45 protein-coding genes and 5 pseudogenes (1 of these 50 running past the window's edge) are annotated in these 57,671 nt (G+C 41.8%); 17 read left to right on the plus strand and 33 right to left on the minus strand.

Annotated elements, in window-relative coordinates; genetic code table 11:
* From ACYRY3_RS22370 to ACYRY3_RS22380, 3 genes are all read right to left on the minus strand, one after another.
* A partial coding sequence (locus ACYRY3_RS22370; RefSeq protein ID WP_460203838.1) for a peptidase domain-containing ABC transporter occupies positions 1–3,031 on the minus strand: 3,031 nt, incomplete at its 3' end.
* A gap of 21 nt (positions 3,032–3,052) precedes the next feature.
* Positions 3,053–3,658 carry a helix-turn-helix domain-containing protein gene (locus ACYRY3_RS22375; protein WP_460203839.1) on the minus strand — a complete coding sequence of 202 codons (606 nt, stop codon included), beginning with the start codon at positions 3,656–3,658 and terminating at the stop codon, positions 3,053–3,055.
* 668 nt (positions 3,659–4,326) lie between these two features.
* Positions 4,327–4,608 (minus strand): hypothetical protein, encoded by a 282-nt coding sequence (locus ACYRY3_RS22380; RefSeq protein WP_460203840.1) that lies wholly within the window; start codon positions 4,606–4,608, stop codon positions 4,327–4,329.
* Between the two features lie 335 nt (positions 4,609–4,943).
* On the opposite strand from ACYRY3_RS22380, the gene ACYRY3_RS22385 reads away from it, so the two are divergent.
* From ACYRY3_RS22385 to ACYRY3_RS22395, 3 genes are read left to right on the plus strand one after another with little or no spacing between them, the layout of a single operon-like run.
* Positions 4,944–5,303 (plus strand): hypothetical protein, encoded by a 360-nt coding sequence (locus ACYRY3_RS22385; protein ID WP_460203841.1) that lies wholly within the window; start codon positions 4,944–4,946, stop codon positions 5,301–5,303.
* Positions 5,300–5,707 (plus strand): AI-2E family transporter, encoded by a 408-nt coding sequence (locus ACYRY3_RS22390; protein ID WP_460203842.1) that lies wholly within the window; start codon positions 5,300–5,302, stop codon positions 5,705–5,707. Before ACYRY3_RS22385 ends, ACYRY3_RS22390 begins: the two co-directional genes overlap by 4 nt.
* Positions 5,708–5,713: 6 nt before the next feature.
* A complete protein-coding gene (locus tag ACYRY3_RS22395; protein WP_460203843.1) occupies positions 5,714–6,589 on the plus strand; it encodes a potassium channel family protein in 876 nt (291 codons plus the stop codon).
* A gap of 275 nt (positions 6,590–6,864) precedes the next feature.
* Here ACYRY3_RS22395 and ACYRY3_RS22400 read toward each other — a convergent pair whose 3' ends face one another.
* From ACYRY3_RS22400 to ACYRY3_RS22410, 3 genes are all read right to left on the minus strand, one after another.
* Positions 6,865–7,263, minus strand: coding sequence for a response regulator (locus ACYRY3_RS22400; protein WP_460203844.1), 399 nt, complete (start codon positions 7,261–7,263; stop codon positions 6,865–6,867).
* Positions 7,264–7,542: 279 nt separating this feature from the next.
* Positions 7,543–7,824: a hypothetical protein gene (locus ACYRY3_RS22405; RefSeq protein WP_460203845.1), complete on the minus strand. Its 282-nt coding sequence runs from the start codon at positions 7,822–7,824 to the stop codon at positions 7,543–7,545.
* 95 nt (positions 7,825–7,919) lie between these two features.
* Entirely contained in the window at positions 7,920–9,095 is a 1,176-nt protein-coding gene (locus ACYRY3_RS22410) for a ParB N-terminal domain-containing protein (protein ID WP_460203846.1), read from the minus strand.
* Positions 9,096–9,623: 528 nt separating this feature from the next.
* Here ACYRY3_RS22410 and ACYRY3_RS22415 point away from each other — a divergent pair.
* On the plus strand, positions 9,624–10,103 hold the full coding sequence (locus ACYRY3_RS22415) for a COG3415 family protein (RefSeq protein WP_460203847.1): 480 nt from the start codon (positions 9,624–9,626) through the stop codon (positions 10,101–10,103).
* 72 nt (positions 10,104–10,175) lie between these two features.
* Here the strand turns inward: ACYRY3_RS22415 and ACYRY3_RS22420 are convergent.
* A pseudogene (locus tag ACYRY3_RS22420) lies at positions 10,176–10,481 on the minus strand (transposase); the annotation flags it as partial.
* Positions 10,482–10,890: 409 nt separating this feature from the next.
* Between ACYRY3_RS22420 and ACYRY3_RS22425 the strand changes: the two are divergent.
* Positions 10,891–11,013 (plus strand): annotated as a pseudogene (locus tag ACYRY3_RS22425) (IS1 family transposase); the annotation flags it as partial.
* Between the two features lie 29 nt (positions 11,014–11,042).
* Here the strand turns inward: ACYRY3_RS22425 and ACYRY3_RS22430 are convergent.
* The 4 genes from ACYRY3_RS22430 to ACYRY3_RS22445 form a co-directional block, all read right to left on the minus strand.
* Positions 11,043–11,768, minus strand: coding sequence for a VOC family protein (locus ACYRY3_RS22430; RefSeq protein WP_460203848.1), 726 nt, complete (start codon positions 11,766–11,768; stop codon positions 11,043–11,045).
* 264 nt (positions 11,769–12,032) lie between these two features.
* Positions 12,033–13,187: an RRXRR domain-containing protein gene (locus ACYRY3_RS22435; protein ID WP_460203849.1), complete on the minus strand. Its 1,155-nt coding sequence runs from the start codon at positions 13,185–13,187 to the stop codon at positions 12,033–12,035.
* Between the two features lie 510 nt (positions 13,188–13,697).
* Complete coding sequence (locus ACYRY3_RS22440; protein WP_460203851.1) at positions 13,698–13,826, minus strand: hypothetical protein; 129 nt, start codon at positions 13,824–13,826, stop codon at positions 13,698–13,700.
* 40 nt (positions 13,827–13,866) lie between these two features.
* Positions 13,867–14,100, minus strand: coding sequence for a hypothetical protein (locus ACYRY3_RS22445; protein ID WP_460203852.1), 234 nt, complete (start codon positions 14,098–14,100; stop codon positions 13,867–13,869).
* A 73-nt stretch (positions 14,101–14,173) separates the two neighbouring features.
* Here ACYRY3_RS22445 and ACYRY3_RS22450 point away from each other — a divergent pair, with 73 nt between their 5' ends.
* Complete coding sequence (locus ACYRY3_RS22450) at positions 14,174–15,166, plus strand: DUF3102 domain-containing protein (RefSeq protein ID WP_460203853.1); 993 nt, start codon at positions 14,174–14,176, stop codon at positions 15,164–15,166.
* A 47-nt stretch (positions 15,167–15,213) separates the two neighbouring features.
* Here the strand turns inward: ACYRY3_RS22450 and ACYRY3_RS22455 are convergent, their stop codons facing one another.
* From ACYRY3_RS22455 to ACYRY3_RS22490, 8 genes are all read right to left on the minus strand, one after another.
* Positions 15,214–15,525, minus strand: coding sequence for a hypothetical protein (locus tag ACYRY3_RS22455; RefSeq protein WP_460203854.1), 312 nt, complete (start codon positions 15,523–15,525; stop codon positions 15,214–15,216).
* A 29-nt stretch (positions 15,526–15,554) separates the two neighbouring features.
* Positions 15,555–18,836, minus strand: a complete 3,282-nt coding sequence (locus tag ACYRY3_RS22460; RefSeq protein ID WP_460203855.1) for a non-ribosomal peptide synthetase — start codon at positions 18,834–18,836, stop codon at positions 15,555–15,557.
* 145 nt (positions 18,837–18,981) lie between these two features.
* Positions 18,982–24,978 (minus strand): non-ribosomal peptide synthetase, encoded by a 5,997-nt coding sequence (locus tag ACYRY3_RS22465; protein ID WP_460203856.1) that lies wholly within the window; start codon positions 24,976–24,978, stop codon positions 18,982–18,984.
* Positions 24,979–25,015: 37 nt separating this feature from the next.
* The gene (locus ACYRY3_RS22470) at positions 25,016–26,086 is read right to left on the minus strand and encodes an HAD-IIIC family phosphatase (protein WP_460203858.1); all 1,071 of its coding nucleotides are present in this window, start codon (positions 26,084–26,086) and stop codon (positions 25,016–25,018) included.
* A 4-nt stretch (positions 26,087–26,090) separates the two neighbouring features.
* Entirely contained in the window at positions 26,091–27,272 is a 1,182-nt protein-coding gene (locus ACYRY3_RS22475) for an acyl-CoA dehydrogenase family protein (RefSeq protein WP_460203860.1), read from the minus strand.
* A 42-nt stretch (positions 27,273–27,314) separates the two neighbouring features.
* Positions 27,315–27,566, minus strand: coding sequence for an acyl carrier protein (locus ACYRY3_RS22480; protein WP_460203862.1), 252 nt, complete (start codon positions 27,564–27,566; stop codon positions 27,315–27,317).
* Positions 27,567–27,786: 220 nt separating this feature from the next.
* Positions 27,787–28,650 (minus strand): 3-hydroxyacyl-CoA dehydrogenase family protein, encoded by an 864-nt coding sequence (locus tag ACYRY3_RS22485; RefSeq protein WP_460203863.1) that lies wholly within the window; start codon positions 28,648–28,650, stop codon positions 27,787–27,789.
* Between the two features lie 33 nt (positions 28,651–28,683).
* Positions 28,684–30,630, minus strand: coding sequence for an SDR family NAD(P)-dependent oxidoreductase (locus tag ACYRY3_RS22490; RefSeq protein ID WP_460203864.1), 1,947 nt, complete (start codon positions 30,628–30,630; stop codon positions 28,684–28,686).
* Here ACYRY3_RS22490 and ACYRY3_RS22495 point away from each other — a divergent pair.
* A pseudogene (locus tag ACYRY3_RS22495) lies at positions 30,597–30,779 on the plus strand (sugar ABC transporter permease); the annotation flags it as partial. The gene ACYRY3_RS22490 and the pseudogene ACYRY3_RS22495 sit on opposite strands and share 34 nt — an antisense overlap.
* Here the strand turns inward: ACYRY3_RS22495 and ACYRY3_RS22500 are convergent.
* From ACYRY3_RS22500 to ACYRY3_RS22535, 8 genes are all read right to left on the minus strand, one after another.
* Entirely contained in the window at positions 30,769–31,335 is a 567-nt protein-coding gene (locus ACYRY3_RS22500; protein ID WP_460203866.1) for a PIN domain-containing protein, read from the minus strand. The pseudogene ACYRY3_RS22495 and the gene ACYRY3_RS22500 sit on opposite strands and share 11 nt — an antisense overlap.
* Positions 31,336–31,337: 2 nt before the next feature.
* Positions 31,338–31,640, minus strand: coding sequence for a hypothetical protein (locus tag ACYRY3_RS22505; protein ID WP_460203867.1), 303 nt, complete (start codon positions 31,638–31,640; stop codon positions 31,338–31,340).
* A 35-nt stretch (positions 31,641–31,675) separates the two neighbouring features.
* Positions 31,676–33,289, minus strand: coding sequence for a patatin-like phospholipase family protein (locus ACYRY3_RS22510; protein WP_460203868.1), 1,614 nt, complete (start codon positions 33,287–33,289; stop codon positions 31,676–31,678).
* A gap of 86 nt (positions 33,290–33,375) precedes the next feature.
* Positions 33,376–34,551: an ATP-binding response regulator gene (locus tag ACYRY3_RS22515; RefSeq protein WP_460203869.1), complete on the minus strand. Its 1,176-nt coding sequence runs from the start codon at positions 34,549–34,551 to the stop codon at positions 33,376–33,378.
* A gap of 532 nt (positions 34,552–35,083) precedes the next feature.
* A complete protein-coding gene (locus ACYRY3_RS22520; protein WP_460203870.1) occupies positions 35,084–36,526 on the minus strand; it encodes an ATPase domain-containing protein in 1,443 nt (480 codons plus the stop codon).
* 304 nt (positions 36,527–36,830) lie between these two features.
* Positions 36,831–37,466 carry a Uma2 family endonuclease gene (locus ACYRY3_RS22525; RefSeq protein ID WP_460203871.1) on the minus strand — a complete coding sequence of 212 codons (636 nt, stop codon included), beginning with the start codon at positions 37,464–37,466 and terminating at the stop codon, positions 36,831–36,833.
* Between the two features lie 104 nt (positions 37,467–37,570).
* Positions 37,571–39,157, minus strand: coding sequence for an NAD(P)H-hydrate dehydratase (locus ACYRY3_RS22530; RefSeq protein WP_460203873.1), 1,587 nt, complete (start codon positions 39,155–39,157; stop codon positions 37,571–37,573).
* A gap of 73 nt (positions 39,158–39,230) precedes the next feature.
* A complete protein-coding gene (locus ACYRY3_RS22535) occupies positions 39,231–39,983 on the minus strand; it encodes a hypothetical protein (RefSeq protein WP_460203874.1) in 753 nt (250 codons plus the stop codon).
* Between the two features lie 220 nt (positions 39,984–40,203).
* On the opposite strand from ACYRY3_RS22535, the gene mnmA reads away from it, so the two are divergent.
* The 3 genes from mnmA (at position 40,204) to ACYRY3_RS22550 (ending at position 44,987) form a co-directional block, all read left to right on the plus strand.
* A complete protein-coding gene (gene mnmA, locus ACYRY3_RS22540) occupies positions 40,204–41,259 on the plus strand; it encodes a tRNA 2-thiouridine(34) synthase MnmA (RefSeq protein ID WP_460203969.1) in 1,056 nt (351 codons plus the stop codon).
* 167 nt (positions 41,260–41,426) lie between these two features.
* Positions 41,427–42,605, plus strand: coding sequence for a sulfate adenylyltransferase (gene sat / locus ACYRY3_RS22545; RefSeq protein WP_460203875.1), 1,179 nt, complete (start codon positions 41,427–41,429; stop codon positions 42,603–42,605).
* 156 nt (positions 42,606–42,761) lie between these two features.
* The gene (locus tag ACYRY3_RS22550; protein WP_460203876.1) at positions 42,762–44,987 is read left to right on the plus strand and encodes a caspase family protein; all 2,226 of its coding nucleotides are present in this window, start codon (positions 42,762–42,764) and stop codon (positions 44,985–44,987) included.
* A gap of 69 nt (positions 44,988–45,056) precedes the next feature.
* Here ACYRY3_RS22550 and ACYRY3_RS22555 read toward each other — a convergent pair.
* Positions 45,057–45,944 (minus strand): annotated as a pseudogene (locus ACYRY3_RS22555) (tyrosinase family protein); the annotation flags it as partial.
* 23 nt (positions 45,945–45,967) lie between these two features.
* On the opposite strand from ACYRY3_RS22555, the pseudogene ACYRY3_RS22560 reads away from it, so the two are divergent.
* The 3 genes and pseudogenes from ACYRY3_RS22560 to ACYRY3_RS22570 all read left to right on the plus strand — a co-directional run.
* Positions 45,968–46,420: pseudogene (locus ACYRY3_RS22560) on the plus strand (DHHA1 domain-containing protein); the annotation flags it as partial.
* Positions 46,421–46,550: 130 nt separating this feature from the next.
* Positions 46,551–46,811: a hypothetical protein gene (locus tag ACYRY3_RS22565; RefSeq protein WP_460203878.1), complete on the plus strand. Its 261-nt coding sequence runs from the start codon at positions 46,551–46,553 to the stop codon at positions 46,809–46,811.
* A gap of 113 nt (positions 46,812–46,924) precedes the next feature.
* The gene (locus ACYRY3_RS22570; RefSeq protein WP_460203879.1) at positions 46,925–47,326 is read left to right on the plus strand and encodes a VanZ family protein; all 402 of its coding nucleotides are present in this window, start codon (positions 46,925–46,927) and stop codon (positions 47,324–47,326) included.
* 207 nt (positions 47,327–47,533) lie between these two features.
* Here the strand turns inward: ACYRY3_RS22570 and ACYRY3_RS22575 are convergent, their stop codons facing one another.
* Positions 47,534–47,962 (minus strand): hypothetical protein, encoded by a 429-nt coding sequence (locus tag ACYRY3_RS22575; protein ID WP_460203880.1) that lies wholly within the window; start codon positions 47,960–47,962, stop codon positions 47,534–47,536.
* Positions 47,963–48,088: 126 nt separating this feature from the next.
* Here ACYRY3_RS22575 and ACYRY3_RS22580 point away from each other — a divergent pair, with 126 nt between their 5' ends.
* The 3 genes from ACYRY3_RS22580 (at position 48,089) to ACYRY3_RS22590 (ending at position 54,148) form a co-directional block, all read left to right on the plus strand.
* Entirely contained in the window at positions 48,089–48,271 is a 183-nt protein-coding gene (locus ACYRY3_RS22580) for a hypothetical protein (RefSeq protein ID WP_460203881.1), read from the plus strand.
* Positions 48,272–48,489: 218 nt separating this feature from the next.
* A complete protein-coding gene (locus ACYRY3_RS22585; protein ID WP_460203882.1) occupies positions 48,490–49,902 on the plus strand; it encodes an AAA-like domain-containing protein in 1,413 nt (470 codons plus the stop codon).
* A gap of 616 nt (positions 49,903–50,518) precedes the next feature.
* Positions 50,519–54,148: a WD40 domain-containing protein gene (locus ACYRY3_RS22590; RefSeq protein WP_460203883.1), complete on the plus strand. Its 3,630-nt coding sequence runs from the start codon at positions 50,519–50,521 to the stop codon at positions 54,146–54,148.
* Between the two features lie 92 nt (positions 54,149–54,240).
* Here ACYRY3_RS22590 and ACYRY3_RS22595 read toward each other — a convergent pair whose 3' ends face one another.
* Together ACYRY3_RS22595 and ACYRY3_RS22600 are read right to left on the minus strand one after the other, a co-directional pair.
* On the minus strand, positions 54,241–54,390 hold the full coding sequence (locus ACYRY3_RS22595) for a hypothetical protein (RefSeq protein WP_460203885.1): 150 nt from the start codon (positions 54,388–54,390) through the stop codon (positions 54,241–54,243).
* Between the two features lie 513 nt (positions 54,391–54,903).
* A complete protein-coding gene (locus tag ACYRY3_RS22600) occupies positions 54,904–55,560 on the minus strand; it encodes a DUF3386 domain-containing protein (protein ID WP_460203886.1) in 657 nt (218 codons plus the stop codon).
* Positions 55,561–55,674: 114 nt separating this feature from the next.
* Here ACYRY3_RS22600 and ACYRY3_RS22605 point away from each other — a divergent pair, with 114 nt between their 5' ends.
* Positions 55,675–56,355 carry a LuxR C-terminal-related transcriptional regulator gene (locus tag ACYRY3_RS22605; RefSeq protein ID WP_460203887.1) on the plus strand — a complete coding sequence of 227 codons (681 nt, stop codon included), beginning with the start codon at positions 55,675–55,677 and terminating at the stop codon, positions 56,353–56,355.
* A gap of 79 nt (positions 56,356–56,434) precedes the next feature.
* On the opposite strand, the gene ACYRY3_RS22610 is transcribed toward ACYRY3_RS22605, so the two are convergent.
* Entirely contained in the window at positions 56,435–56,875 is a 441-nt protein-coding gene (locus tag ACYRY3_RS22610) for a hypothetical protein (RefSeq protein ID WP_460203888.1), read from the minus strand.
* Between the two features lie 84 nt (positions 56,876–56,959).
* On the minus strand, positions 56,960–57,671 hold the 3' portion of the coding sequence (gene hemH / locus ACYRY3_RS22615) for a ferrochelatase (protein ID WP_460203889.1). Its footprint extends 452 nt past the window's final position; 712 of the gene's 1,164 nt are visible here — the last part of the coding sequence; the start codon falls outside the window, past its right edge; it ends in the stop codon at positions 56,960–56,962.

Below are 57,671 nucleotides of genomic sequence, written 5' to 3' on the forward strand. Positions count from 1 at the left end.
GATCTAAAACCAAAATTAGGTCAGCATTACGTATGGTAGAAAGGCGATGAGCAATTATCAGGGTTGTGCGCCCTTTGATAATTGTGTTCAGATTGCTTTGAATAATACGCTCGGATTCTGAGTCGAGGTGACTGGTGGCTTCATCTAATAGTAGTAAGCGGGGATTTCCTAACAAAGCGCGAGCAATTGCTAGTCGTTGGCGTTGTCCACCAGATAGCAATCCGCCTCCTTCACCAATTTGGGTTTCGTAACCCATTGGCAGTTGCTGAATAAATTCCTCTGCTCCAGCCAGTCGCGCCGCTTCCATAATTTCTTCTAGGGTGGCTTCTGGGTGAGCAATGCTACTGTTTTCCCGAATCGTAGTGCCAAACAAAAAAGTATCTTGATCCACAACACCAATTTGGGAACGGAGCGACCTTAAAGCAATATTTGTCACATCATAACCGTCGATTAACACTTTGCCCTCTGTCGGCTGATAAAGACCCAAAATCAACTTGAAGAGTGTCGTTTTACCAGAACCGCTACGCCCTACAACCGCCACAGTTTGCTCCGATTGCACTTCAAAACTGAGATTTTCTAGCACGTTACTATCATTTTCAGGATGATAACGAAAGGTGACATTTTCAAAGCGAATATGACCGCGTAATGTTGGTAAAAACTGACGGGGCGACAAGTGTAAATCTTCTTCTGGCTCGGCTTCTAACACATCATTAATTCGTTCAGCGGAAATGAACACTTCCTGCAATTGATTCCATAGTACGGATAGCCGTTGGAATGGGTTAATGACATTGCCTAACAACATATTGAAAGCAATTAATTGCCCAATCGTGAGTTGGTTCTGAATCACCTGCCATGCCCCAAACCACAGTAATACAGTGTTTGCTACCGTTCTAATTGTGGCACTTATGACTTGCAATTGATTACCAACGACCTGTCCGGAAAAGCCTTTTTTAATCGATTGATGCAAGCGTTCTTCCCATTGCCAGCGTACCGTTTGCTCAACTGCCATTGACCTAATTGTGCGAATGCCTGTAAGAGCTTCAATGAGATAACGGCTCTCAGCGTTCATGGTATTAAATATTTCTCTGGAAATACGTTGCAAAAAAGGCGTTGCAATTAGGGTTAATAACACCATTGGCGGCACAATGACCAGTACTAGCAATGCTAATTTCCAGCTGTACCAGAACATCATTCCCACATAGATAAACACTGTTAGCAAATCCAGAAAGATTGATAGTGCCTCACCCGTTAAAAAGCGCTGAATTTTGTGATTTTCTTGCAGGCGAGAAACGATGTCGCCGACATAACGAGACTCGAAAAACGATAGCGGCAGTCGGAAAGTATGTTTAATAAAACCTACAATCATCGACAGACTGACTTTGTTTGCTGTGTGATCCAGCAAATATTGCCGCAGTCCGTTCATAGCCACTCCAAACAGCCCAAAAATGAGCAAGCCTAACCCTACGGCGTTTAAAGTTAAGGTACTGCCCTGGACAATGACTTTATCTAATAGCAACTGGGTGAATAAGGGCGTTATCAGTCCAAACACCTGAATTAGCACAGAAGCGATGAACACTTCTAGCAGGACTACCCAGTGCGGTTTGACTAACTCAAAAAACTGCCAAAATCCTGTATTTGCTTCCTCGGTTTCTTTTAGCAGAGCTGTGGGTTGCAATAACAATGCATAACCAGTCCAATTGGCTTTGAATTCAGCTATTGTGAAAGTGCGTTGACCGATCGCCGGGTCACCAACAATCACCCGCCGTTTTGTGATTTCATAAACGACGATGTAGTGTTTGCCTTCCCAGTGAGCGATCGCAGGCAAGGGTTGTTGTGCCAATTTATCCAAACTAGCTTTTACAGGTCGGGTAGAAAAGCCAATGCTTTCTGCTGCTGCTGCTAAACTCCGCAGTGATGCTCCACTGCGGCTTGTGTTCGCTAAATCCCGCACTCGATTTATACTAAAGCGCTTGCCCCAATAGCGAGCAATCATAACTAAGCAAGCCGCAGCACAGTCAGAAGCGCTTTGTTGTTGAAATAATGGATACCGCTTGGTTAAACGACCCCACACCTGACCAATGGTTACAGTTGGGCTAGGAAAATAAACGCGTCGAGAGTGACGGGAGGAAGAATGTGGATGCTGGGAAGAGGATACATAGACGCGTGGACGCTCTAATGTAGGGAATGTAAATGAATAACTCCCCAGATCAAAACGTCTTCCCCTCCCCGCGTCTTTCCCTTCTGTGTCTTCTTCATCTCCTAAGTCAGAATCATTACCAGAGTCTTTTGTAATTAAGTCTGGTAATTGTGGTAAATAATCTAGTGCTATTTGCCAATCAGAATTTTTGAGACTGTAAACTATTGTTGGTTGAATAGCTTGCCAACCACCCTCTCTTGCATTGCGATGTGCCGGAGCATAAATTGTGCCAGGAGTGAGGGTGCTACCATTAGAATGCAGCAGTTCTCCGCGACGCAGCAGCCACAGTTTGTTGTCTTGTGTAAGTTTTGCTGGTAAAAAGCCAATCTCTAGATTGTGCCGTTGCAACAGGGATAATACTTTCAGCATCCCCTCCGTAGAAGCCATGCGGGAAGGTTGCGAGTTGTGGCTGTATAACAGCAGCAAATCCCATACTTCTGCACGGGCGAACAGGCGATCGCAAATATCCGGATATTTGCCCATTAAGTTTTGCAACTTTTCGTTGCTGAGATAGCAAAGCTTTAAATCTGTAGAAGCTCTGGCATTGTAAGGCTGAAATTCCTCTTCGGGAAACAGAGTCATTTCACCAAATGAACCTCCAGTTGAAAAAGTAGCAATTAAGTTATTGGAGGTATCCAGCAGTCTGACTTTACCCGTTAAAACTATATAAATTCCGGGGTTTGCGTCTAATGCTCGCCAGAACAGCTTTGCTATTTGTGGTTTCTGGATTTCTACTGCTCTAGTGCAGTCTGCTAGCTCCGTGTCTGGAAGGCTTTCACCCAAAGTTTGGGTGAGTTGTGCAACTAGCTGTTGATACGAAAATTCTCTTGGCATACACTCACCTGTACAACACAATTAGCGATCGGTCTTCATAAAATTGAGTGACCATTGCAAACTAGACTCACTAGGCAATAATTGCAGGTCACCAATCGTAATCCCAGAATCTTTGGTATCGTCAGTTTCTTGTTTGGAGCGATCGTGTCTTTGTTTTGTAGATAGCCCCATTTGTTTGAGCAGGCGATTTATGTGGCGTTCGGTAATTTCAATCCCAAATTCACTTGCTAAATGTTTGCTTAACCATTGGGCTGTCCAGCATTGAAATGGATAGCCGTACTCACGAGGGCTATGGCTCACCAATTCTTTCAAGCGATCGAGATATTGCTCGTTAACACTCTTCGGTCTGCCTATGGGTTGGTCCTGCCATTTGTGAGCTAAACCAGCTTTTGCTACACCAATCCAGTACCGCGCCATATGGTAGGAACAATCTAATATTTTACAGATTTGGGTTTGAGATTTACCCCGATCTGCCAGCAACATAACTTCGATACGACGACGGTATTCTGGTTGTAAATGCGTTTGCAAAGCCTTCAGCAGAACTTTCCGCTGAAAAGGCGTTAAAAACTTGCCGTTATTAACGTTGTAGCTTTCAAAATCTTGAAATTGATTAGCGTCGTGTGTCATAACTATTACCGATTGCACCCAATTGCAAAATGTAGGGGTTCATACCAATGCAATTCGGATAAGACCATAGGTTTCATCCGTGTAGCTAAGCCATCCGTGGAAAAATCCTAGAAAATTCCTCAGAGGCTTTCTTGGCACGCAGTAGTTTGTGAAATCCCCAATGAGAAAATTTCACAAACACATATTTAATATGCCCTAAAAGGCTAATTAAATAGTTAGGTGATATTCAACTAATTTTCTAATGTTTCCGACTTTATTAATGTTCTACTTTTGAACATACAAACCAGGGTGTAATACAGCTTAATTAAAGTCCAATTACTGTGCTGAGGCTCTCTCAATTCCTCAATTGTATGATGAAAATTGTGTGAGAATTTTCACCATTATAGTAAAAGCTTCTAAGCTGGCACAGATTTAATTTTTAAGTGTAATTCCTTACAATTTCTAAATTACTCTTCCTTAAGTTAGATTTATAATAATCTTTGATTTAATTAACGCTAATCGTCGTTTTAACCTATTAAAACCTTATTTTGACGAGCAATTAAGTATAATGTTACTTAAAGGAAACAGTGGCAAGCTTTTACTTTAATTAATTGCGGCTTCTTGATACTTTCAACAGTATCTAGTAGTTTATGTGAAGAAAACTGCTGTAACTTTGACAGAATTCTCAATTAGTAAGTATAATTATTTACAATGCCCTCAATAGACAAACGGCTTACTTTTAGTAACCAGGCGATAACTCGACTCACCGCATTGCTTAAACTTTTATCGGGGTCAAGCACTTGCGATATCCATGCCCGCAACGTCACAATTGGCGTGTAGACTGTTTGGCGATAGGCGACCCCTTCCTGTTCCAAAATTTGTTGGAGCACCTCTTTTGGTAACACCTGCTCCAACGCCAGTCCTAGACTGTCCTGGAACTTTTGCTTGAGTATTTCGGCACGATTCGGCATAGTAGGGAGATAGTTAAATGCGGTCTCCAAAGCTCTGATTCTCTCATATCAGCTCTTGGAGCCTTTTTTTATCCCCTTATGAGAGTGCCATTCGTTCTATGAATAATTTCATTGGCAAATGACTATGATTTCCTCAGAAAGCCCTTAGGTTCTTTTCCTAAGGTGTAGAAGTATCTATATTCAAGCAGTGTGGAATTGTTTCAGCAACTCATCCAGCTACTTGGTGGATGCTCAGTAACAAGATCCTTCTTTTTTAGATGTAACAAAAAACTGTTGCATTTAACACATGAGGGATTAGCGTACAAATAAAATTCTAGGTTAAAGGGAGTAGATGAATGATTCATGCCAGCAGTTTGATTGGATACAAGCAAGTAATTGGTTTCTTTTCTCGTCGTGATTATCTAGAGAACGCAATCAAGGAACTGAGGCAAGCAAGCTTTTCTATAGGACAACTTTCTCTGGTTACTCAGAGCATTGCACGAGATGGAACATTTGCCAGCCTGGAGATTTTTGATTATTTAGATAATAAACTGCTCCACTTCCCAACTCACCGAATTAACTTTTTGCAAAACCGAGTTGAACAGGGAGATTATCTGCTTATTGTCCGAGGTACACCAGCTGAAATTCGACGAGCAACACATCTCTTGAGTTGCTGCGGTATTCAAGAGATGAGCATTGACTTTATATCAAAATGAACTCAGCAAAACTAATTTGCAAACCTGTGTTTAACACCCTACAAAAACACATCAGCCCAAGATGGTTGATGGTTATGATATTTCCAATCCTCATTCTAAATGCTTGGCTAGCGATCAAAACGCTCCAGTACTTTCAACCTCTGGTGGCGATCGCTCCCCGGCTACTCGGTCGCTTTACAGGACTAAGACCAACTTGGATTTTAATTGCGCTATTTATTGGCACAAAACTATTTGGATGGTTAGGACTCGTTGTTTCAGTTCCCTTGGCTGGTTTTAGACACCCTGCACGAACTTCGGAACGCTTCTGTGGATACCGTTATTGGCTTAAAAGCACCTGCAACATCAGATCATTCACCTCTGGAAAAACAACAAGTGCAGCAACTCTGAAGGAAAAACAAGTTTGATGAGTAATGCTTCAAATACCTAAAACTGCTCGAAAGAAGAAAATCATAGCGAGCTTGATGAGTCGCAACCGTCAAAAGATTAGTACGCAAGAGCGCATCAAACAATTAGACCAGCTGCTCGACTGGTATGATGACCTGACTCTTGCGGACACAAAAACTGCACAAACTATCCGTAAAACCTTTTTGCTGACACTGGAATACGCACCAGAAATCATTCGGAAAGAGCGGTTTTCCCAATTTTTGGCCGATCGCATTGAATCAGAAGATTTTGCGGAGTTAGAGTGGGAAACGCCGGAAGCAGTGATCGATTATTGTGAATTGCTTTACAGCGTTCGCTTTCACAGCGATTCAATGGCAAAGCATGTCCATTGTCTAGAACAAATCCTGTTGCGTTACGCATTGCAGCAGTATGAGCGGCGAGGGGCACACGAGAAGATGTTTCGGCTGTTAAAGTTAGCACCCACGTCTCCATCGATGACCGATGCAGAACTCTGTCGGCTTAAAAACCGCACTTACCTTTATGAAATGCGACGAGTCAATCAAAATCGCCGCTGTCTCTACATTTATCTCGTCTTCCAAATTGTACTGATTGGGGTTGTCTTTCCCCTTCTATTTATTCATGCTGAAAATGAAGCACTTCAACAACACATTGGGCGATCGGCTCAGTCTATATTTCAGAGCCAGCCACAACAATTCCTCTCGTACCTCGATGGGTTATATTGGGCGGTCATTACAGCCGTGGCAATCGGGTATGGTGACATCACACCTGTAACCGGGCTAGGAAAGCTTCTTGCAGGAATATTGGGTGTTTTAGGTGTACTCACCATCGGCGTTATTGCAGGACTGATTCTAAATTGGTTATCTGAACGCCGCCTCGATTGAGGCGGCGGCTAACTTACTTATAAGTCAGTAATTGTTGTTTATTTGGTCAAAACACTGTAGTAATCACGTCTTTTGGAGAACAAGTACTAAATATGCCGTCACTACATCGGTATCCTGATGCAACGTGAGCGCACGATAAAGGGGTGCCGCACGACGCACAGCGTCCTTAGTAGCCCAGTTTTCCCTGTCCTTCGCCCACAGAAAGATGGGCGATCAAACTGGTGTTAAGAATAAACAATGGGGGTTGTGTCGTACTTGTGACACAACCCTATTTACTAAGTGCCTAGCTCCCAATTCAAAGCAGATGCGATCGCCCGGTGCAATGTCAAAGGGTCAAAGGGTTTGGCTATGATTCCTTTAACTCCTAGTGTTTCATAATGATGGGGTTTGAGTAATCCAGCCTGTGCAGTCAAAAACACCACAGGTATAAACTGCATTTCCGGCTTAGCCCACAGTGCATCCAGAAACATATAGCCATCCATTTTTGGCATCATAATGTCCAGCAGGATCGCATCTGGTTGTTCAGCGATCGCCTTGAGTAACCCTTCTTCTGCCGATGTTGCAGTAATGACAGTCCATTGGGCTAATTTTTCCAAGCAGGTTTGCACTACCCGTTGCACATCGGGTTCGTCGTCAATTAACAAAATGCGCTTTGATGCAGAGGTCACCATCATCTTCTGTAACAACACTGTACCGCCTCTCATAAAAGAAAAGACTATAAACCATTGAAGTAACTACCTATGAAAGATCAATAATTTAAGGAAATTGTGAGGCGATTCTGAGCGATTAGCCAATAAATTTAGGCATGGTAGTAAAATCAGTTTTTCATTATCTGCTTTGATTACTGAATTTACCTAAAATTGCCCGTACAAGCCGTCCTTTGTGCTTGCGAACGGTTGGAAGGTCTAAAGACGCGGCAACAGTACGCAAGAAAATTTCTCTTTGCGGTGCGTCTAGTGCTTGTAGCAAGCGATCGCAAAACCTTCCCTCTTTTTTCTCCCTGTCTCATCATTATCTGTTAAGAACACTTGTACGGATTGCCCCAAATCTTCCTTGAGCCGATCCAAGATTACCTTTAAATCCAATTCTCGCCAGCTACTACCTTTGGCTGAGATTGCTGCTAGCCCTACACTTCGGGCAATTTCCACGTTTTTTTCACCTTCCAGCCACAGAATAGCTGGAGTACCCTCAACTGCTTTAGCAGATGACGGCAGCGCCTGCGAGTATCCCCACATAGAGGACAGGGATTAACAAGGTTGGTGCGGATCAACTTGCTCACCGCGCACCCCCACGTCACCAGTTGTATTCGTCTTTGGTTAACAAAGCATTCCTATGCAGCACGAAAATCCCCAGCCAATTCATTTTTAGATAAAATGTTAAATTCAATTTTGCGCTGGTCAATCATCTCTTCAAGCTGACCAGTTTCTAGAAATGCTAGATACCGCTCCTCCTCCAGTGTCAAATGAGGAAAATTTAGCATTTCAGTGAGTGCAACTCGCACCGGGTAAATCGATTTGAACTTTTGCAACAACTGAAATATTCTTTCTCTCTCTTGCGTCGAGGGTTCCTCCTGTAATATGGCATCAACGTTTTGAGGTCTGAGACTGATAGTCTCCAAATCGTTAGTTTTAAAATTCCGAAAACCGAACTCAATAAACTCGTTAGTAATTTTGAGCACTCTACCAAACCTTCCCAAACCCGATCGCTGTTCCTTCTGAAATTGGTATATTTGCCCAACTTCAACCCCCCTAAAAGGATTGCGAAATCCTTGACGAACTAAACCCAAACCGTCTCGAATCGTCGAAACCTCACCACTTTCAATGACCTTCAACACTTCACCCCGACGCTCGTCGCAAATAAACTTATACGCTGCATCAATGCTACGGTTGAATTCTTTTTGTAATGCTGAAGCTGAACGTAATTTGCTTATAGCTGTTAGTTGAGAGATAAACTCAAATACTTTTTTGCCCTTAGAATAGCTTCCAGTACTGATTTGCAAATTCTCAGCAACAATAGCCCGTACATTTATCCGCTCTGCTTCTTGGTAATTATTTTCATCATCTGCTTTTGTCAAATTTGACAAAAGCAGAGCCTGACGGGCATAACTTGCACCTTCAATTTGACGAGCCTTTGCTTGGGGACGCAGTACGGACTCAAAATATTGACCCTCAACAAACTTTTGAAAATGAGTTTTTTCCTCACGGTGAAGATTCAACGCGAACAATATATCAATCTCCTCTTCTGAGGAAGCATAATCCCCAATCGTGACTGGAACTGTGGGTAAACCAAGCAACAGGGCTATCTGCAACCGACACTTACCAGAAAGTACAACTTTTACAAGATTTCGTGTTGAAACCTCAAGAGGTGTAATAATTCCCTCTTTCTTAATACTCTCTTCCAATTTAGGCCGATTTTCATTTTCGCCATAAATTTCTATAAGCTTCTGATGAACAACCAACTCACTTGGAGGGATATGTAAAATTTGTCGATTATCTAGACAACGCATAATTTTTGCACAAGCATACTTAAAGACAAATCTTGAGTACAAATGAACTTCTGCTTTAGAGCGCAACTTAATGTATCAAATGCTCAAAGTGGCTACTGCCAAGCATTTGATAATTGAAGTCAAACGAAAAGCTTAAGAATCGCAAGAAAGTATTAAGTTTGTTCAAAAAATAATCTGCTTGTTACGCAAATACCGTAAAAATCAACAAACTTTTGTAAAGGTGTATGTAGATCGATTCCGAACTGGCTGAGTATACTTGGACGATTTGCTAAGTACCAACAGGGGGGTAGAAAGCAGCTATTAAAGAGAGAGCGTACACAAGTAGGTAAATTCATGATATTATTGGAGCAGTTTGATTTGTATGCCAAAAAATTGTCCAGCCTGCTCGGAACAGGTTGGGTTGTTTGGTAGCTTGAGGGCTTGCTAGTGCAAGCTCTTGAGTATACAAAGTGGTAAACATTTTCACAAAGTATATCATGATTCTAATTTTTTGGCAAAAGTTTGAAAAAAAATGGAGTAGGTAAGATAATGCCTCTTCCCAAAGTAGCAGTAGTAATAACAGATATAGAGAGAGAGGCGCTTATACACATAGCAGCCACAGGAAACGGACATATTAGCACTAAAGCCAAAGTCTTGTTAAAAGTGGAAGCAGGAGAAACGACTACAGCAATAAGCAAGGAATTAGAAGTCAGTCTTGGCTCAATAGTAGGATGGAAAAAGAAGTGGAGTTCAAGTACCATAAAAGCAGAAACTTGGGAAGAGGCACTTGACAAAGTTGAAAAAATTCTGGGGACGGGTACGGGGAGACCCAGAAAGTGCAAAGAGGCTGAAGTTGCTAAAATTATTGAAATTAGTAAGTGGAACGAGAGAAGTTGTCGCTCGCGACATGCCAAAAACGAGCTAATTGCTTCCGAAGCAGTACGTAAAGGAATCGTTTCAGGTATATCGCCAAGAAGCATAGGGCGCTTGCTGGAACAGTATGAAAGGGGAACGGCATCTTTAAGGTAGCAAATAACACTTGCCTTTAATGAGACTTGAGGCGTAGAGCAATGCCATCTGTCCAACATTAAAACCTCTAAAATCAAAACCAGGGTCTGTTAATTCCAGCGAGAGTGCATATTTCCAATCAATTCGACCACGAGCTGCATCGGCGGCTTGTCTGTCACTCATGTCATTAAGGTATTGCAGTACGCATACCAGGGCTAATCGCCAAGGACTTTTAGCTGGCTGTCCTTGCGTAGAAAATAACGCTTCAAAGTCTTGGTCACAAAAAATGGTGCCGACTTCATCTCGCATTTTTATACACAGGCTGCCTTTAGGAAAGGCTGAATGAGCTATGCGTGCTGTTGCTTCTGGAATTGGGTCGATATCAGTCGGTTGAATCATGTGGCTCCTCTACCAGTCGCTACCCTAAATTATGATTTGATAGACGAACATTTCAACATCCTCCCACACCCACAATTCCACCTCCTCGCAACGCTGCAAGCAACGTTCTTTTCAGATGTCAAACACTTAAATTTCCTGGACGTAAGAAGTATTGAGAAATATTTCGCCAACAGCATCCATTGCTACTCGTGCGCCTTTTCTATCAATATACTCTGCTTTTGTCAAATTTGACAAAAGCAGATAATGCAAATAATTCTTAAGAAATGGGGCGGATAAATGTACGAGCTATTGTTTCTGAACAATCAAAACTCAGCGCTGAAAGCTATTTTAAAGGCAAAAAAGTATTTGAGTTTATTTCTCAATTAAGAGAAGACGGCAGATTGCAAGTTTTAGCTGACTAATACCTTTAAATTACTTAGCACGACAGCTGCGAAAAACATTGTGCTACTCCAAATCAATGAATATGCTGAAATATTCACTTAGATTATTACTTCATTATTTAAGGTATTGGGAAATACCAGTATTAAATTGATTCATCGCGCATTTATGCAACGCCGGATTTTAGTACCTTAATAGAATTGGCAATATAGGTCGTGCATCAAGAATTTTCCCTCTCATCTGACTATCAAACGTTAGCTCTAGCAGTGGGGATGTCCCTCTTTCGATATCAATAATCCCATGCAAACACAGTAGGGAAATCGCATGACTTAGAGATCCGTTGTCAGTAACTGTCACTTTAACTCCTGTGAGCTTGTTTACACCCAAAGAATGTGAGAGCAACTGCTGATGTGCTGACAACGAACAATCAAGCCAAGCTGTTAGAGCAATGGAGTTAGGAACAACAAAGCAAATAGGCTCTTCTAAGCTGGCAAGATTAGGGACTGCAAAGCGAACAAGCAAATCTGCTGGCATACTTTCAACCCTTCTTTGCCTTAAAGATAAGGGTGATTTGGCTGTTTCAAACTTGGAACGTAAACCGATACCGAAGGGTGATGCTCCGGTATGTTGCCAGTCAAGACGTGCTGAGGTATGGATACCAGTATACGCAGAGTGCTGTTCAAAAGCATATTCGTCTTCTACCCAGATCAGTTCAAGATAAGCATTCTCAAAAAAAATTGTCCTTGAGGCTGTTCCTTGTTCCACACGTTGAACCAGTCGCTCAGAGCAGTGAAGACCAAGTTCTTGAAAAACTGAGTCATTTACAGCACATTTTGTAGTGTAAACAAAAATGTGATCGATTTCTAGTAAGAAATTATCCACGCTTACCTGTAGTGAGGGAGTCAGCATAGCAACTATTTAGGACTTACTTATTGATATAATTTATCTTTTATTGAGGAAGGCAGAGGGCAGCTTTGCTGGAGGCATTCGGGAATACTGGCTCCGCCCTTAGAGAGTGAGCGAATGTTCAACATAATCCGCAAGGAGTCCCACACTCACCTGAAAGGGAGTGTCGGGAGGAATTGCGGGGAGATTTATTCGCATCCCTTGATTAATCTGAACCGCAGGTGAGGGAGGGAGAGGGATAGCGAATAAATCTCCAATCTTTTTGCACTAGAACACAACGCATAGTTTCGTACTCCGCTTTAGTAACTCGACATTTTTAGGATTGAACTGTCCAATTCTTGACCAGTTGTGGTCATAAATTGATACATTTTTTGTTGTTTTCGTATTAGTAAATCCTCCTATCCAGCCAACAATTGTTTGTCCTTTTTGAGTTGTACGAACACAATCACCAGACCTAAACCTAAAGGGTGTAATTGTTCCTCCTTGGCGCTTAAGAATCCCTCCTTTTTGATATTCTTCTTGATGTAGTTTCCTTCTGAACAGTTTTGGACAGGTAATCACAATGAATAGTGCTGGACTGATTTTGCATTCTCCAACCCAATGATGTCCATGTGTCTTAGCAGTATGAAACGGGACGAATCGAACAAAATGATTAGCAGCTAATGCAATAGCATCATTTCCGTGAGTTTCTATTGTCTGTTTAGATTTGTCAGATTTATCTTTGACCAACCCAAACTGCGAGCGCAACTGTTCAGTGCCGCCACTGTCCACATTGACTACTGGAGTAAGTAATGAAGCTTCTTTTCTAAACCATTCTTGCCCAACTGTTACAGGAGAGATACCCCGACCATTTCTCTTAGTATTACCGCCACAATCTTCATCCCTCAAGGTGCAGTAGGGAATAATTTTGGCAGCTTCTCTCAAAATGCGTAATTCCATTTCTCGATTAGCCTTAACCGATGGTGGAATTTTATTGCCTCGTCGATTATTGAATCTTTTCTCTCTATGGTTACGGAGTTTAAACGGCTTGGATCGGTTTATTCTTCTCCCCCTCCGGCTTCTCCTTAGCTCTTGTCTTTTCGCCATTTTCCCAATTACTGACTGACGGTCTTTAGTCTTTTTCTTGGACTTATAAAATCCTGGTAGGACAGCATGAATGACTGCAATTGTTGCCAATTTAGACTGAAAAGCGATTCCCGTGAAACACTTCCCCCTATCTGTTGCCGCCGCAATATCTTGTAATTCGTAACCTGATGGCACTTGAGTTAATTGAACATAGAAAATACCGATTGGTGAACGTTTAGGGACTGCTTTACCAGACTGTATCCACTTTCGCGCTCTAGCAAGTGTTGTAGGCATAAGCGGTTTATTTTCTGGTGAAACAACGGGGACTCTATGTACCTCGCGGTTTTGATTCTCCATCTTGTTTTTTATTAGGGATAACCCAATAAATTGTGTTTGTTAGTACTTGCTAACGTCCCTTAGGGGTTTAAAACCCCACCTTATGGGTTCAGCAGTCGTCTACGGCAGGAAACCCGCCTACAACGAAGCTTTACCGTCACTTGCGGTGCTTACAATTGGTTGGGGTTTAAATCCCCAACAAAAGTGTACATAGCTGCTCTCTGCCCGATAGCATTGCTGCCTTCTTCAATTACCTGCCGTAAGACGAGCAGGGCTATGAGTTGGAGGTTGATAAATAGCTCAGCTTATAGTTGCTATATAAGCATCCCAAAACATTACTATGCGCGATTCTCCCCAAAAATTTTGGCTCTAAAACCTTGCTTGTTTCGTTTGTCATTAGTTCAGTACAGTTACTAATTGTAATTATTCTCATTAAGAATAACACAAAAATGTAGCAAAATATCATCATACTAACACTATTCTTTACCCACATATTTTGAAATGCTTTGGGTGCAGAAAGCGCAAAACTCATTAACCAGCCGGAGTGGGGTCAGGATAGCCTTTATCCCTGCCGCAGCCCACAAGATTATTGGCGCTCGTTTCAGGCTCCCAATCTAGAATCGTCGTGCTGTTAATTATTCTGAATAGTATGGCTGACATCTTGCACCTTCTTTGTGGGAGGAGGTGGTGGGCTTTAGCCCTAACTACGATCGGGATCGGCTTTTTGGGCTTTGATTTTTGCAATAAGGTGATGGTGCAAGATATGAGATGGTTTACTATCCTTTGGTAAACTTATACTCGTAGCCACTTGGGTTGGCATAATTGCTTGATACAAACTTGTTTGATTTGTGAAGCATATCAATCTTTCATTTAACCCGTTTCTTTCACTCGTGAATAATTTTTGCGCTTTCTGCACTAGGGTAGGAAATGCCATACAATAATATTATACGCTCAGAGCATATAATAAAATGTTAAATAAAGATGTTACGTAGCAGCGCTAACGAATTGTGAGCAAGTTGAAAAAACAGAACTTAGTAGTCAGCGGTTTTAACTATGATGCTTTGGGTGACAAACAGCGTAGTGTTGTTCAGCAGCGAACCGGAGAAATTAAAGAGCGTTTGCGGCGCTCGGCACAGGATATATGGGAAATTGGTCAAAAGCTAGCTGATGTGCGATCGCAGCTCAAGCACGGTCAGTTTGAGACGTGGTTGAAAGCTGAATTCGGTTGGAGCCGGCGTACAGCTTACAACTTTATTAATGTTTATGAAGCATTTAGTGAATGTGCAAATCTTGCACAAGTGGATATTGCCACAACTGCTCTCTATTTACTGGCTGCACCATCAACACCACAAGAAGTTCGTCAGCAATTTCTGGAACGAGCCAAAGAAGGTGAAAACATAACTTGCAAAAATCTTCGTCAGGTGATAGAAGAGGAAAAATTACAATCAACTTCTGCTGTTGTTTCGTCTGAGCCACAAAAGCGACTCACTCAAGGACAGGAAAACGCTACTACGATACCAAAGGTAGTGGCTCTTGTCGAAACATCAGTAATAGAGGTGACTGCAGCGAAGACATCCACGACTTCTTCTGTTATTGCCATTGATAATGAACTTCAGCTAGGTTGGTACTTATTGGGAAAGCAGCATCTTTTGTTTTGTGGTGATACAGCCTCACAAGAGTTTATTGAACGTATACCCTTTTGTGCCCTTGCCATTGGCGTTACCTCTGATGACTGGGATCATGATTGGCTAATTGAACGGGCGAATACTGTCATCGTTTTTCCAGAATCGGATCTTAAAGAACAACTAATTGAACAGCTCATCAAGATGTTTTCCAAAGCAGGGGAGGCAATCATTTTTCCCTGGCTGCCAAGTAAGGATATGATACAAATTGCTCATAAGCTGCATAGAAAGATTTTTGCGGGCGATCTTCTTCAGGAGCGTTGTCTTGAGGCGATCGCCCATTCCGAATTAATAGTTGAGCGGTTGAGGATGCCATAGCTGTTGAGCTATCTATCAGGTAACTGATTTCTAGTCAAAACGCTCCATCAAATTCCCCGTGCTGGCTTCATATCATGTCCGGGTAAAGACTTATCATTAAGGCAGAGGGGGAGAGGGGGAGAGGGGGAAACAATCTGTGCAAAAACCGGAAAACCCTCTCCCCCTCTCCCCATCTCCCCATCTCCCCATCTCCCCCTCTCCCCATCTCCCCATCTCCCCATCTCCCCATCTCCCCATCTCCCCTTAGGATTTGGCGATACAGTTCCCAGGGCTGGAAGACCATAGGGTTGGTCAGCAGATTGGGATCGAGCAAGATGTTTGGCGGCTAGGGTGAATTTTGTGCGATCGCTAGTTACCAACGAAACTGGAGTATTAATTATTTGACCTCCTATCCTTTAATGTTTTCAATAGATTTAAGTTTTTGTAAACGCTTTCTTTGTTGAGCTTTACCATCTAAAATTTTTTCAGTGACAATTTCTGTCAAATAAGATGGTTGTTGATTCTTGACTTGATTAAAATAATCTGCTAAAGAGCTTATGGTCGGATATCTGAACAGGTCGAGAATAGAAAAATCCTTTTTAAATACTTCACGTAATTTACTATGAACCTGAACCAGCAGCAATGAATGACCACCGAGTTCAAAAAAGTTATCATGAATTCCTAGGTTCTCGATATAAAGGACTTCTTGCCAAATATCAGCAATAGTCTGCTCTACCTCGGTTTGGGGTGCCTGATAAACCGTTTCTAATTGAGGATATGCTGTATCAGGTGTTGGTAATGCCTTACGGTCAATTTTACCATTAGGTGTGAGTGGTAGTGCCTCTAAGGTAACAAAAGCCGATGGCACCATGTATTTTGGTAGCTTTGATTCCAAAAAGCTACGTAGTTCCGGAATTACTAGTGTTTGCTCTTTTTGCGGAACTACATAGCCAACTATTCGTTGAGAATCTGCTAAATCATCGCATACTACGACTACAGTTTCCCGCACTGCTGGGTGTTGACTGATGATTGCCGCAATTTCTCCTAGTTCGATACGGAAACCGCGTATTTTGACTTGGTAGTCAATACGTCCAATATACTCTATCTCTCCATTGGGCAGATAACGGGCTAAATCCCCAGTTTTGTACAGACGGGAAGCTGACTTATCGCTAAAAGGGTTGGGGATGAATTTTTCTGCTGTCAGTTCGGGGCTGTTTAAATAGCCCCTACCTACTCCCACACCACCAATATACACTTCGCCCGTTACACCAATAGGAACAGGGTTTAAATGCCGATCGAGCAAATAAATCTGGATATTAGCAATCGGATGACCGATAGGAACTGTATTTTGATGGATAGGGCTATTTTCTTGAGTACTGCTTTGTTGCACGCACGCCCAATAGGTGACATCTACGGCGGCTTCAGTCGGACCATAAAGATTGTGTAATTCAGCATCCAAACGATTAAAGAAGCGTTTTTGCAGTTGAACTGGTAGTGCCTCACCACTTGCCATCACCCGTTTAAGACACTTGCAACTTTCTAGATTTTCTGCTTCCAAAAACACTTGTAGCATGGAAGGTACAAAATGTATGGTAGAAATTTGCTGCTGTGTTATCAAATTCACTAAGTAGTTAGTGTCTCGATGTCCTTCTGGTTGAGCTATCACTAAACCTGCACCTATCATCACCGGCCAGAAAAATTCCCAGACTGACACATCGAAACTGAAGGGTGTCTTCTGCAAAACCTTATCTGCTGCTGTTAATTGATAAGTGTCCTGCATCCATACTAAGCGATTGCAAATTCCTTTATGAGTATTCATTGCACCTTTTGGTCTACCCGTAGAGCCAGAGGTGTAGATGACGTAAGCAAGGTTATCAGAGGTGATGTTACTTTCAGGGTTTTTTATGCTCTTTTGGGCGATCGCAAACCAGTTGCTGTCTATACAAACTACTTTAGCCTTGTGAGTTGGTAGAGTCTCAATTAAGTACTGTTGTGTTAACAATACGCTTGGTTGAGAGTTTTCTAACATAAAAGCCAAGCGCTCCAGGGGATAAGTAGGGTCGAGGGGTACATAAGCGCCACCTGCTTTGAGGATGCCCAACAGTCCGATTACCATGTCGAGCGATCGCTCTACACAAATTCCCACCAGTACCTCTGGTTTCACACCTAGCGATCGCAGATAGTGTGCTAGCTGATTGGCTCTGTTATTCAGTTCACAGTACGTCAATTGCACCCGATCGAACACCACTGCCACCGCGTCCGGTGTGCATTCGCATTGTGATTCAAACCAGTGGTGTATGCATTGGTATTGTGGGGCAGCAGTTTTTGTGTTGTTGAATTCAATTAAAAGTTGCTCTCGTTCCCTTGAGCTTAGGATATCGAAAGAAGCGATCGCGAAAGAAGGATTCTTCACAACGCTGGCTAACAAAGTCTCAAATTGACCCGCTAGACGTTGGATATCTTCTACTGCAAAGACGTTAGCATCGTAGTGAAATTCGTAGTTCAGAGATTCATCCCAACGAACACAGCAGAGTTTTACTTTGAATCTGTCAATACAAGTATACTGCTTGGAGATAGAAAAGGAGACATCGTCTACAGAATATTTAGCATCCCGCTCCTCAAACTCGAAACTAATAGGAAAAAATGATAACTCTATTCCACTGCTAACCGATTCAACATTTTGTTCCCAAGTAAAATACTCCTGCCATTCAGAGAGCTTACCGAGCGATTCGTCAACCTGTTTCAACATCTCGTTGAATCGAATATTTTCTGCCAGATGACAATGAAGCGGTAAATATTTCGCAAATAGCCCTAACGCTTCTTCTAATCCCTCATATGTGCGTCCATCACAAGCGATACCAACAATCACGTCTAACTGTCCAGTGATTCGTTGAATCAAAATCTGCCAGCAAGCCAGAAATAGTGTAGAAGTTGAAGTATTATACGTCCGTGCTGTCGCTTCAATATTCAGTGCCAGTTCTGGATTAATTGTCCGGGTTATAAATTTAGGTGTAAACTTCTGCTTTTCGGCAGGTTGACGTTCAAAAGGAAATTTGAAATTAGAAATAGCAGAGATATCTTGTTGACGCCAATACTCTTTTCCTAATTCTGTTTCTTTGGACTCAATTAATTCATTAAAAATTTCGGAAACATCAGCGTACTGTATTGGTTCATCTGATAGAGGTTTACCGTACAAATATGCTGCATATGAATGGCTAATTTCACGCACTAAATTATTGAGTGTTGCTGTATCTGCACAGATGGCAGGCAAACTTAAGAACAGCAGATAATGAGACAATGACAGTTCAACCAAAGTTATATGCAACAGTGGTGTTTGCCTCAAGTCAAAACGCTGATTGCTAATTTCATCAAAAAGCGTTTCCATCTTCGCGTTTTGTTCTTGCGGATTTATACCTTTCAAATTTTGATACTGTAGCGATAGTATGGCGCTATCAGCAATAACCTGACTTGGGAGTATCATTTCAGGCAGACAATGAAATTTGGTGCGAAGGATCTCGTGTCGATTGACTACATCCTGTAGAGCCATCTTTAAATTTGTTGTATTAAGATTTCCCTCAATCTTAATAGCACACTGAGCACGATAGGTTTGGTTACGCTCGGTCTGTTGCAACCACCATAGATGCTTTTGCTGGGGAGAGAGTCGATAACCCTCAACAATTTCCTTTTGCACGTCTCTACCTCGAATACTCTAATTTATTAACAACTCATTTCTAGCATTCGTTTTATTGTTTCATTCATCAATTAAACATACTGATTTTTCTTTGACTTTGATTCTGCAAGCTCTTTTTCTTATTAGCGTCAATACCATTCATAATTCAAATTCTTGGTTCACTAACTTTACGCTTTATATTTTTAAATTTTTGAAGGCGAGTTTCTTTTAGTTCTTTTTCTTTAGCGATCTGTTGTTGCCTATCTGCGTCAGTGAGAACTTTCTTTAGGGCGTTCAGGTTGATCTGGGGTTGTGTAACAACAGTACGCAGAAGTGTTTCAAAATGTCTTAGCATCCGGGTCATGCTGGAAGCTTGAAATATCTCTGAGTTATACTCCAAGTCCACAATCAGCCCTTGCTCTGTATCTGTAAGGTTTACAAACAAGTCAAACTTTGCTGTCCCGGTATCGCTATTCAACAGCCTTAGAGTTAGATCCGAAAGCTCCAAGGGTGGTAGTGGGGGTTGGATAATAAACTTGACCTGAAATAGCGGCATAAGATCTAGAGTCCGCTTTAGCTTGAGAACTTCTACTAATTTCTCAAATGGCAGATGTTGGTGAGCATAAGCAGCTAATGTCATTTCTCGCACCCGTCCCAACAACTCTTGAAAAGTGGGATTACCTGATAAGTCTGTGCGTAATACCAGTTGATTGACAAAAAATCCAATCAAACCTTCAATTTCGGCTCGGTCACGGTTGGCAATATCAGTACCTACAACTATATCATCTTGGCTGGTGTACCAATGTAGTAAAGTCTTAAAAGTCGCTAGCAGTGTCATAAACAATGTCACTCCTTTCTGCTGACTTAAGACTTTAAGGTTTCTTGCTAGATCCGGGGGTAATGTTAGATATTCCTTGGCACCCCGGAAAGTTTGAACTGTGGGTCGGGGACGGTCAATAGGCAGTTGCAACACGGGCAAGCTGTCAAGCTGTTGCTTCCAGTAGGAAAGCTGAGTCTCTAAGACTTCCCCTTGCAACCATTGCCGCTGCCAAGCAGCAAAGTCCACGTATTGGATTGGCAATTCAGTTAACGGTGAGGGTTGTTCATTACAGAAGGCTTGATAAAGTGTTGCGAACTCACGTATTAGCACGCCTAGTGACCAACCGTCAGAGGCAATATGGTGCATGGTCAGTAGTACTATGTGCTCTTGTTCACCAAGGCGCAGTAGTTTTACCCGCAGCATTAGGTCACTTTTGAGGTCAAACGGTTGTTGCGCTTCTTTATCTGCCAGTTGCCTGACTTCAACTTCTTTTTGATTTGCAGGTAATTCACTAAGGTCAAATACAGGCAACAGTAGCGGTATTGCTGATGAGATAACTGTTACGGGTTGTCCTTCTACGGTCTGGAAATTCGTTCGCAAAGCTTCATGACGGCGCAGAATTTCGTTGAAACTTTGTTGTAATGCTCTTATGTTTAATTGTCCCTCTAGGCGAACAGCCGCAGGCATATTGTAGAAAGGATTGTTTGGCTGTAACTGAGCTAGCAACCACAGTCGCTGTTGTGCAAAAGATAGAAGTAACTCTTGCGGCCGTGAAATTTGCTCAATGGGCGGTGCTTCTAGTCCTAAACCTGCCTTGGTAGTTGTTTCAATGTTTAGGGCTAACTCTGCTATTGTAGGCTTCTCAAACAGACGACCCAAGGGAAGCTCTACCTGAAAAACCTGCCGCACTTGGGAAATGACACGAGTCGCTAGAAGGGAGTGTCCCCCCAACTCAAAGAAGTTGTCGTGAATGCCTACTTTCTCAATAGCGAGAACCTCTGCCCATATCCCAGCTAGCATTTCTTCGATGGGGGTAGAAGGAACTACAAAGTTGACTCCGGACTGAAGTTGTGTAAAAGCAAACGCTGATAGCGATCGCCTGTCCACCTTGCCATTAGGCGTCAAAGGCAATGCCTCTAACGTCATGAAAGCAGAAGGAACCATGTACTCAGGTAGTTTTTCCTGTAAAAAGCTGCGTAGTTGTGGCACTAATTCACGCTCAAATTTCGCCTTTAGAGGATTATTGGCATAAAAAGTCCAAGGTTTAGGGCGAACTGTTTCACCAGGGAAAGCAGGAAATATTTGTTTTAATCTTCTTGCCGCCATCGGGCATCGCGTCAATATCACATCGTAACTGCCATCGACAGCAGCACTTGCCCAACTGATGTCGATAGCATACGGTAATTCGCTCTTCAAGGTCCATAGGTCTTCTGGATTTACACCAGATCCAGTATCAATTGACTCTAAGGCTTGCTTTATATCGCCTACTGTCTCAGATCCAGAGTCACTGGCAAGCAGTTCTACTGTTTTGACTTCTGCTAACAGACGCGCATTTGGCACACGTCGTAGCCCAAGCATCTCGGGTTTTGTTGATTCTAGCAGTTGACGGACAGAAGTCACTGTTAACTTTTGCTCCTGCCAATCCAACCAGGGGAACTCTTGAGCGGAATTTACTTCAGCGTTTACATGGAGAATCACATCATAGCGGAACTTAGTAAGCTCATTTTGATGATAACCACGCTTGGGATAAATCTGGACATGACTGATTTTCGGGAGATGTTGCTTCAGAGCTATGAAGAATGCTGGATCGATCGCCAGTTCTTTTTCTTGGGCAATGCTTTGTTTTACCCGCTGCTGTAGCTGGGTTTTGGATAAAAAGGAGGGTGCACGATACAGCTGAACTGAGCTATGAAAAGCTTCTAAGAGTGGCAAGCTACGCACATCTCCGATAAAAATAAAGCCTCCAGGCTGTACACGAGCTACAGCGCCTTCCAATACGCGAAGCAGATAATTGATGCTAGGAAAATACTGAATCACAGAGTTGAGGATGACTGCGTTGAATGTTTCCGCTTCAATTCCCTCAAAGTTGTCTGCCTCTTTTTGGCAAAGAGTAACTTGTGTCAGCTGCTGCTTCTTTATATTCAACTGCTGTTGAATATAGTCTAGAGCTTCTTGCGAAAAGTCCGTGCCCCAGTATTGGGTGCAGTGGGAAGCGATTTTAAACAGTAGTAGACCTGTACCACAACCAATCTCCAGTACACGGGTCGGTTTAAGGGTAAGGATGCGCTCTACTGTATGCTCCACCCACTCGTGCATCTCCTCAACGGGAATAGGCTGACCCGTATAACTGCTATTCCAGCCAATCAAATTGAATGTTGGGTCATGATGCACAGAGGTTTTGCTGTAATTTTCATCCCAGACAAGCTTCCATTGCGAAACCTGTTCGTCATAACTGGATGCCCCTGGTACTAACTCTTCTAAGCTCTGGTGTTGTAAATTTTGAACTATATAGGCCACTAAGCGGTTGTTGCCCGAGCGATCCTCTTGCGCCAAGACCACTGCCTGTTTTACTACTAGGTGTTGGCTCAGTACGGCTTCAATCTCTCCGAGTTCTATGCGGAAGCCCCGGACTTTTATCTGATGGTCAATTCGTCCCAAAAACTCTATCTCTCCGTTTGCTCGATAACGAACTAAGTCTCCTGTTTTGTACAATCTTGCTGACGGTTTGTTATTAAAGGGATTGGGAATAAATTTCTCAGCAGTTAGTTCCGGACGGTTAAAATAGCCTCGTGCTAGTCCATCGCCACCTATGTGAAGTTCTCCTGGTACACCAACAGGAACTAATTGACCGTGTTGGTCTAGAATATAAAACTGTGTGTTAGCAATCGGGTGACTAATTGGTACAACGCTGGTGTCTTTTTCTACTAGACACGCTGCTGACCAAATGGTGGTTTCTGTAGGACCGTACATATTCCACAGGAAGTCACACCTATTGAGTAATTGATTTGCTAGGTGTCCAGATAAAGCTTCTCCGCCACAGAGAATTTTCAATAGATGGTTTCCCTGCCAGCCTGCTACCAAAAGTAGTTGCCATGTCGCTGGTGTGGCTTGTATGACTGTAGCATTTGAGTGAGTGAGTAAAGCTGACAACTGCGTTCCGTCCGAAGCAACTTCCCGGCTAACGACTACCAGGCGAGCACCCACTATAATTGGCAAGAAAAGTTCCAATGCGGCAATATCAAAGGAATAGGTGGTGATAGCCAGCAAGGTATCTCGCTCGCTTAACCCAGGCTTTTGCCGCATAGCATGCAAGAAGTTGCTCAATGCACGGTGGGGAATTTGTACACCCTTAGGTTTACCTGTGGAACCAGAAGTGTAGATTGTATATGCCAAGTTTTCACTGGTTGCCTGATTGATGGGATTAAGAGCGCTCTGTTTGGTAATCTCCTCCCAGTCGGTGTCCAAGCCCACTGCCATCGCTTTGTGTGTTGGCAAAGCTGCAACTAACTTTTCTTGAGTTAACAGCACCGATATCTGCGTATCCTCTAATATGAAAGCTAACCGTGATTGTGGATATGCAGGATCTAGCGGTACATAAGCTCCACCTGCCTTAAGGATGCCCAACAGCCCGATGAGCATAGAGAGCGATCGCTCCACACAAATTCCCACCAATACCTCTGGTCTCACTCCTAGCGATCGCAGATAGTGCGCCAATTGATTAGCCCGCCGATTCAGCTCCCGGTACGTTAACTGTTCATCTTCAAAGACCACTGCCACAGCATCCGGTGAGCGCTCCACCTGAGCCTCAAATAGCTTATGGATGCACTGGTTATGTAAGTAGTCTGTTTTGGTGTTATTCCACTTCACCAGCAGTTGCTGACGTTCCACCTCTGTCAAAATTGGCAATTCGCTGAGGTGCAGCTCTGGATGGGTGACGATGCTTTCTAGCAAGGTTTTATAATGTCCCAGCATCTGAGTTATCGTAGCTGCGTCAAACAGGTTGGTGTTATACTCCATCCATCCTGTCAGTCCTTGCTCTGTATCTTTAAGGCTTAGGAACAAATCATACTTTGCTGTTCCATTATCTACCTCTAATGGGGTGATAGTCAAGTTTTCCACTTCCAAGGGTGGCAATGGGGCATTTTGGAAAATAAACAAAACCTGAAACAGCGGCATCCGACTCAAGTTTCGCTCTGGGTTAAGAACTTCCACCAGCTTTTCAAATGGCAAGTCCTGGTGGGCATAAGCCCCTAAGGTTACTTGGCGCACCCGTGCTAGTAACTCTTGAAAGGTAGGATTCCCAGAAACGTTAGTGCGTAACACCAAGTTATTGATAAAAAACCCGATCAACTGTTCAATTTCTGGGCGATTGCGGTTAGCAATCATAGAACCGACAACGATTTCTTCTTGACCTGTGTATCGGTGCAACAACGTTTGGAATGCCGCCAGCAGGGTCATAAACAGCGTCACATCTTCCTGCTGGCTTAAGGTCTTGAGTGCTTCAAGTACTGGCTTGGGCAGCGCAAAAAGGTGCTTTGCACCTTTAAAGGTTTCTACTGCTGACCGAGGTTTATCGGTAGGTAGTTCTAAAAGAGGGAGATTTTTCAGCTGCTGCTTCCAGTAAGCTAACTGATTTTCTAACACCTTTCCCTGTAACCACTGCCGCTGCCAGACAGCAAAATCGGCATACTGGATGGGCAGTTCTGATAGGGACGAGGGTTGCCCCTGGGCGAACACTGTGTAAAAGTCAGCTAGTTCGCGGACGAGAATCCCCAGCGACCATCCATCGAAGACGATGTGGTGCATGATTAACAGCAAAACGTGTTCTGCTTCAGAAAGCTGTATAAGTCTAGCTCGTAGTAACACATCTTTGGTTAAGTCGAAAGCTTGTTGAGTTTCGGCAATTGCCAGTTGCTGAATTACTGCTTTTTGCTCAGATGCTGGCAATTCATACAGGTTCACCAATGGTAGCGTCACTCTTAAGGTTGGGGCGATGACTTGAATTGGTTGTCCTTCTACTGTCTGGATACTCGTGCGTAGAATTTCATGGCGGCGCACAATTTCGTTGAAACTCTGTTCCAGTGCTACCACATTCAGCGAACCCTTGAGGTTTACAGCTACAGGTTCGCTATAAAAAGCGTTATCCGGAGCAAATTCATGCAGAAACCACAGCCGCTGCTGGGCAAACGATAAAGCTGCAGGCTCGGTTTGAGAACGTCGAGGAATAATTTTTAATTGGGAATTAGACTCAAATTTACCTCGCAGCCGCTTTTCTAGCAACTCTTGCTGAGTGGGTGAAAGTTTTGACCGTCGTTGTAAAAGTTTATCTTTTGTGTTGTCCATAACGCCCCTATTAAACTACAAGCACTCTTGATGCCTTCTAATTACGAATGTTGACCTTTACGTATTCAGGAAAGGGTTGAATGCGTGTAAGTTCATTTTCTAAAATTTGCAAATCACCTCTCTTCTCAGCTTCCTTAAAACCAGCGAACTTATAAGATACATACATCATTCTATTACGATTGTTTGAGACGAACTCAGAACGCAAACGGACGTTGTTATTTTTAGCCAATGTCATAATATAGTTCAGCATAATTGTGCCGACGCCTCTGGACATAACGCGACAAGACATCAGCAAAAGTTTTATAGTCCACACTAGCTCTTGGCATTCCACAAGAGCTAAGCCAATTTTGCCGTAACTGCCGTACTTATCATCCAAACTGGCAATCAGCAGTTTATGCTTATCCGATTGGCAAAAATGATTTAGTTCATCATAGGAGTATGTATAGCCAGTTGTATTCAATTGATTGGTTCTGACTGTTAATTCTTCGGCTCTCTGCAAATCCTCTTCTTGGGCAGAAGAGATAGTAAAAGTCATATTGAGTGTAGCTAAAAATTCTTCTTGAGTTCCAACAAAGTTTTTTTCGGAATTATTTCTATCTACATCACTAATATACATTAATCGTCTCAGTTTTGAATCCTCTGTAATAAAACGAGGATTCATTTCTGGCATATCTAGTATATGTGCTAATTCAGCGGCATTAATACAAAGGACTTCAGGAAGTGAAAAATTGACTTCTTCCAGTTCAAATAATTGGTCATCTATAAAGGCAAATGTATCGATTCCAAGATTGAGGGACTGAGCAATTTCGTGAATTGAACTAGATTTAGAGTTCCAATTGATTTGGGGATACAAAAAATATTCGTGTAAACCAAACTCTTGGAGTTGCGCCATTGCTCTAGCGTAATCATTTTTACTGGCAATAGATTGCAAAATGCCGCGACTATCCAATATTTTGATAATATCGACTACCTGGTTTCGCAAAGAAACGCGGTCATCTTCTAACAAAACACCATTCCAAAGCGTGTTATCTAAATCCCAAACCACGCATTTAATAGCTTTTTTATCGGCTTGTTTATTATTTGAAAGTTCAGCTTTTGTGGTAATCATGTTCTCACGTCCTTGCCAATAAGTTTTGAGATACAGTGGGAGCAGGCTGTGACATATACTCCTGATAACCGTAATCAGCGATGGTTATCTGTTGTATTTGCGTGCTTCCTTCGATGATTTCCATAATTTTGGCATCTCGCAAATACCTAGCAACAGAATATTCACTAGTACAACCATTGGCACCGTGGATTTGGACAGCATCATTTGCGACTTTGGTTGCTGTTGTGGATGCAAAATATTTGGCGATAGAAGTCTCTATTATCGAGTTTGGATCGCTAATCTCTTTGAGATAGCCAGCTTGATAACACAGTAATCTTGCTGCTTTCACATTAGCTATCATTTCAGTTATCATCTGCCGAATTAATTGATGTTCTTTAAGATAAACACCAAACTGCTGTCGTTCGCTTGTGTACTGAATACAAGCTTCTAAACAGGCTTGAGCAATACCCACAGAACCCCATGCAACACTGTATCTTCCATAATCTAGTGCAGAAGAAGCCACGTAGGAAAAACCAAAACCTAACTTACCTACCAGATTCTCCTGGGGAATCCGACAATTGCGAAAGTGCAATTGAGCGAGCATGGAAGCCCGAACACCCAACATTCCAGAAATCGGTTGTATCGAAAGTCCTGGGCTGTTCTTTTCAACTAAGAAAGCACTAGCTTTCCCCGAACATTGGGCAAACACTAAAAAGACATCTGCAATTTGTCCGTAGGTAATCCATTTCTTTTGACCATTTAAGACATAAGAGTCACCAGAAAGTGTTGCTGTAGTTTCTATACTTTTGGCATCGCTACCTACATTAGGTTCACTTAAGGCAAAAGCAGCTATGACTTCACCAGATGCTAATTTGGGGAGCCAATATTCTTTTTGAGACTTATTCCCCCATTTATAAAGAGCATGAGCAACCATGTTGTGAACTGTGAGCAAACTCCGCAACGAAGAACATCCCCGCCCAATTTCTTCGTTAAGAAGACCATAAGTAATAATATCTATATTTTTACCACCAAAAACTTTAGGTAAAATGGCACCCAAATATCCGATATTAGATAACTTTTTAATAAGTTTTGGAGGAGTAAGCTCTTCTCGATCGCAAAAATTTGCATGAGGAACAATCTCTTCGTCTACAAAAGCTCTAAATTCAGCTTGAGCGTTTTTTTGTTGAGCAGTCAACTCGATTCTCATTTTTTGACTTCTATATAAAAAGATTCACAAATGTTGATAATCTTACTTTTGTGCAACTAAAGTTGTCTTGCTTTCTATCAAACGAGTCATAGCATTTATCGTTCTAAAATTTGCAAAATCCAAATCTTCATTTTCAATCGTAATTTGAAATTCTTGTTCAAGAAACAATACAAGTTGCATGGCAAACATAGAATTGACAAAACCAAGAGAAAAGATATCCTCATCTAGCTGTAAATCATAATTACGGAAAAAACGTGAAAGAAATCCCTTGATTTTTGTTTGTATTTCTTGCATTTTTTAATTCACCTTCGTCTTAAGGACAACTAGAAAAATCTTGACTCCCGCTCTGCTCTCAACTTAGCTATTTCCGACCCTTATCTCTTCTGTATTTTCCACAAACCTACAGTTAATTCATACAGCATTTTTCAGGTAAATGAAGTACATTGGTAGGGGCGCAACGCCTTGCACCCTTACAACTGTAAATATTTTTTGGAGTGGGAAAAGGCGAATCTTTTCAAATAGCTCCGTTGTAAGTATAAAAACCTTGTCCACTTTTGCGACCATGCAGCCCTGCATCTACCATTTTTTTAAGTATTGGGCATGGTCTGTATTTGCTGTCGTTGAAACTTTCGTACAAAACTTCGATGGAGAAAAGAATCGTATCTAATCCAATTAAGTCGGCAGTTTCTAGCGGTCCCATTTTGTGTCCGAAGCAAGTTTTGAAAATTCTATCCACTTCTTCCACTGAAGCAACTTGGTCTTGTATCAGAAAAATCGCTTCATTTATAGTCAACATTAAGACTCGATTAGAAACAAAACCTGGCGAATCATTGACAAGAATGCCTTCTTTTCCCATCTGTGCCAACAATTCTTTTGCTGTCGAGATTGTTTCATCAGATGTGTGATACCCGCGAATCATTTCCACCATCGGCTTCATTGGTACTGGGTTCATAAAATGCATCCCAATAACTTTATCAGCACGCTTAGTTACTGAAGCGATGCGAGTAATGGAAATGGCAGAAGTATTGGCTGCAAATACAGTCTTCTCAGGACAAATCGCATCTAGCTGTGCGTATATCCCCTTTTTAATATCCCACTTTTCCGTGGCATTTTCAATAACAAATTCTGCTGATTCAAGAAATTTGTAGTTGGTAGAAAATTTAATTCGATGCAGAATATTGTCAGGGCTTTCTGCTTGCTCCTTTTTCTGGAAAAAACCTTGAAAACGGACGTTATTCCTAATTTCCTTTTTGGCATTCTCTAAAATGTCTTCGGAAATATCTACTAAAATCACTTGATGACCAGTTTGGGCGAGATTTTGGGCTACCCCAATTCCCATCACACCTGCTCCGACTACACCGACAACTTGAATTTTCATGATTTTTATCCTGAATCGCTCGACCTTTGCTATCTAATTTGACAATTGCATATCAGGAGTTTTATCCCTTTCCCAAGTCGAATTAAATTCGTCTGAAGATAATTGTTCTATTTCTTCTATGAGAATTTCTTCAATAACCAAAGCTAACTCAGCTACAGTAGGCGCTTCAAAGAGAGAACGAACAGGTAGTTCTACCTGAAAATTTTTGCGAAGCTGGGAAATAAGTACAGTTCCCGTTAAAGAGTCCCCTCCTAATGCAAAGAAGCTGTCATGAATACCAATCGGCTCAATACCCAGTAACTCTTGAAAAATGTTAGCGAGTTTGTGCTCTACATAATTACTAGGAGCAACATAAGCATTCTTTAAATTCGGTCTTGAGTGACGAGAAGATAAATTGGCTTGTTGAAAAGCATTTTTCTCTTGTCTTAATTCTAGCTTAATCCATTGGTCAATTCTAGATTGTAAATTACCAGTCGAGACAACTATTTGATGATATTGACTCCACAAAAGAAGACGGTCAAGAGCATTGATACCTTCAGGCGGTTTGATAGCAAATTCCGCTAAACTTGTACCTGTAGGTATTTGTTGATTGTCTGCTCCAAATTGCCATACATCCCAGTTGACGCTCATCCAAGGAACAGGATTTTTCTGATTGTGCTGGTAAGCAAAAGCGTCCGTCAAAAGACTTGCTGCTGAGTAGCCAACAGAGCCTAATCCTCCTAAAACAGAGGTTAACGAAGACATCAACAGACAAAAATCAAGCTTTTGGGACTGCAAAACCTCTTCCAAGACTAACAGTCCCTGCACTTTTGCTTGAAATTGCTGCTCGTACTCAGTACAGTCTATCTCTACAATAGGACTAAATAACTTCTCTACGGGTACTTTAGCTGTGTGAAACACTCCATTGAGTTCACCAAACTGCTTTTGTGCCTTTGCTTTCGCATTTTGCATCTGTTCTAAATTTACCACATCGGCGTTCAAGATTAAGACTAATGCCCCCAGCTTTTCCAGTTCCTGCACTCTGAGAATCTTGCAGCTGATGTTATCCTGCTCATCGTGAGTTACCAGCCACTCTTCCCACTCCTCTCGGTTGGGAAAATCTTCCCGCTCCAAAAACAGCAGTTTTGCTTGTACTGTTTTTGCTAGATGTTCGGCTACCACAAGTCCTATCTCTTCAAGTCCACCAGTTATCAGGTAAACTCCTTGTTCCCTTAACCTTGGTGTTTCAGGAACGCTTGCATCCAATTGCACAGGCTCAAAGGTTTGCACCCACCGTTCCAAACCACGGTAAGCGATTGCTGAGTCAGAAGAATTGGCTCTAAGCTCGTTCAGCAATTGCTCCACAAATTTCTCTTCTTGCCAACTTCCTGGTGAGGGAATAATAACATCAATGCTGCGACATTTAATATTTGAATATTCTTGTGGGATAACTTTAACAAGTCCAAGTACAGTCGCTTTTTCCGGACAAACATTTTCAACTCCGGTTACTGCTTGCGTATTGTTAGAAATAACTGCAAGCTGTAACTCATCAGTAAAATTCTGTTTTCCAAGCGCCTGTGCCAAACACAGCAAGCTGTGAAATCCTCGTTCTTGGGCTGTGTTAAAGTCCGTCAGTTCTGACTGTGTTACACTCCACAGATGAATAATTCTTTTTGGTGTTAAATTTTGAGCGTGAAGTTCTTTGAGTAGGGTGTTGTAATCATCCCATTTTTGAGGATTTATTGTATATGTACGCTTGCTAAACTGCTCCCCTTGTGGGTTGCTTCTATTGCTAAATTGTTCCCCAACTTTGACGGCGATCGCATCATGACCTTCAAGCTCCAGTTGCTTCACGATTCGAGTGCCCAACCCATACTCATCGACAAAAACCAACCAACATTCTGCTTGTTTGACCCGACAATTTGACTGCGGTGGTAGCGAACGTTTCCATGAAGGGATGTAGAACGACCCAAGGAGGACCGCGCAATAGCTCAAAGACAATAGTTTACTATTTGTATGAGCAAGCGTTTACTAATTTGGAAATTAGCTATGCTTGTGCAATTGGGCTCGTGTTATTTTTAATAATTTTAGGTTTATCCATTTTGCGATTATTACTTGACCGTAATACAGGAGAGAATTTCACAAATTAAGTTTTTGCTCTTCAGACACAATATAGTATCCTTCTTCAAACTGCCGATTCCATTTAGTAATTTCTCCCAATCCTTGTTTAGCTGCCCAAACTGCCATTTGATTGTTTGTCTTAAAACGAATAAGAGCATTCATCTTTCTTGCAAATTCTCGTCCTAGTAAATCCCATAGTTCTCCTAACTGTGGGACTTTTTCATAATATCTTTTAATTAATTCTTGAGGTTTTTGAGTTATGTAGTAGCAGTGCTTTTGCTTTGCACATTCTATCTCTACTGCTGTTTCAAAATCTATTTCGTACTTACGTGCTTCTTGGAGAAGATTAAAATCTACAGAGCAAATCTTAACTATGTTTTCCAAATAAGAAACAAAACGATTTGCCTCAGGCTCATTAAATTCCTTAAGAACAATATGGATTTTGCCTAAGCCTATTTTTGTCATATAACATTCTATGACACGATTATTTATTAGATACCATAAAATTTCAACTTCTTCAATGATAGGGCTGCGATTGAGCATCCATTCCAGTACTATATCCGCATCAATTAGAGCTGGCAGCATCTCTATTCCCCAATCTCATTATTTGTATCATTACCAGGATTTTGAATAGCGGGATCGATATTATTAAGTACTTTGACTGCTATTTTTTTTGAAGTATCAAAAGCTTCTATTGGTAATTTTGTCAAAGAAACTCTGGTTTCTGTTCCAAATTTTTGTCGCCAATCTTCAATTGATTCTTCAGAAATCGTAGGCTCTGGTTGCACAATGGAAGGTTCTGTAAAATACTCATAAACACCTTCATAGGCATTGTCAATCGTGTATAAACCTGGCTTTACCTCTTTAACCATTAATTTGCTATTGTTCAAGGGTCGAATTCCACTTGGCTCGATCATACTTAATTTTACTTTAATGTTCCTGACAAAATACTAGCTCCTACCATGATAATTCGATAAATTTGATTTAGCACGCTTTCTGACTGGAGAATTTCGTGGATTTCAGTGGTAGTATCAATGGTAAAAAGTCCAATTAATTCATATTCTCCAATTATATTTTTAAAAGCATTTTTAAATTTTATACATTTTTCAAAGTTTTCCTCAGTCATTTCTATAATATTTTTCCAATTTAAAATTGGTACAGTTATTATAGTTTTTCTCTCTTTAGGTATTTTATTTACTTGAGGTTTGGTTAGGTTAAATAGGGAAGGGTCTTGCTTTAAATTTTCAACTTGATTTAAAAAAATTTTCTTCTCTCTCCATGCTTCTCCCCAAGCTCCTTTGTTATTCATATTTATTTCCCAATCAATATCGGCGTCTTCGTCCATATTGTATTGATAGGCGATCGCAAATTTATCTTCTTCAGTTGGCAGCATGACATAAGAACGGCAATTTTTCAAAATTCTAGTTTCTTCCAATTCTTTAATAACGATTTTTAGTGTTGGTTTAACTAGATAGGGCGGGGCGTGCAAAGCCTGCATTTTTTGAATGGAATTGTTAACTTTTTTCCATTGAGATAAGTTTAATGCGATGAAGCTAGAGGTTACAGTATATCCTCTATAAAAAAGATTTTCTCGTTGTTCTGCATTTATAGAAAAATCAAGTGTTTTGATGCTTGTAGGTATAGGGATGCGTACATGATAAACTTTATCTATAACCGTTCTGAGTAAGTCATCTCCTGCATCTATTACAGTTGCCAGCATATCACTACAGAACGTACTCAATTCATATTTTTTTGTTTTAGCACTAGAGGAAATTTTGATATCCTCTTGTTGGTATAAGTCAAATGCTATGACAGGTTTTTGATTGTTCTTCTGTTCTTGCTTAAATAAAAATATTGGTAAGTTGCTACTCAATCCACCATCTACTACAATACTATCATCGATCCCCGTCACTGGAGTAAACACAAACGGGTAACTCATGGATGCCCTGACTGCTTGAATAACAGAACAATTTAAAGCTTCCTCTCCTTCATCTTTAGGATATATAACAACTTTATGAGTTTTGATATCTGAAGCAACAACCTTTAAAGGATAGCACCCAATATCCTTGAGATTTTGAAAAGTAATGTCTGTCGCTTCTTTGATTTGTTGTCTTAGATAGGATGGGCTATTTTCTACTTTGTCGCTATCTTGAATCTTTTTTAAAAGAAATTTAGTCAGTTTATTGGCATTGCAAAAACCTAAATTTTGTTTAAGTTCGGTTATTAAATCTAAATTCTTAAATAAAACTAAATCTTTTGAAAGACTTTTAGAAAAAGCATTGGGTAGCTCTTTCAAACGTTGCAACTTTTTTTCTGCATCATCCAAAAAATCATGAAAATTAATTTCCTCTACCATGATTTTTTTTATTTTTTCTGGAGAATATCCTACAGTTGCTAGTAAGGCGACAATACTTCCTGCAGATGTTCCACCATATCCTATAAATTTTATGCCTTGTTCTTCGGCTGCTTTGAGACCCCCTACTAATGCAGCACCCTTGACTCCACCGCCGGCTAAAATCGCGTAAGCTTGCATAGACATAAAAAAGTACCCTTTACAGCTTTCCTTATATATTTTGGCTTGCTTGTCAAACGGTGGCTATGGGAACAAACTGAGAAAGCTAAGAATTAACGGCAAATAACTGCAAGTTGTGGTAATGGGAGTGTGACAGTAAAAGTTGTTCCCATACCTAACTCACTATCGACGGAAATTGTACCCCCATATAAATCTACACATTTCTTGACGATAACCAATCCCAATCCAGTACCGGGAAGATCTTTGACGTTAGCAGCACGATGGAATAAGCTAAAGAGTTTTTCTTGGTCTTCTAAAGGAATGCCAATACCACGATCTTGTATCTTGAAGACAGCTTCATTGTCCAAACATGTAAGAACAAAGTGAATAGTGCTACTAGGTGATGAATATTTAACAGCATTGGAAAGTAAATTGAGCAAAATGTGGCGTAAGAGGTTTTCATCTACACAGGCATTTGTACAATTTCCGTAAGTTACGAAAGCGATCGTATGCTTACTATTCGTACTTAAAAGAATTTCTTCTGCCAAATCCCGACACAATTCTGCTAAGTTTACAAGTTGTGGACTTGCTTTAAATCTTCCTAAATCAGCACGTCCAATTACCAATACATCATCCAACAATTGGGTCATTTTTTTCACCGTTTGTTTTATCTGTTGGAAATATTGTTGCTTTCTCTCTTGTGATAATTGTTGGCTGAAGAGTTCGATCATCTGTGTCGAAGATAAGATGACTTGTAGAGGAGAGCGAAATTCATGAGATACCATCGAAACAAATCGAGTTTTCAGTTCGTTAAGTTCTCTTTCTTGTTCTAAAGAAGCTCGAATTTCTGCCTCCAAACATCTTCTTTGCTCAATCTCCATCAAAAGTTTTTTGTTAGCAACGGCTAATTGCTTTGAGAGAAGACGCGATCGCAACAGCGCCTCTACTCTTGAGAGCAATTCTACTTTCTCAATTGGCGTAATAATTAATTCATCAATATTTTGCCACAAATCGTGAGTTCCCATCGTCACTCCCTGTCGTGGAGTCACTAAAAGAAACGGCAGCAGAATTGGAGACTCAGCATTTCTTCTCTCTTGTACCTGCTGACTAATGCGCTTTAAGATGACACCACACAAAATACACAAATCGAAAGACCGATCCCACAGAGTGGATGCTTCTCCCTTACCTGTCTCAATGTCCGGTACTATCACCTCATAACGCGTTTTCAGCCATTGCGCCATTAAGCGACGATTTTCTTTGTTGTGGAGCAGTAGCAAAATGCGGCTCACAGTCACTCTCCTAGCAAACTGCGATGTATTCTTAGAATTTTTGTAACACTAATAGTTGTAGTAACATACTGCAAACGCTGTTAGCCAACTGTTATGGGTAATGGGAGTGGCTCTCTTGTCATAAAAGGTAAGAAAAGCAACACTAGGGCGATCGGAATCCCGAATTCTTAAAACAGTTGGGGAGCTTGCAGGTCATCAAAATTAATGTAGCGGACTACTAGATGTATCCACTAAAACCAGGCTGATTTCTGTTACAAAATTACCTGAAACTTAAACAAGTGCCAGACAATAAGAGGCACTTGATAGTTTTCCATCCCTCATTTGCTTGCTATTTTACCAGCAGTTTCAAATTATGGAGATTCTCATTTAGGCTGAAATTAAGTAAGGTAATACAAATACAGTTAACGGTTTTTGATAGTTCTTTGTCATTTGTTATTAGTCATTTGTAAGACTTATAATAAATTTTACATTCCTTAACATAAATGCTTTGATTCCTCTCCACAAACTTAATAGTTTGGGTATGAAAAACAAGTCATTTGTCATTGCCTATCCACTCTGGTGTACCGCTAAAAATATGCCGCAAACTGTGGAGTGGCTGACTCACCTTGATACCGTGACGAGTGATTTCAATTTCTCGCAGGGTTTTTTCAAAATCAGATAACCGTTTCTTAAGTACGCCAATAGCCTTTCGCATTTGGCTGTGAATTTCCATATAACGCAAAAAAACTATATTATCTGCTAGGTGACTAATGCCCATCTCTGTAGCACAAAACTCTCCGGTGATATGCTCTGTCTCATTAATTAAAAGTACCGTTACACCCATGTTCTGCAAATACTTACACAAAGCGTAAAGATGCCTGACTAAATCTTCCCCTTGTAAAGACACCCGATAGCCTGCAATACTATCAAGCATAACTATTCTGGCTTGCCTTACTTCTACCTCATGCCGCACCAAACGAGCAAATTCGTCAGGTGTTAATCGTAACGGTTCCACCTCCACTATCGAAAGTGTCCCCTGCTGTTTCATCACATGAACGGGAATATTTACGGACTCAGAACGGAGCAACAAAGTATCTGCTGCTTCCTCAAAAGTATATATGACCGATCGCTCCCCTCTGCTTGCAGCTTCTTTCATAAATTGCAGCCCCAAAGTCGTTTTACCGACACCAGTCGCGCCAGTGACTAGCGTGACTGTACCTCTTTCCAATCCACCGTGTAACATTTGATCCAATTCTGGCACACCAGAAGGAATCGATTGAGCGACAAAATCCTTCCTGTGAGCTTCCGGTTGCAAACGAGGGAAAACCTCCATACCAATTTTTGTCAATCGCATGGAGTGGAAACTATGCTGAAAGTCTGAACCACGAAACTTAGTAACACAAATACTTCTACCTATCAAAGATTGGTTGAGGTGAATAACACCATCACTAATAAATTGCAAGTCGTCATCAGGGGTGTTATCTGTTCCTTCTGAGGAGAACATTACAGTCGCACCTTGTGACAAGAGAAAGCGGATGAATGACAGCACCTGTTTGCGAAATAAGAAATTGTCGTTAGATAGATAGCGGAACTGAGTGACGGCATCCAGAAAAACGCGCTGGGGTTTTATAGCTTCTACTTCGTCAATAATTCTTTTGGTCGTAGGTTCCCGTTCTACTTCAGCTGGGGAAAAGATGTCGTAAGTCTGGACTTGAGTAAAAAATTCGGTGTTGGGGCTAAGGTCAAGAAAGTTCATGCTTTCAGCGTCTATACCAACAGAGTTGGCATTAGCGCGAATTTGCTCCGGTGACTCTCCTAAGGTGATGTATAAACTGCGTTCACTCTCCGCAACCCCAACCGCTAGAAAGTGCAATCCTAGAGTCGTTTTACCTGCACCGGGACCGCCCCGAATAAGATAAGCCCGGTTTGGCAGGAGACCTCCATACAAAACTTCGTCTAGACCTGAAACTCCAGTAGACAGGCGTTGTTTAAGCATTGGGTGGGTTGTAACGATAAAAAATTTAAATATTATTAATATTTTGGATTAATTAATAGAATTTATTTTAATTATTAAGTTTATTTAATTTTTAAGTACAATTATTGATTTTTTGTTGAAGAAAGTTTATTTGGTTGCTACAGGTGGGGCATAAGTAAGTACAGAGCAGCCCCCTCTCATTACCGTAGCTCTCTTGAGTGAGGGAGTGAGAGCCCACCACCTCCTCCCACTCGAATCACTAGAAATTGTTCGTGAAGGCTATCTTTATGGATGAAGCAGAAAAACATCGTAGCGCTAATATAACTCAAGTTATGCCTTTTTCAAATTCTTTAATGGCTTGAATTTGGTCAGAAATTAAAGTGCATTCTTCAAGTAGAGAGATATTTAATTCTGGTAATAACTCACTAGCTGTAATCTTTTCGTATCCGTAAGTTGATAAAAATTTTGCTGGCGTTTCTTCTCGTAAATGGTAGAGCTTGAGCTGATTGTTTTCCCAAAACCAAACTTCTGTAACTCCCAAGCGTCTATAGGTTTCCAGTTTACTAATGCTGCCACTCGTGACAATCACTTCTATAGCTAGGTCTGGTATATCTTTCTCTTCTCCAATGCAGTAACACTCATCGGGCTCAGCACCTGCTTTTTTCAGCTCATCTTTAAAGGTGGTACTTCCCATAGGAGTATGTTTAATTTCTCTTTTAAAAAGATAGAACACTATTAAGAAGCCCAAACGGGATTTGATTTTCTCATGCCTTATTGAGGGTGACACAATTTCTAATATTCCATCTAAATAGGTAATGCGATAATGCGAATCACCTTCTAGTTTAACTAGCAAGGACTCATAAATTTCCCAATCAACACTACTAATCGTCAGTATCTCTTCTAAGTCTTCAATATGACTAAGTTCTGAAGAGTCAATCAGTTCTTTAAGACTGGTGAGCATTGTTTTCTCCTAATGTGCTATTTTCTTATTTTGGTAAAAAACTACGGCAGCGATCTGCTGCTATGCTGTAGCGAAGCTATCGCACCAGTTACTCAAATTGCCGCTTAACGCAAGACCTGCATTAAATACTGTGTCAGTGTATGTGCATCCACGCCCAATTCCGTCCTTTCTTGTGCAGCTAAAATCCCTGCTTGAGCGTGCCACCAAGCCGCAGTTGCAGTGATATCTTCTACAGGAATCTTTTTAGAAGCAGCTTGTGCCAATAATCCGCCAAGTAACCCGGTTAACACATCCCCACTACCTCCACGCGCCAAAGCTGGGGTACTTTCGGAATTAATCCAAACTGTTCCTTCGGGATTGGCAATAACAGTTCTTGCTCCTTTCAACAACACGACACCATGACTGTGGGCGGCGGCGGCTCGCGTTGCCTTCACTCTATCTTGGCTGGCATCAGGAACATCGGGAAACAACCGCTTGAATTCACCAGTGTGAGGGGTAAGTACTGTTGGTGCCTGCCGTTTTTGTAACGTGGGAATAGTTCCCATTGCAGCCAGGATATTTAAACCATCGGCATCAAGAACTAGGAGATTAGTACTATTTAATACATCTTGTAAAATTGGATTTGCGTCTTTTGTTAAGCCAGGACCGCAGGCAATAGCATTAAATTTACTGAGGTCAGTATTTTCTGGTAGTTGAAGTTGTGCGATCGCTCCTGAATCTGTTTCCGGACAACCAATAATCAAAGCCTCCGGTAACTGTGCCACCATTAGAGATTTGAGAGATTCCGGTACAGCTATAGAAAGCATCCCCACACCACTTGCTCTTGCTCCCAATCCCGTGAGTATAGCCCCTCCAGAATATCGACGCGAACCACAAATAAGCAGTAAATGCCCTTCCTTATACTTGTGGGTGACTGGCGGACGGGGTAAAGGCAGAGTAGATAGTGCAGTTGTTTTTGTGATGCGCTTTATGCCTGGTGAATTGCCTAGTACTGCCTGTATATCAGCTAAAGGAATATCAAAATCTATTAACTCTGGGTTGCCGATGTAGTCTAGAGCATGGTCTTGCAATAAACCAAGCTTCCACAAGCCCAAACATAATGTATGGGTAGCACGCACGGCAGTGCCCAATACTTCACCAGTATCTGTATGCAACCCAGAAGGTAAATCAATACTGATGACTGGTTTATTCCATTCATTAATTTGAGCAATTGCCGTGGCTAGTGGATCGGTGATAGTTCTTTCTAAGCCAAATCCAAACAAACCATCTATTAACAGATGGCAATCGGGCAATTTCTCAATGGATTGGTAACAAGGAATCCCTAAACTTTGAGCGTATTGTAAATGTTGCGAAGTTAATTCCTTGAGTCTGGAAAAAGGACAATAAACCCAAACCTCGTACCCGCGAAAATGTAATTCACGAGCAACGACCAAAGCATCACCACCATTGTGACCGGGACCCGTTAGGATTCCAATGCGGAGTAAGGAGTGGGGGAGATGAGGATTATATACCCCCCCTCTCCCTGTCTCCCTGTCCCCCCATCCTCTCTGAATGCGATTGGCAATTAAACCCGCCACTTTTTCCATCAAAGCCGCTACAGGCATTCCGGCTGCAAACATACGCTCTTCAATATCGCGCATTTGCTGTGCGGTGACTACTACTTGTGAAATCAGTTCTTGCCTGTCCTGCATCAGTTTCGATTCCTGTGTCCTAAGTTCTGAGTTCCATCTTACTTAGCGTTTAGAACTTAGAACTCAGTACTTTTTACTTGCCATAGTAAACCCTAGAGTTACGAAATCTATTGTCTCGCAGTTCCCTGTTCACATATTCTGCCTCTGAGCGTTGGTCAAAAGGTCCTACTCTCACATGAGGTCCTCTTTCATTACTGGTACATATAAACCCACCATCTCTCCTAAATCCCAGAGTTTCCCTAATTCTGTTTTGGAGATTGGATAAATTATTATCAAGGGCAGGAACAACTACATAGTAAAGTTTTTCTTCGTAATCACCATAACATCTACCCGGTAAGTAAGAGTTGCCCGGTCGAGAAGGTCTGCCCGGTCGGGAAGGTCTACCAGGGTAAGGATAAGCTACAAACTGTCCCGTAGAGACTGAGGCGTATCCGATGTTGTCTATTCCATACTCTCTTAGCTCTTCAACGCGTCGGTCAAGGGACTCTTTGTTGCAAAATTGACCCGCCTGAATGGTACCCCTTGGATTAACTGGTCTGAAAGCTCTTGGTTCCACTCGCCTGACATTCTCTATTCCATAGCCCTCGCTAACCAATACACGGTAGCACTCCCTGTTGTCTTGAAAACCAGGATACTGTGTTTCAGGGGGTGCTACAAATTCTTCAACATTGCCTGGAGGTAGTGGTGGTAAATCGAACTGCTGAGCTTTCACGAGGTTTAATGGCAGTAGCGAAGCTAGCCATCCTCCCAAAAGTAACTGTAAAATCAAGAAAAAGTATTTACGCTCGATAAATGCTGTCGCCCCGTTTGGTTTTGCTTTTGACATGGTAATGACGCGATGCCCGTTAAAAAGTTTTTTTAGTGGACTTTTCTAACAAAGTGATTTTAAACGGAAGGTGCTATGTAGAGTGGGCGAGAAACCGTTAAATTTGGTAACCTTGAGTTATCGCTTGACACATTGTGGGTAAACTCCCCAGAGAACCCGGCACAGGATGCACTCATTGTATCCGTCGGAAGCGGTCATTACCCTAGCAAAATTTACGGAGATGAACAAAGTCGTAGTAGGTCTTTCTGGTGGCGTTGATAGTTCTACCGCCGCAGCCATGTTGCACAATCAGGGCTATGAAGTTATTGGTTTGACCCTTTGGTTAATGAAAGGGAAGGGTCAATGTTGCTCTGAAGGTATGATAGACGCGGCTTATATCTGTGAACAGCTAGGGGTACCCCATCACGTTGTTGATATTCGAGACGTTTTCCAGACAAATATTGTCGATTATCTGGTAACTGGTTATAGTGCAGGGATTACACCTTTACCGTGCTCGCAGTGCAATAAAACTGTGAAATTTGGTCCTATGTTACAGTATGCACGGGAAAATTTGGGGTGCGATCGCATTGCCACGGGTCATTACGCTCGCATTCAATATGATGAAGTGACTGGACGTTACCAACTGCTGCGAGCTGTCGATCGCAATAAGGACCAGTCTTACTTTCTTTATGATTTATCTCAAGATTTACTAGCAAATTCTGTATTTCCTCTTGGAGAATTGTTAAAAGCAGATACTCGTCGCATTGCTGCCGAATACGGGTTGAAAACTGCAGATAAGCCAGAAAGTCAAGACCTGTGCCTGGTGGAAAGTAACGGTTCCATGAGAGCATTTCTCGATAAATATCTTGCACCCAAGAAAGGGGATATTGTAGATACCACAGGCAAAGTACTGGGACAGCATGATGGTGTTCATCATTACACGATTGGACAGCGCAAAGGCTTGGGGATCGCAGCGGCTGAACCACTGTACGTTGTTGCTTTAGATGCAGTTAATAACCTTGTGGTAGTGGGCGATCGCGCAAAAGTGACTCAACCTGAATGTACAGTAGGACGAGTCAACTGGGTGTCCATTGCCGAACCATCCAGCCCCATTCGTGCCGAAGTACAAGTTCGCTACCGTTCAACACCCGTACCCGTGACAGTGATTCCTCTGGAAAACTCACGTGTCCGCCTTGTCTTTGACGAACCTCAGTTCAGCATTACCCCCGGACAAGCAGCCGTTTGGTACGACGGGGAAAAAGTCCTGGGCGGTGGCATTATTGAGCAATTTAGTTAGAGTCGTGAATGGTTAGTAGTTAGTGGTTAGTACTTTTTGCAATATTCACTAACTCATAACGACTAACCGCTAACTATACATAATCTTTGCTCTATGCGTCCCTCTGATTTGGTAATTTAATTACATAGCTTAAAAAAATATGCAGTTATCGCAAAGAAGGGACGACCTTGAGTTATCATCTTGATGGTATTACTCCCCACGGTGGGCAGTTGGTAAATCGCATCGCATCGCCTGAGCAAAGGCAAGTATTTCTGTCAAAAGCAAACTTTTTACCACGGGTGCAACTGGACGAGCGAGCGGTTTCAGATCTCCAAATGATTGCGATTGGTGGCTTTAGCCCACTGACTGGTTTTATGAATCAGGAAGATTACGATCGCGTTGTGACGGAAATGCGGCTTGCCAACGGTACCGTTTGGTCAATTCCAGTCACACTGTCTGTAGAAGAAGAAGTCGCAGACGCTTTAAAAGAAGGCGGTTTAGTTCGCTTAGATAACCCAGTAGGTCAATTTATTGGGGTTTTGGAACTGACACAAAAGTATCGTTACGACAAGAATCGCGAAGCAGTTAATGTTTACCGCACCGACGATTCCAACCATCCTGGGGTGCAGGTGTTATACAGACAAGGACCTGTACATCTTGCAGGTGATGTCTGGTTACTACAACGCGATCCCCATCCCGATTTTCCAACCTATCAGATCGATCCGGTAAAATCCCGCCAAATGTTTCGAGAAAAGGGTTGGAAAACTATTGTCGGGTTCCAAACTCGCAACCCCATCCACCGCGCCCACGAATATATCCAAAAGTGCGCTCTAGAAGTTGTGGATGGTTTATTTCTACATCCGTTGGTAGGAGCAACAAAAGAAGATGACATCCCTGCTGATGTGCGGATGCGCTGCTACGAAATTTTGCTGAACGGCTACTATCCCCAAGACCGAGTCATTCTGGCAATTAATCCTTCTGCAATGCGTTATGCTGGACCTAGGGAAGCAATTTTCCATGCTTTAATTCGCAAAAACTATGGCTGCACTCACTTCATTGTGGGAAGAGATCATGCTGGCGTAGGAAACTATTACGGCACTTACGATGCCCAGTACATTTTTGATGAGTTTAAGCCTGAAGAATTGGGTATCGTACCGATGAAGTTTGAACACGCCTTCTACTGTAAGCGCACTCAGCAAATGGCGACAAGTAAAACGAGTCCCAGTAGCCCAGAAGAACGCATTCATCTGTCAGGAACAAAAGTGCGGGAAATGCTGCGCCGAGGAGAGTTACCCCCACCAGAATTTTCCCGTCCAGAAGTGGCAGCCGAATTGGCAAGGGCAATGCGAGTGCCAGTACAAGCGTAAGGCACATTTAGGTACAAGAAGCAAGTATAAACTTTTACTTTACACTACAGACCTCAGCCCTTTAAGCTGATAGTGAATCCAGTACTGTAGGAAGGTAATCCCTACCTAACAACTGGCAAACCGAAGGACTGACGGACTGAGGGCTGATAGCTAATTATGAAGCGGCGGACGTTTTTACAAAGGTTTGGTTCTATACTCGCGCTATTGGGTGTCACTGAAACCGAGTGGTTGACCTTGGGAAACCGCTACCATTATGCATTGGCACAAACCAGACCGCGAAAGTTAGCCTTATTGATAGGCATTAATCAATATCCACAATGTCCAGCCCTGACAGGTTGTCTGACAGATGTGCAACTGCAAAGGGAACTTTTAATTCACCGCTTTGGTTTTCAATCGTCAGATATTCTCTGCTTAACAGAAGAGAAAGCGACGCGGGAAAACATTGAGACGGCTTTTTCAGAACATCTCGTCAAACAGGCTCAACCTGATGACGTGGTTGTATTCCATTTCAGTGGTTACGGCAATCGTGTAAAGTTGGACGCCGTACAAGACACAGTGCAAAATGCTCTGATTCCAGCTTTGGAGAAAGACGCCCAACAAAATACTAAAAACGCCAACTATTTATTAGAAGAAACGCTACTACTATTGTTGAGTTTGCTGACTACACATCGTGCGATCGCAGTACTAGACAGCAGTTACTACGGTTCGTCAACATCTCTAGCAAGAGGGCTGCGAACTCGCGCTCGTCCAATGTTAGAAGAAGTTGTTGTTGCAGCAGAAGAACTGGAGTTACAAAAACAACTGAAGGAAAGGGTTTCTTCTGACCAATCAGCAGCTGTTGTGTTAACGGCAACCTCTAATCCCAAACAATTGGCAAGAGAGGCACAATTCTCTGGCTTTAGTGCAGGCTTATTTACCTATGCTCTAACACAATATCTATGGGAAACCACGCCTACAACAACAGTTCAAGTTTGTATCTCTCGTGCGGCTAGTTCCTTACAGCAATTGGGAAGCACAAAACAGCAGCCAGGTATCTTAATAAATAAGAAAAATAATGAACTCACACGTACATTCATTACTGATTATTTTCTTCCAAATGTCAGCAAAGGAGCTGAAGGATTCGTAACGGCAATTGAAGACGATGGAAAAACTCTTCAACTTTGGTTGGGGGGGATTCCGCCACAGGTTATAGAATATTTAGGAGTGAATTCCCGATTCACTTTGGTAACACAAGAAGGAGCGAATCTTGAAACGCAACAGATCGCGTCTTTACAAATCAGATCGCGTTCAGGGTTGACGGCAAAAGCTTACACTTTCAATGTTGAAAGCGGTGCTTCCCTGCAAGTTGGGCAACTGATTCAAGAAGCGGTAAGGGTGTTACCCAGGAATGTTGGTTTAACAATTGCTTTGGATACTAAACTGGAAAGAATTGAGAGAGTTGATGCAACTAGTGCTTTTGCAACAGTTTCTCGGGTGTCCAATGTGGTAGCAGGAGAACAACCAGCGGATTATGTATTTGGCAAACTTCCAGAATTAAGGAATAAGGACGCGGCGACAACGAGTTCAACAATTGTGTCTCTCAGTAGTTATGGTTTATTTTCTCCTGGAGGGGAGCAAATTTCCACTACCTTTGGGGAAGCAGGGGAAGCCGTGAAAGTAGCAGCCCTGCGCCTAGTGCCAAAACTGCAAACCCTTTTAGCAGCAAAATTATGGCGGCTAACAGGGAATGAGGGTTCATCACTATTGGGTGTTAAAGCAACATTAGAAATCATTGGCACTCTGACACCTCGAACGTTAATGCAAAAGGAAACACTGAGAACTGCTAAGACAGAACCGTTAGCTAAGAAGCCACACAACTCAGAAACCGAAATCCTCCCGTCTATAACAATCGGCAGTCGGATACAGTATAGGGTGGAAAACACAAGCAATCGCCCAATCTATTTAATGTTGCTAGGTTTAAGTAGTAGTAAAACAGCGATCGCTTTGTTTCCTTGGTACAAAATAAGTGAAACAGAAACTTCAGAAGCCAAACCACAGCTTGTAGATGTGATTATTCCTCCTGGGGAAACACGTGTTATCCCTCAAACAACTTCTGGTTTTGAATGGGTAGTGCAAGCACCAGCTTCCCTAGCTGAAACCCAACTCATTTTTAGCACTGCTCCCTTTACCCAAACTCGGACTGCTTTAGAAACTGCTCAGCACCCGAGAGGAGAACAACAACGCATTCAGCCAGTAGCAAATCCTTTGGAAGTTGTACAAGCTGTACTGCAAGATTTACATAATGCCAGTGCAGTTAGTGAGATGAATGGTACAGCCTCTGACTCTTACGTATTGGCTGTAAATAAATGGGCGAGTTTAAGTTTCGTTTATCAAGTGGTTTGATGACTAAACAAGTTAATGTTTAAAATTTGGGGAAGGCATTGTTGCCTCCCCCACAAAAACCAGACTGCTTTACATAGCTGCTAATCTCATAACACCTTTAACCGGCTTGTGAGACGTAACCTTGAGGGTGTCATAGGTACCATACTTTCTAAAATCCAGAGTGTCAGCATTGGTAACAATATCATCTGGAGAAAAAGCAGGCAGTAAAGCTAAGAGATTTCCTGGACCCCAGTTTGCAGGCGTAGACTCTCCTCCATCCCAAGGCCACAATCGGTCATTGAGATTCTCACCGTATTTTCCACCTGATGCAGGGAAAAATTCGCTACCACTATGCCCTTTCGCCTGCCATTCAGCCCATAGGCGATCTACATTGGAATGAATCAGCCAAAATACTGGATCGTTAATAGAACAAGCAAGGTCAGCCAACGTACCCAGAGGTTCGGGACGACCTACTGCAGGGTCAAAAGTAGCCCCACCGACAAAGCTATGGAAATAGTTATGCTGAAAAACTCCAGGAGTTGGTTGTCCATTGGGGCTGGGTTTGATGAAACCTTCCAACGCTAAACGAAAAGTTTGATAATCATTTATGCCAAAGAGTTGTTCCACATCTTCTTTAGGAACAGGATAACTATTTGTGGGAGGTACCTGCAGGAAGCGGAGGATTGACTCACCAAACGATTCTCCCGATGGTTTGAAGTGTAAGATTGGATTTAAAACCCATCCATTTGCTACGGAAAAAGGCCCGGAGACAACGGGTCCCCCTTGAGCAGTACCCAAGTTTGGAATGTTGAAGCTGACTCCTTGACCATTTGGTCCCATAAAGTCATCTTGAAAGATTACCGCTAGCGCGTTAGGGTCTGTCCAATCCCAGTAAGGAATTGTGACTCTGGGGTCTACTGATTGCAAAGCTTTTTCAAATCTCGATATGAACTCACGGTGCCACGGTAGAAATAAATCGCTTTCATGAGCACCATCATGCCCCGCTCAGAATCACCACTCTGCAAAATGAACTGAAAACTGCCCAAAAGGAACTGGAAACTCTCAAGTCACAGTTAGCTATTGCCAAATCTGACAGTTTGCTAGAAAAAGTCGAATCTATTGGCGACTATAAAATTCTTGTTGCCAAAATGGAAGACGTCGATCCCGAGTCTTTGAAAACAGCAGCAGAACGTTTGCTGCAAAAACTTGGTAACGGCGCAGTTGTACTGGGTTCTGTTCCCGAAGCAGATAAAGTCAGCTTAGTTGCGGCTTTTAGTTCAGAGGTCAATAAGAAAGGCTTGCAAGCTGGTAAATTTATTGGTGCGATCGCCAAAATTTGCGGTGGTGGTGGCGGCGGACGTCCAAACCTTGCACAAGCAGGTGGACGCGATGCGAGTAAATTGCCAGAAGCGTTAGAAGCAGCAAAAGCTGAGTTAGTGAAAACTTTAGGTTAAATACCCGTCATTTGTCCAGTGTCAGTTGTCCTTGGTTATTTCTTAAGACAGATGACAAATGACTAATGACAAATCACTAATGACAGATGACATTTAATATACTTCATTGTGTTCATAAAGGGGGTAAAAAATGGGTCGCTTAAATCCCTACACGCTACAAATGCAAATCACTCGAATGTTTGAGCAGGGGCAATCTTTGTTCGCGACAACAAAAGTACAAGAATGGTTGAAAGAACGGAAGCAAAATCCTGCAGATTTTGACATTATTTTCCATCAAAAACCTGCACCTCCCGGTTCAAAAGAAGTCATGGTTGTTGAAATTGAGTTGCGCCGCAAAGATGGTACACCAGTAGATCCTTGGTTACAAGAGCAAGCCAACCTTCATGCATAGACTTTATTTTCTTTTATGAAATTTATATAAACTTTTTCAAACAAGGGCATTTACATTACGGAATGCTCTTTTTTTTTCTTGAATTTATAATTAACAAATTAAATGAAGTTTCCATGAAATCTTACCGCTCTTGGATTTTTGTCCTTTGTTTCTATCTTGGAATACTGTCTACTCTATCTCTTGCAGTCTATACAGGTATTATTCCACCTAAAATTATAAAGTTTAAGCCAATAGATTTAACAGGGCACTTCATTTTAATTGGATTTATTTCTTACATAGCTCACTTATCAATAAAAAAATACAAATTAAATTTTTTTGAAATTTCTCTGCCACTAGCACCAATTGTCATTTTCTTTCTCTGTAGCATAGATGAAATAACGGAAAAATTTACATGGCATCAAGGTATTGATGAATTTGATTTACTAGCTGATTTATTTGGCATTACATTTTTTACATGGTTAGCAGAACGTACAACTGCAGAAACAGTTGATAAAAATAAGCAAAAGAATAAGTAGAGCGATACAATAAACTGAACAGCTTTTGGTTGTGTGTCAATACACAGAGAGCGGCAAAAGATGGGGAGCTAGGCAATTTGCTCCCCAGGCACTTGACATTTAACTTGATAACCGATTAATGGGAATTTGGTGGGTAATTTTACCACACGATTTACCCCACCTTCCCCATTTTTTGTCAATCTCTTAGGTTACAGCCAAGTTAAAAACTTAATTGAAATCACTCAGTTCACCTACCTTAATCACTGAAACTGTCACATCTCCATCGTTATCTCCAACTTCAACATCAAAAAAGAAGGCACACAGTGTTGAGGTTTCTGATACCGCTAAGGTCAGAGTATCATCATAACCGTTCAAAGTTGACCACCCTGCTGGAACCTCTACGTTGGTTTTTAAATTCTTGAACTTACCACCATAAATCCACAGCATGACTATGGGTTCGCCCTTTTGAACATCACCTTTGATGTAATCAAAAGAACCTTTCCGGATTCTAACAACGTGAACCCCTGGTTTGAGTTCTGTGCTGACTCCTGTGTTTTGAATCTCAGTCATGCGTTGCGAAAACAGGTGGTAGCAGTTCTTTTTGCTGTTAACCACTAAATCCGTGATATTAGTTGTTTGAGCTGCTGTAGTTGTCATTATTGTCAATCCTTTAATGTTTGCAGTGGCCATTTAGAGCATAAATGACAGTTTCAAAAAGAATCCTAGCATTAACAAAGTTTTTATACCTATGCATTTGCTGAGAATCTAAACTATGTCATCTCAATGGTTATTGATTTGACTGGTTATGACTCAGCATCTTCTCAGCTTTATAGGATGAATTCAAGGACAGTTAAGACAGTTAAGACAGTTAAGCAAATTTTTGAGACGGATAAGACCGTGACAGCACTGGCGACTGTGGAAGCCATAGCGGGAAAAATTACGGGAAGCTATCGTAGCCAAGTTTGACCCATCTCTAATTTGTCTACTAAGACTCAAATTGGTGCAAATTCCTTCGGAATTTACACGAACGTACTTTTCCTACTTTTCCTACATAGTTTTGTAAAATTGACCTCTTTGGCAAAAGTTGGAGTGTAAGTTTCCCACAATTTTAAGTGTAAAAAAGTCTAGTACAAAAGCAGTTAAGACAATTAAGATAAATGGGAGCAAATACTATACTGAGCAACATGGTACAATCCAAAGTCAGGAGAAAACGGGGCGTTTTGCTGACCTCTATAGGGTTACAAAGGTTGCAAGCAGCAATTTTGGCTGTGGAAATGGCACAGAATAATGGAGAGCGCTTTACCTTAGATGAGTTAAGCGATCGCGTGAAAGTTTCCAATAAAACACTAAGTCGATTGTGGTCTTCAAATGGTGTGGATCGGAAAACTCTTCAACTTTGCTTTAGCGCCTTCAATCTAGAATTATGCAAAGAGGACTACAGCATTGTGAACGAGTCAGAAGGGGATGATGCTACTGAAACTTTCTTACAGGATGCGGACGAAAAAGAGATAGGTGTACTGCAAGCAAAGGAGGATTCTGACCTTTGCAAATATTTTGATAGATATCAAGATATATGCTCATATCCCGATGGTCCAGTGCCCCTGGATTCTCCACTTTATATAGAACGCCCACTAATTGAGAATTTAGCTTATCAAGAAATAACTCAACCGGGATGTGTCATCCGCATTCGAGCTCCAAAAGGTATGGGGAAAAGCTCTCTAGTGTTGCGTCTGTTAAACTTTGCTCAACGCCAGGATTACCGTACAGTCAAGCTAGATTGTCAGCAAATTGATGCATTCAACTTGCACAATTTCAATCAGTTTTTGCGTTGTTTTTGTTGGCGAATGGCAAAAGAATTAGGGATTGAACCCAATTTAGATGCCTACTGGGATGAAGAAATTGGCAGTAAGTTGAGTTGTAGTTTTTATCTAAGAAACTACTTACTCAAGCAAATCGAAAATCCCATAGTTCTTGTCTTAGAACAGGTTGACTGCTTGTTTGAATATCCTCAACTTGCTCAAGAGTTTTTTCCTTTATTGCGCTCGTGGCACGAAGAAGCACGCCGGGATACAAATTGGCAAAAACTGAGACTTGTGGTAGTTTACTCCACTGAAGTTTATGTTGCCCTAGATATCAATCGTTCTCCCTTCAATATTGGATTACCATTACGCCTACCAGAATTCACTCAGCAACAAGTCCGAGAATTAGCGCAACGGCATGGGCTAAACTGGAATTCTGGAAAAGAAGCTACCCAATTGATGTCTTTCACAGGCGGACATCCAGCGCTAGTTAGGATTGCTTTATATTATGTGTGTTGTCAAGGAATCACTTTAAACGAACTCATTCAAGAAGCGCTGGCTAACGGGGGAGTCTACCGCCACTATCTCTGGCAACATTGGATAGTTTTGCAAGAACAACCCGCACTGATACAACTATATACTCAGCTTGTTAAAGCTAAGCAAAGTATTGTTACTGCTCCCATTGAAGCTTACAAGCTTCACAGCTTAGGATTGGTAGCTTACGAAGGCGAGGGTCTGATTCCACGTTGCGAACTCTACCGCGCCTACTTTCAAAAACAACTATCCATGTTGCATTAGTTATTATTTCCTGGTTTGTGTTCTCTATAAGAATTCCAAATTTAACAAATATCTTTGGTAGATATCGGCTAGACGTTCCATTCATGGACTGTGGGGTGCATCTTTCTTACTCATATATTTTACTTATTGTGAATTGTCTGCGCTTGGTTAAAAACCTCCCATGCATCAATTCTACACGATCGCATAATCTTCAAATACCAACCCGTAATTATCCTGCTAATATTTTCCTAAAAATGCAATAACAAGTAGCAGGGTTAAATGGACAGATAATTAATGAACTGAACTAAGTATGCCAGTATGAAAAAACTTAACTAGAGAAGATTCTCCTTAGTCATTTGTCAAAAGTCATTGGTAAGGATTACCGACGTCTTTACATTTTTCAATCTAGTTTTGTTGATTCCCGACCGCTTACTTAGTTCAAGCAATTTTAAGACAGTTAAGACAGTTAAGACAGTTAAGTAGATTGATGGAACGCGGTCGATGAAAAATGGCAGTCTGAGCTAGTTAACTTTATGGGTGACCAAATATTTAATAAATTTTTATTTTCAGAAATCTACTGCCTTACTTATAATTAATTAATCTGTTATTTTACCCATTATCTCAATCAAATTTTTCTATGCGATATCAGGTAGGCGGCAGTCTCTTGCATAACGATCCAACCTATGTTGTTCGTGAAGCAGACGGAATACTATATAACGCATTGAAGGCAGGCGATTTTTGTTACATCTTAAACTCACGTCAGATGGGAAAGTCATCTTTATTACAGCGAGTCAGTTATCGTCTGGAACAAGAAGGCTTTGCTTGTGTTTACATAGATGTCTCAAGATTGGGGAGCGATGAAACTACACCATTACAATGGTACAAGGGCACGATTTTTAGTTTATTTCACTCTTTAGACTTAGCACGACATATTAATTTCAAAGATTGGTGGCAACAGCAAACAGACCTTTCACCCGTACAAAAATTACATCAATTTGTTGAAGAGGTGTTGCTACGTTACGTGCAAGAACAGCGCATTTTCATCTTCATTGATGAAATTGATAGCTTGCTGAGTTTGAATTTCCCTAGCAACGACTTTTTTGTTTGGATTCGTCATTGCTACAATCAGCGATCGCACAACCCAAAGTTTAGGCGTCTTGGATTTGCCCTATTTGGTGTAGCCAGTCCCAGCAGTCTCATTTCTGACAAACGCCGAACACCTTTTAACATTGGTAAAGCCATTGAGTTATACGGCTTTCAATTAGATGAAGCCAGACCTTTACTTAAAGGCTTAGAAGCTGTGGTTAACCAAAGCGAAGCCGTGCTGCGAGAGATTATTTTCTGGACTAAAGGACAGCCGTTTTTAACCCAAAAACTCTGTCAGTTAGTCTGTCAAATAGCCTTAGAATCTGACACCCAGATGATTGCTTTACCTGTGGGCTCAGAGAAATTTTGGGTAGAGCAACTCGTGCGATCGCGCATTATCCAACATTGGGAATCACAAGACGAACCCGAACACCTGCGTACAATTCGCGATCGCCTCCTCTTTGACGAACGGAAAGCAGGACGCCTATTGGGACTTTATCAACGCATCTTGCAAGCAGAAGAGGTAGATAGTACGACACTAGAAAAGTGGAGAAGTCAAAAAGTCGATAGTGGTAATGATGTACTTTCGTCTGCTCCCGATCTTCTCGTACCAACTGATGACAGCCAAGAACAAACAGAACTCTTGCTCTCCGGCTTAGTCGAAAAGCGCAATGGCTATCTCCGCATAAAAAATCCTATCTACCGCAATGTCTTTAATCCTGAATGGGTCATCAGGCAGTTAGATAATCTCCGCCCTTACTCACAGACATTCAATGCTTGGGTTAAATCCAGTTTTCAAGATAAATCGCGTTTGTTGCGAGGACAGGCATTCAAAGACGCTCAAACCTGGGCGCAAGGCAAAAGTCTGAGCGACCTTGATTATAAATTTTTAGCTGCCAGTCAGGAATATGAAGCACAAGAGGTACAAGTCGCACTAGAGGCAGCAAGAACAAAAGCAGTAGAAGCACAACTCGAACAACAGAACAAAGCGGCTAAAGCACAAAGATTACTGCTGATTACAGTGTGTATTGGGTTAATGATTTCTAGCGTATTGGGTATAAAAGTATTTGTTCTATACCGTCAAGCTGTCAGGAGCGAAATTCAAGCAAGAAATAGCGAAATTCAAGCTCTAACATCCTCTGCTGAAGGGTTGTTTGCTTCAAATCGCCCCTTGGATGCACTTGTAGAAGCAATTAAAGCCAGAAAAAAATTGCAAAAGCTAGGGGAGGCAAACCCAACTATCAACCACAGAGTGGAAAATATATTGCGCCAAGCAGTTTACAACAGCAATGAATACAATCGTTTATCAGGGCACACAGCAGCTGTTCTGGCAGTAGATATCAGTCCCGATAAATCTCTCATTGCCTCAGCAAGTGTAGATAATACAGTTAAGCTTTGGCGAGTGAATGGGACAGAGGTGGTGACACTCAAAGGTCACAAAGCAGCAGTGAGAGCTGTGGATTTTAGCTTTGACGCTCAGATGCTTGCTAGCGCAGGTGACGATCGCACCATTAAACTCTGGAAACGGGATACTACAGACGCCTCATGGCACGTCTCTACAACTCTCCAAGGTCACACTGGAGGAGTCTGGGGAGTCGCCTTTAGCCCAGATGGACAATTCATTGCTTCTGCTAGTTTTGACAAAACGGTAAGAATCTGGAAGCTTGATGGCACTCTACTGAAAACCTTTAAAGATTATGCTACGGAGTTTACGAAAGTCAGTTTTAGTCCTGATGGTCGAAGGATTGCTGCAGCATCTACAAACCAAGGCGTAAAAATCTGGAAGCGAGACGCCACGGGCTGGCAAACCGCAAAGCTGTTACAAACACTTGAAGGTCATAAAGGTTGGGTTGTAGGATTAGCTTTCAGCCCCGACGGTCAAAGCATTGCTTCATCAAGTGAAGACAAGACCGTCAAACTCTGGCAGCAAGACGGCACTAATGGGAGGTATCGCCTCTCTAAAACTTTTCAAGGTCACAGTGCAGGTGTTTGGGGAGTCACTTTTAGTCCTGATGGTCAGAAGATTGCCTCTGCCAGTCATGACAAAACAATTAAACTTTGGAACATTGATGGTACCGAGCTAAAGACTTATAGAGGACATAGTGCCTCGGTTTGGCAGGTTATATTTAGCCCCGACGGCAATTCTATTGCATCAGCCGGATCGGAAAACGTTGTCAGACTTTGGCAAACTGAGAATCCGTTTCAGAAGACAATCACCGCTCATAATGCTGGAATTTGGTCAATAGCCATTACCTCCGACAATTCAACAATCGCAACGGCAAGCCACGAGAAGACTGCTAAATTTTGGAGCCGCCAAGGTAAATTGCTCAAAACTTTGACTGAAGATGACACGACAATATTTCAGGTATCATTTACAGATGACAACAAGTTCATTGCTGTTGCTACTAGTGATGAGACAGTAAAACTTTCGACACCAGATGGTGGCACAGTCAAAGCTTACAAATCTCCTAAGACTCAGTTCTTAGCAGCCTTAGTAAGCCCAGACGGTCAAACATTTGCAATGGCAAATATTGACAACCTTGTTCAGATATGGCCAAGGAATCGTCCTGTCCCGATCGATCTTCGAGAACATCAAGCGGAAGTTTGGGATGTCATCTTTAGTCTAGACAGTCAGATAGTTGCCTCCGTCAGTGCTGATAATACTGCAAAGTTGTGGACGCGTAATGGCGAGTTGCTGAAAACTCTCAAAGGTCACACAGCATCGGTATGGAGAGTAGCCTTTAGCCCTGACAGTAAAATGGTAGCCACTGGAAGTGGGGACAATACTGTAAAGTTGTGGACGATTGACGGCAAGTTGCTTAGAACCTTTAAAGGACACACAGCTGCTGTGTGGGGAGTTGCGTTTAGCCCTGACAAACAAATTATTGCTTCCGGAAGCGTAGACGCTACTGTGAAACTATGGAAGCTTGATGGTACCGAACTCACAACCCTCAAAGGACATACTGCCGCAATTCGACGGCTTGCCATCAGTCGCGATGGTAGTTTGTTAGTTTCAGGGGGTGATGACAATATACTTATTCTGTGGAACCTACAGCAAATTCTCAACCTAGATGCCCTGGCTTACGGTTGCCAGTTCGTACAAGATTATTTAAAAAGCAATGTAGCAGTGGAGGATAGCGATCGCTTCCTTTGCGATTCCACTCTAGCCGAGAACAATTAATGAAACAGATGCATAGCCGATCGACACAATAATCAATTTAATGAATTTCTTTTTTGTCAGAGCCTCACGTCGTGAGGCTTTTTTGCTTTGTGCTATTTGCCAATTTTTAACGGTGCTGAATAAGCGATCGCTTCACAGTTTGGCTCAAGGATTTTAAGAGAGTTTTGATTTGCCACTGGCTCAAGCTGATTGATAATTTCGTGAAGCCGATTGTTAAGAGTTGTGGGACGATTTCTTCTCATGGTAGTGAACCCTAACTAGCTGCTTGTTGTTTAGAGAGTATTTTTACTTAAACAATATATGAATAAAAATAAGGTTTGCTTGAGATTACCAACAATATCTAAAAATGATAAAAAATATACTTTTACATAAAAATAGTGTTGAAAAGAATACTTATTTCTGACATCTATCTAAAGGTATTTATCTTTTATGATTTTTATCTTAGCACAGAAAAAAGTATTTATTCCGAAAGAAAGAAAATTCTAGATGATAAAAAGTTGATTTATCCGTATTATTCCCATGCTAAAAAATCTTTCCACCAACACGTAGATCTCTCAAAGAGGGCGTAAATATTAGTTTTTCAATTAAGTACGAGTCCAAACTGCAGTGATAAAACCGTATATGAAAATCCCGCCAAGTACAATTTGCACTATGACGGGGCTTTCTAAATTGCAATATTTCAGTTGTAAGGGCTCTCGGCCGAGAATCCCTATCTGTGTACTTCATTTACCTGCAAAATGCTGTATGCAGTATAACTACTCAGCAATAGGTTCTAAGAGCTTGATATTCGAGAAGATCAATTCTTGAGTCAACAGCTGTCCTTCGGTTTCGGTGGAAATTAAGCGGCGATTTAAGATAACGTAGTTGCCTACCTTTTCGTACTCATCTTCAAATTCACTTCTTCCGCCCTTTTGTTCGCCGGTTTTTGGGTCATGGTACACAGAGTCATAGCGGTGAGAGAGATAGCCTTCACCTGTATCGTGACTGCTAAAGGTATTAACAGTCACAACAACGCCGTGGATGTGACGGTGAACAAGACAAACTTCGTTATTGCGGACTTTATATTTATCTCCTTCTGCCTTACCGCCCATAATAATCTCGACGGCACCAGTCGCATCAGTCGCACCATAGCTAAAGGTATTTGCACTATGAGTTTCCTCAAAGGTACGGCGAATCCGGTGAATGGCTATCTCCCATAACTGGTTGTTAATCACCTGTTTTGCTTGCTCGTCATCCACTTCAGACACTTCTGCCTTCAGATTAGCGTTCACACGCACTTTACCTGCAATCACTTTCTCGCCATGCTTGTAGGTTACATCAGCAGTATATCCAGGAAAATTTTTATCCCAAGTGTAGCGATTTTCGTAAGCCGCCCGGAAGAGTTCTTGGGCAGAAACTTGTGTTACAGTCACGTGCTTCTCCTATAGTTACTAATTATGTTCGGTTTTTACCTTTGCTGCTATCAGCTAGCATAGAAAATAATTATTAAGAATGCATAGTCCTCAAGTGGGTACACTTATAGTTCAATGGCTAACTCTCTTCATACCCTATTTCATGCGATCGCCAACGCCCGCGATGAGCAAGAACTAAGATTAGCTGTTATGGATACAGTGGGCGAGTATTTTGGCGTACAACATTGGGGTTTATACTTGTTGGATGACCAAAACACTACTGAGGTTGATGTTCAGGTTATGCCAGATGTTTGTATAGCAAGCAACCCAGTAGGGCAGTATGTCGTTGAGCGTCATGCTCCAGTTCACGAGCAATTGGTGTTACCTTCAGGTGATTGGAAACATTTTTGCTCGCGCCAGGACCACGAACACGTGATGAGCGGACCCATTGTTTGTGATGGTCGTCTTATCGGAACACTCAATTTGACCCGTGCTAGTGGCGATCCCGCCTTTGATGCTAACGATCTCGCCGATGTGAGCGCATTATGCTTGCATTTATCCGCAAAAATTGCTACTTTACAAGCACAGACAAAACCAAAATCCTCTAACTCCCCTTTAGCTAATCGCCTAACAGCGCGGGAGTTAGAAATTGCTGCCCTAGTAGCGAAGGGCTTAACGAATGCAGAAATCGGCGCACAACTGTGGATTACACAAAATTCAGTTAAGCAAGCTTTAAAAAGAATGTTTCGTAAGTTGGGAGTTTCAGCCCGTACTGAAATGGTCGCCAAGCTACAAGATGTACTTGCTTCCAGTTAATGGAATAAAACCCTCCCCATAAATCACAAATCAGGAGAGACTTGGGGAGGGTGCCTTTATACGGTCAATTCTGAGAGTCTTAATTCAGCGGATATGTCAGCATCCAGTTGTATTTATTATTTAATTGGTTGTATGAGCCTTGAAGAATTAATCTCAGAGCAGTTCGAGTTTTCAGGTAATCCCTGATTAAATGCATTCCAGGTTTGGCAGAAATTCCATCTATCTGTTGTAAAGTGCCAAACGGCTTTTGACAGTAGCTGCCTGCGCCTTTTACTGTAAACACAAAGAATGGAGTTTGCTCGTATTTATCTGGAACCATAAAGATGCCATACACATGGTGTTCCCCAAGCCACGGCTGAATGACTACCTTAGTAGCGTACACTTGGTATTTTGCAGTTTTTGATGTAAAGATAGCTTCAATATTACAGTTGGAATTATTTAGAGGTAAGCTTAAATAAACTATTGTGAGAACAGACAGTCCCAGAAGAAATGTAAAAACAAATTTGTATTTGCGAAACATAGATTTTTGCTGGCAAATAATTGGTAATTCGCAATACCAAATAATTACGAATTACCAATCGTAAATGCTTACCAAATACCTCGATTACAAAAGGCCGACCATGTGCAGCAACCCATGACCTGTGATGAGTTCAATAATCAATGCTAGGAAGCCGAGCATGGCAATACGACCATTCCAAACTTCCGCACTTGTGGTCATACCCCACTCCCAACGTTCGGGTGGGTAAATTCTGACCTTTTTCTTCATTTGGGTAACTTGCGAGAGCTTGAAACTTGGAGATTTCAATGCATCAATTACCAAGTCTGCAAGTGCTTTAACAAACACTGGATGAGTATTGAGAGCTGGTACGCGCCGGAAGTTGTGAATGCCTACTTCTTCTGCAAGTTCCCGATATTCAATATCAATTTCCTGTAATGTCTCAATATGTTCTGAAACAAAACTAATGGGCACGACAACTAAGTCTTTTACTCCTTTGGTTCCTAATTCCTGTATCGCATCTTCCGTGTACGGTTGCAGCCACTCTACCGGTCCCACACGACTTTGATAAGCTAAAGTATGAGCATTTGGTCGATTGAGGGTTTGCATAATCAACTGGGTGCATTCCTCTATTTCTTGTTGATAGGGATCGCCTGCTTCTTCAACGTAACTCTTAGGAACACCGTGGGCGCTAAAAAAGATATGAGCTTCATCGGGATTGGGACATTGGTCTATTTCCTGCGCTATCAGTTCTGCCATTGCTTGGAGGTAGCTTGATTGTCTGTACCAAGAAGGAATGACAGTGTGATCGATACGCTGA

It is taken from the genome of Scytonema sp. NUACC21 (assembly GCF_054684315.1).

What these genes read in the sequence shown, in the direction of transcription:
- ACYRY3_RS22375 (WP_460203839.1), bottom strand. Translation starts at nt 3,658, where the DNA reads ATGACACACGACGCTAATCAATTTCAAGATTTTGAAAGCTACAACGTT.
- ACYRY3_RS22510 (WP_460203868.1), bottom strand. Translation starts at nt 33,289, where the DNA reads ATGTCTATGCAAGCTTACGCGATTTTAGCCGGCGGTGGAGTCAAGGGT.
- ACYRY3_RS22595 (WP_460203885.1), bottom strand. Translation starts at nt 54,390, where the DNA reads ATGAGAAGAAATCGTCCCACAACTCTTAACAATCGGCTTCACGAAATT.
- ACYRY3_RS22390 (WP_460203842.1), top strand. Translation starts at nt 5,300, where the DNA reads ATGAACTCAGCAAAACTAATTTGCAAACCTGTGTTTAACACCCTACAA.
- ACYRY3_RS22565 (WP_460203878.1), top strand. Translation starts at nt 46,551, where the DNA reads ATGGGTCGCTTAAATCCCTACACGCTACAAATGCAAATCACTCGAATG.
- ACYRY3_RS22445 (WP_460203852.1), bottom strand. Translation starts at nt 14,100, where the DNA reads ATGGCATTTCCTACCCTAGTGCAGAAAGCGCAAAAATTATTCACGAGT.
- ACYRY3_RS22580 (WP_460203881.1), top strand. Translation starts at nt 48,089, where the DNA reads ATGGTTATTGATTTGACTGGTTATGACTCAGCATCTTCTCAGCTTTAT.
- ACYRY3_RS22405 (WP_460203845.1), bottom strand. Translation starts at nt 7,824, where the DNA reads ATGTGGGGATACTCGCAGGCGCTGCCGTCATCTGCTAAAGCAGTTGAG.
- ACYRY3_RS22485 (WP_460203863.1), bottom strand. Translation starts at nt 28,650, where the DNA reads ATGAAAATTCAAGTTGTCGGTGTAGTCGGAGCAGGTGTGATGGGAATT.
- ACYRY3_RS22535 (WP_460203874.1), bottom strand. Translation starts at nt 39,983, where the DNA reads ATGTCAAAAGCAAAACCAAACGGGGCGACAGCATTTATCGAGCGTAAA.
- ACYRY3_RS22585 (WP_460203882.1), top strand. Translation starts at nt 48,490, where the DNA reads ATGGTACAATCCAAAGTCAGGAGAAAACGGGGCGTTTTGCTGACCTCT.
- ACYRY3_RS22590 (WP_460203883.1), top strand. Translation starts at nt 50,519, where the DNA reads ATGCGATATCAGGTAGGCGGCAGTCTCTTGCATAACGATCCAACCTAT.
- ACYRY3_RS22410 (WP_460203846.1), bottom strand. Translation starts at nt 9,095, where the DNA reads ATGCGTTGTCTAGATAATCGACAAATTTTACATATCCCTCCAAGTGAG.
- ACYRY3_RS22605 (WP_460203887.1), top strand. Translation starts at nt 55,675, where the DNA reads ATGGCTAACTCTCTTCATACCCTATTTCATGCGATCGCCAACGCCCGC.
- ACYRY3_RS22415 (WP_460203847.1), top strand. Translation starts at nt 9,624, where the DNA reads ATGCCTCTTCCCAAAGTAGCAGTAGTAATAACAGATATAGAGAGAGAG.
- ACYRY3_RS22440 (WP_460203851.1), bottom strand. Translation starts at nt 13,826, where the DNA reads ATGTCAGCCATACTATTCAGAATAATTAACAGCACGACGATTCTAGAT.
- ACYRY3_RS22380 (WP_460203840.1), bottom strand. Translation starts at nt 4,608, where the DNA reads ATGCCGAATCGTGCCGAAATACTCAAGCAAAAGTTCCAGGACAGTCTA.
- ACYRY3_RS22430 (WP_460203848.1), bottom strand. Translation starts at nt 11,768, where the DNA reads ATGCTGACTCCCTCACTACAGGTAAGCGTGGATAATTTCTTACTAGAA.
- ACYRY3_RS22480 (WP_460203862.1), bottom strand. Translation starts at nt 27,566, where the DNA reads ATGCAAGAAATACAAACAAAAATCAAGGGATTTCTTTCACGTTTTTTC.
- ACYRY3_RS22525 (WP_460203871.1), bottom strand. Translation starts at nt 37,466, where the DNA reads ATGCTCACCAGTCTTAAAGAACTGATTGACTCTTCAGAACTTAGTCAT.
- ACYRY3_RS22435 (WP_460203849.1), bottom strand. Translation starts at nt 13,187, where the DNA reads ATGGAGAATCAAAACCGCGAGGTACATAGAGTCCCCGTTGTTTCACCA.
- ACYRY3_RS22520 (WP_460203870.1), bottom strand. Translation starts at nt 36,526, where the DNA reads ATGCTTAAACAACGCCTGTCTACTGGAGTTTCAGGTCTAGACGAAGTT.
- ACYRY3_RS22575 (WP_460203880.1), bottom strand. Translation starts at nt 47,962, where the DNA reads ATGACAACTACAGCAGCTCAAACAACTAATATCACGGATTTAGTGGTT.
- ACYRY3_RS22550 (WP_460203876.1), top strand. Translation starts at nt 42,762, where the DNA reads ATGAAGCGGCGGACGTTTTTACAAAGGTTTGGTTCTATACTCGCGCTA.
- ACYRY3_RS22400 (WP_460203844.1), bottom strand. Translation starts at nt 7,263, where the DNA reads ATGATGGTGACCTCTGCATCAAAGCGCATTTTGTTAATTGACGACGAA.
- ACYRY3_RS22570 (WP_460203879.1), top strand. Translation starts at nt 46,925, where the DNA reads ATGAAATCTTACCGCTCTTGGATTTTTGTCCTTTGTTTCTATCTTGGA.
- ACYRY3_RS22470 (WP_460203858.1), bottom strand. Translation starts at nt 26,086, where the DNA reads ATGATTACCACAAAAGCTGAACTTTCAAATAATAAACAAGCCGATAAA.
- mnmA (WP_460203969.1), top strand. Translation starts at nt 40,204, where the DNA reads ATGAACAAAGTCGTAGTAGGTCTTTCTGGTGGCGTTGATAGTTCTACC.
- ACYRY3_RS22500 (WP_460203866.1), bottom strand. Translation starts at nt 31,335, where the DNA reads ATGCTGCCAGCTCTAATTGATGCGGATATAGTACTGGAATGGATGCTC.
- ACYRY3_RS22385 (WP_460203841.1), top strand. Translation starts at nt 4,944, where the DNA reads ATGATTCATGCCAGCAGTTTGATTGGATACAAGCAAGTAATTGGTTTC.
- ACYRY3_RS22610 (WP_460203888.1), bottom strand. Translation starts at nt 56,875, where the DNA reads ATGTTTCGCAAATACAAATTTGTTTTTACATTTCTTCTGGGACTGTCT.
- ACYRY3_RS22475 (WP_460203860.1), bottom strand. Translation starts at nt 27,272, where the DNA reads ATGAGAATCGAGTTGACTGCTCAACAAAAAAACGCTCAAGCTGAATTT.
- ACYRY3_RS22530 (WP_460203873.1), bottom strand. Translation starts at nt 39,157, where the DNA reads ATGCAGGACAGGCAAGAACTGATTTCACAAGTAGTAGTCACCGCACAG.
- ACYRY3_RS22395 (WP_460203843.1), top strand. Translation starts at nt 5,714, where the DNA reads ATGCTTCAAATACCTAAAACTGCTCGAAAGAAGAAAATCATAGCGAGC.
- ACYRY3_RS22465 (WP_460203856.1), bottom strand. Translation starts at nt 24,978, where the DNA reads ATGGACAACACAAAAGATAAACTTTTACAACGACGGTCAAAACTTTCA.